This window comes from Streptomyces sp. NPDC050564 (assembly GCF_044457265.1).
GTDB lineage: Bacteria > Actinomycetota > Actinomycetes > Streptomycetales > Streptomycetaceae > Streptomyces.
This window is the reverse complement of sequence record NZ_JBITGS010000049.1, coordinates 1-56,129: the sequence shown is the minus strand read 5'-3', so window position 1 is coordinate 56,129 and position 56,129 is coordinate 1. Positions and strand designations below refer to the sequence as shown.

Annotated in this window: 44 protein-coding genes and 4 pseudogenes; 28 read left to right on the top strand and 20 right to left on the bottom strand. The window is 68.6% G+C overall.

Features of this window, described 5'->3' with window-relative positions; genetic code table 11:
- Positions 1-292: 292 nt before the first annotated feature.
- Complete coding sequence (locus ACIBK0_RS45275; protein ID WP_399094218.1) at positions 293-1,156, top strand: maleylpyruvate isomerase family mycothiol-dependent enzyme; 864 nt, start codon at positions 293-295, stop codon at positions 1,154-1,156.
- A gap of 59 nt (positions 1,157-1,215) precedes the next feature.
- Here the strand turns inward: ACIBK0_RS45275 and sbnA are convergent, their stop codons facing one another.
- A complete protein-coding gene (gene sbnA, locus ACIBK0_RS45270; RefSeq protein ID WP_399094215.1) occupies positions 1,216-2,202 on the bottom strand; it encodes a 2,3-diaminopropionate biosynthesis protein SbnA in 987 nt (328 codons plus the stop codon).
- A gap of 612 nt (positions 2,203-2,814) precedes the next feature.
- On the opposite strand from sbnA, the gene ACIBK0_RS45265 reads away from it, so the two are divergent.
- The 7 genes from ACIBK0_RS45265 to ACIBK0_RS45235 all read left to right on the top strand — a co-directional run bounded on the left by ACIBK0_RS45265 (position 2,815) and on the right by ACIBK0_RS45235 (position 11,919).
- Complete coding sequence (locus tag ACIBK0_RS45265; RefSeq protein WP_399094212.1) at positions 2,815-5,469, top strand: Pls/PosA family non-ribosomal peptide synthetase; 2,655 nt, start codon at positions 2,815-2,817, stop codon at positions 5,467-5,469.
- Positions 5,470-5,506: 37 nt separating this feature from the next.
- The gene (locus ACIBK0_RS45260) at positions 5,507-8,017 is read left to right on the top strand and encodes an amino acid adenylation domain-containing protein (protein ID WP_399094209.1); all 2,511 of its coding nucleotides are present in this window, start codon (positions 5,507-5,509) and stop codon (positions 8,015-8,017) included.
- Positions 8,018-8,053: 36 nt separating this feature from the next.
- Positions 8,054-9,058: a TauD/TfdA family dioxygenase gene (locus ACIBK0_RS45255; protein WP_399094206.1), complete on the top strand. Its 1,005-nt coding sequence runs from the start codon at positions 8,054-8,056 to the stop codon at positions 9,056-9,058.
- Entirely contained in the window at positions 9,055-10,125 is a 1,071-nt protein-coding gene (gene sbnB / locus ACIBK0_RS45250; protein WP_399094203.1) for a 2,3-diaminopropionate biosynthesis protein SbnB, read from the top strand. The genes ACIBK0_RS45255 and sbnB overlap by 4 nt, the downstream gene beginning before the upstream one ends.
- Positions 10,126-10,302: 177 nt before the next feature.
- Positions 10,303-10,902 (top strand): sulfite oxidase-like oxidoreductase, encoded by a 600-nt coding sequence (locus ACIBK0_RS45245; RefSeq protein ID WP_399094200.1) that lies wholly within the window; start codon positions 10,303-10,305, stop codon positions 10,900-10,902.
- A gap of 2 nt (positions 10,903-10,904) precedes the next feature.
- Positions 10,905-11,615, top strand: coding sequence for a ferredoxin reductase (locus ACIBK0_RS45240; RefSeq protein WP_399094197.1), 711 nt, complete (start codon positions 10,905-10,907; stop codon positions 11,613-11,615).
- 31 nt (positions 11,616-11,646) lie between these two features.
- Positions 11,647-11,919: a DUF6510 family protein gene (locus ACIBK0_RS45235; RefSeq protein WP_399094194.1), complete on the top strand. Its 273-nt coding sequence runs from the start codon at positions 11,647-11,649 to the stop codon at positions 11,917-11,919.
- Positions 11,920-12,102: 183 nt separating this feature from the next.
- Here ACIBK0_RS45235 and ACIBK0_RS45230 read toward each other — a convergent pair whose 3' ends face one another.
- Positions 12,103-13,311 carry a chitinase gene (locus tag ACIBK0_RS45230; protein ID WP_399094191.1) on the bottom strand — a complete coding sequence of 403 codons (1,209 nt, stop codon included), beginning with the start codon at positions 13,309-13,311 and terminating at the stop codon, positions 12,103-12,105.
- A gap of 192 nt (positions 13,312-13,503) precedes the next feature.
- Here ACIBK0_RS45230 and ACIBK0_RS45225 point away from each other — a divergent pair, with 192 nt between their 5' ends.
- Together ACIBK0_RS45225 and ACIBK0_RS45220 are read left to right on the top strand one after the other, a co-directional pair.
- Positions 13,504-14,139, top strand: coding sequence for an ArsR/SmtB family transcription factor (locus ACIBK0_RS45225; protein WP_399094188.1), 636 nt, complete (start codon positions 13,504-13,506; stop codon positions 14,137-14,139).
- A 10-nt stretch (positions 14,140-14,149) separates the two neighbouring features.
- Entirely contained in the window at positions 14,150-15,406 is a 1,257-nt protein-coding gene (locus ACIBK0_RS45220) for an MFS transporter (RefSeq protein ID WP_399094185.1), read from the top strand.
- 615 nt (positions 15,407-16,021) lie between these two features.
- Here the strand turns inward: ACIBK0_RS45220 and ACIBK0_RS45215 are convergent.
- Positions 16,022-16,945: a serine hydrolase gene (locus ACIBK0_RS45215; RefSeq protein ID WP_399094182.1), complete on the bottom strand. Its 924-nt coding sequence runs from the start codon at positions 16,943-16,945 to the stop codon at positions 16,022-16,024.
- Between the two features lie 282 nt (positions 16,946-17,227).
- On the opposite strand from ACIBK0_RS45215, the gene ACIBK0_RS45210 reads away from it, so the two are divergent.
- Positions 17,228-17,824: a hypothetical protein gene (locus ACIBK0_RS45210; protein WP_399094179.1), complete on the top strand. Its 597-nt coding sequence runs from the start codon at positions 17,228-17,230 to the stop codon at positions 17,822-17,824.
- 259 nt (positions 17,825-18,083) lie between these two features.
- On the opposite strand, the gene ACIBK0_RS45205 is transcribed toward ACIBK0_RS45210, so the two are convergent.
- Positions 18,084-18,644 (bottom strand): TetR/AcrR family transcriptional regulator, encoded by a 561-nt coding sequence (locus ACIBK0_RS45205; RefSeq protein WP_399094176.1) that lies wholly within the window; start codon positions 18,642-18,644, stop codon positions 18,084-18,086.
- A 165-nt stretch (positions 18,645-18,809) separates the two neighbouring features.
- On the opposite strand from ACIBK0_RS45205, the gene ACIBK0_RS45200 reads away from it, so the two are divergent.
- From ACIBK0_RS45200 to ACIBK0_RS45185, 4 genes are all read left to right on the top strand, one after another.
- Entirely contained in the window at positions 18,810-19,856 is a 1,047-nt protein-coding gene (locus ACIBK0_RS45200; RefSeq protein ID WP_399094173.1) for a hypothetical protein, read from the top strand.
- Positions 19,857-19,936: 80 nt separating this feature from the next.
- Entirely contained in the window at positions 19,937-20,842 is a 906-nt protein-coding gene (locus ACIBK0_RS45195) for an NAD(P)H-binding protein (protein WP_399094170.1), read from the top strand.
- Positions 20,843-21,191: 349 nt separating this feature from the next.
- A complete protein-coding gene (locus ACIBK0_RS45190) occupies positions 21,192-21,620 on the top strand; it encodes a DoxX family protein (RefSeq protein ID WP_399094224.1) in 429 nt (142 codons plus the stop codon).
- Positions 21,621-22,486: 866 nt separating this feature from the next.
- Complete coding sequence (locus ACIBK0_RS45185; RefSeq protein WP_399094167.1) at positions 22,487-23,329, top strand: hypothetical protein; 843 nt, start codon at positions 22,487-22,489, stop codon at positions 23,327-23,329.
- A 218-nt stretch (positions 23,330-23,547) separates the two neighbouring features.
- Here the strand turns inward: ACIBK0_RS45185 and ACIBK0_RS45180 are convergent, their stop codons facing one another.
- A complete protein-coding gene (locus tag ACIBK0_RS45180) occupies positions 23,548-26,379 on the bottom strand; it encodes an AAA family ATPase (protein WP_399094164.1) in 2,832 nt (943 codons plus the stop codon).
- 386 nt (positions 26,380-26,765) lie between these two features.
- Between ACIBK0_RS45180 and ACIBK0_RS45175 the strand changes: the two genes are divergently transcribed.
- Together ACIBK0_RS45175 and ACIBK0_RS45170 are read left to right on the top strand one after the other, a co-directional pair.
- Positions 26,766-27,143, top strand: coding sequence for a VOC family protein (locus tag ACIBK0_RS45175; protein WP_399094221.1), 378 nt, complete (start codon positions 26,766-26,768; stop codon positions 27,141-27,143).
- 33 nt (positions 27,144-27,176) lie between these two features.
- A complete protein-coding gene (locus ACIBK0_RS45170) occupies positions 27,177-27,365 on the top strand; it encodes a bleomycin resistance protein (RefSeq protein WP_399094161.1) in 189 nt (62 codons plus the stop codon).
- Between the two features lie 149 nt (positions 27,366-27,514).
- Here ACIBK0_RS45170 and ACIBK0_RS45165 read toward each other — a convergent pair.
- Positions 27,515-28,749, bottom strand: a pseudogene (locus tag ACIBK0_RS45165) (FAD-dependent oxidoreductase).
- 106 nt (positions 28,750-28,855) lie between these two features.
- On the opposite strand from ACIBK0_RS45165, the gene ACIBK0_RS45160 reads away from it, so the two are divergent.
- The gene (locus ACIBK0_RS45160; RefSeq protein ID WP_399094158.1) at positions 28,856-30,082 is read left to right on the top strand and encodes a cytochrome P450; all 1,227 of its coding nucleotides are present in this window, start codon (positions 28,856-28,858) and stop codon (positions 30,080-30,082) included.
- Positions 30,083-30,187: 105 nt separating this feature from the next.
- Here the strand turns inward: ACIBK0_RS45160 and ACIBK0_RS45155 are convergent, their stop codons facing one another.
- Positions 30,188-30,358: a hypothetical protein gene (locus ACIBK0_RS45155; RefSeq protein ID WP_399094155.1), complete on the bottom strand. Its 171-nt coding sequence runs from the start codon at positions 30,356-30,358 to the stop codon at positions 30,188-30,190.
- A gap of 752 nt (positions 30,359-31,110) precedes the next feature.
- Between ACIBK0_RS45155 and ACIBK0_RS45150 the strand changes: the two genes are divergently transcribed.
- Entirely contained in the window at positions 31,111-31,797 is a 687-nt protein-coding gene (locus ACIBK0_RS45150; protein ID WP_399094152.1) for a hypothetical protein, read from the top strand.
- Between the two features lie 104 nt (positions 31,798-31,901).
- On the opposite strand, the gene ACIBK0_RS45145 is transcribed toward ACIBK0_RS45150, so the two are convergent.
- From ACIBK0_RS45145 to ACIBK0_RS45130, 4 genes are all read right to left on the bottom strand, one after another.
- A complete protein-coding gene (locus tag ACIBK0_RS45145) occupies positions 31,902-32,126 on the bottom strand; it encodes a hypothetical protein (RefSeq protein ID WP_399094149.1) in 225 nt (74 codons plus the stop codon).
- Positions 32,123-32,827, bottom strand: a complete 705-nt coding sequence (locus ACIBK0_RS45140) for an AAA family ATPase (protein ID WP_399094146.1) — start codon at positions 32,825-32,827, stop codon at positions 32,123-32,125. The genes ACIBK0_RS45145 and ACIBK0_RS45140 overlap by 4 nt, the downstream gene beginning before the upstream one ends.
- A 553-nt stretch (positions 32,828-33,380) precedes the next feature.
- Positions 33,381-33,872 carry a peptidylprolyl isomerase gene (locus tag ACIBK0_RS45135; protein ID WP_399094143.1) on the bottom strand — a complete coding sequence of 164 codons (492 nt, stop codon included), beginning with the start codon at positions 33,870-33,872 and terminating at the stop codon, positions 33,381-33,383.
- A 318-nt stretch (positions 33,873-34,190) separates the two neighbouring features.
- The gene (locus ACIBK0_RS45130) at positions 34,191-35,726 is read right to left on the bottom strand and encodes a carboxylesterase/lipase family protein (RefSeq protein WP_399094140.1); all 1,536 of its coding nucleotides are present in this window, start codon (positions 35,724-35,726) and stop codon (positions 34,191-34,193) included.
- Positions 35,727-36,167: 441 nt separating this feature from the next.
- Here ACIBK0_RS45130 and ACIBK0_RS45125 point away from each other — a divergent pair, with 441 nt between their 5' ends.
- Complete coding sequence (locus tag ACIBK0_RS45125) at positions 36,168-36,524, top strand: hypothetical protein (protein WP_399094137.1); 357 nt, start codon at positions 36,168-36,170, stop codon at positions 36,522-36,524.
- A 52-nt stretch (positions 36,525-36,576) separates the two neighbouring features.
- Here ACIBK0_RS45125 and ACIBK0_RS45120 read toward each other — a convergent pair.
- A pseudogene (locus tag ACIBK0_RS45120) lies at positions 36,577-37,308 on the bottom strand (SMP-30/gluconolactonase/LRE family protein); the annotation flags it as partial.
- A gap of 9 nt (positions 37,309-37,317) precedes the next feature.
- Here ACIBK0_RS45120 and ACIBK0_RS45115 point away from each other — a divergent pair.
- Both ACIBK0_RS45115 and ACIBK0_RS45110 read left to right on the top strand, forming a co-directional pair.
- Positions 37,318-37,734 carry an Lrp/AsnC family transcriptional regulator gene (locus ACIBK0_RS45115; protein WP_399094134.1) on the top strand — a complete coding sequence of 139 codons (417 nt, stop codon included), beginning with the start codon at positions 37,318-37,320 and terminating at the stop codon, positions 37,732-37,734.
- A 248-nt stretch (positions 37,735-37,982) separates the two neighbouring features.
- Positions 37,983-38,586: pseudogene (locus tag ACIBK0_RS45110) on the top strand (aldo/keto reductase); the annotation flags it as partial.
- A 306-nt stretch (positions 38,587-38,892) separates the two neighbouring features.
- On the opposite strand, the gene ACIBK0_RS45105 reads toward ACIBK0_RS45110, so the two are convergent.
- Positions 38,893-39,774: a sigma-70 family RNA polymerase sigma factor gene (locus ACIBK0_RS45105; RefSeq protein ID WP_399094131.1), complete on the bottom strand. Its 882-nt coding sequence runs from the start codon at positions 39,772-39,774 to the stop codon at positions 38,893-38,895.
- An 80-nt stretch (positions 39,775-39,854) separates the two neighbouring features.
- Between ACIBK0_RS45105 and ACIBK0_RS45100 the strand changes: the two genes are divergently transcribed.
- From ACIBK0_RS45100 to ACIBK0_RS45085, 4 genes are all read left to right on the top strand, one after another.
- Positions 39,855-40,190, top strand: coding sequence for a hypothetical protein (locus ACIBK0_RS45100; protein WP_399094128.1), 336 nt, complete (start codon positions 39,855-39,857; stop codon positions 40,188-40,190).
- 75 nt (positions 40,191-40,265) lie between these two features.
- Positions 40,266-41,417, top strand: coding sequence for a hypothetical protein (locus ACIBK0_RS45095; RefSeq protein WP_399094125.1), 1,152 nt, complete (start codon positions 40,266-40,268; stop codon positions 41,415-41,417).
- Entirely contained in the window at positions 41,410-44,208 is a 2,799-nt protein-coding gene (locus ACIBK0_RS45090) for a CHAT domain-containing protein (protein WP_399094122.1), read from the top strand. The genes ACIBK0_RS45095 and ACIBK0_RS45090 overlap by 8 nt, the downstream gene beginning before the upstream one ends.
- Positions 44,205-44,711: a hypothetical protein gene (locus ACIBK0_RS45085; protein ID WP_399094119.1), complete on the top strand. Its 507-nt coding sequence runs from the start codon at positions 44,205-44,207 to the stop codon at positions 44,709-44,711. The genes ACIBK0_RS45090 and ACIBK0_RS45085 overlap by 4 nt, the downstream gene beginning before the upstream one ends.
- 121 nt (positions 44,712-44,832) lie before the next feature.
- Here ACIBK0_RS45085 and ACIBK0_RS45080 read toward each other — a convergent pair whose 3' ends face one another.
- The 3 genes from ACIBK0_RS45080 to ACIBK0_RS45070 form a co-directional block, all read right to left on the bottom strand.
- On the bottom strand, positions 44,833-45,210 hold the full coding sequence (locus tag ACIBK0_RS45080) for a hypothetical protein (RefSeq protein ID WP_399094116.1): 378 nt from the start codon (positions 45,208-45,210) through the stop codon (positions 44,833-44,835).
- Between the two features lie 204 nt (positions 45,211-45,414).
- Positions 45,415-47,562 (bottom strand): RNA polymerase recycling motor ATPase HelR, encoded by a 2,148-nt coding sequence (gene helR / locus ACIBK0_RS45075; RefSeq protein ID WP_399094113.1) that lies wholly within the window; start codon positions 47,560-47,562, stop codon positions 45,415-45,417.
- 636 nt (positions 47,563-48,198) lie between these two features.
- The gene (locus tag ACIBK0_RS45070; protein ID WP_399094110.1) at positions 48,199-49,146 is read right to left on the bottom strand and encodes a zinc-binding alcohol dehydrogenase family protein; all 948 of its coding nucleotides are present in this window, start codon (positions 49,144-49,146) and stop codon (positions 48,199-48,201) included.
- Positions 49,147-49,250: 104 nt separating this feature from the next.
- Here ACIBK0_RS45070 and ACIBK0_RS45065 point away from each other — a divergent pair, with 104 nt between their 5' ends.
- Positions 49,251-49,712: a MarR family winged helix-turn-helix transcriptional regulator gene (locus ACIBK0_RS45065; RefSeq protein ID WP_399094106.1), complete on the top strand. Its 462-nt coding sequence runs from the start codon at positions 49,251-49,253 to the stop codon at positions 49,710-49,712.
- Between the two features lie 769 nt (positions 49,713-50,481).
- Here ACIBK0_RS45065 and ACIBK0_RS45060 read toward each other — a convergent pair.
- Positions 50,482-51,030: a YciI family protein gene (locus ACIBK0_RS45060; RefSeq protein ID WP_399094103.1), complete on the bottom strand. Its 549-nt coding sequence runs from the start codon at positions 51,028-51,030 to the stop codon at positions 50,482-50,484.
- Positions 51,031-51,284: 254 nt separating this feature from the next.
- Between ACIBK0_RS45060 and ACIBK0_RS45055 the strand changes: the two are divergent.
- A pseudogene (locus tag ACIBK0_RS45055) lies at positions 51,285-51,743 on the top strand (alpha/beta hydrolase); the annotation flags it as partial.
- 363 nt (positions 51,744-52,106) lie between these two features.
- Here ACIBK0_RS45055 and ACIBK0_RS45050 read toward each other — a convergent pair.
- The 3 genes from ACIBK0_RS45050 to ACIBK0_RS45040 are packed head-to-tail and all read right to left on the bottom strand — an operon-like array spanning position 52,107 to position 56,024.
- Positions 52,107-53,540, bottom strand: coding sequence for a glucose-6-phosphate dehydrogenase (locus tag ACIBK0_RS45050; RefSeq protein ID WP_399094100.1), 1,434 nt, complete (start codon positions 53,538-53,540; stop codon positions 52,107-52,109).
- On the bottom strand, positions 53,537-55,366 hold the full coding sequence (locus ACIBK0_RS45045; protein ID WP_399094097.1) for a glycoside hydrolase family 15 protein: 1,830 nt from the start codon (positions 55,364-55,366) through the stop codon (positions 53,537-53,539). Before ACIBK0_RS45045 ends, ACIBK0_RS45050 begins: the two co-directional genes overlap by 4 nt.
- A gap of 49 nt (positions 55,367-55,415) precedes the next feature.
- Positions 55,416-56,024: a zinc-binding dehydrogenase gene (locus ACIBK0_RS45040; RefSeq protein ID WP_399094095.1), complete on the bottom strand. Its 609-nt coding sequence runs from the start codon at positions 56,022-56,024 to the stop codon at positions 55,416-55,418.
- Between the last annotated feature and the right edge of the window lie 105 nt (positions 56,025-56,129).

Here is a 56,129-nt window from a genome sequence, read left to right as displayed (position 1 = left end):
CCGTGACCGTCCTGTCGTAGGGGACAGTCGGGAGCGCGACGAGGTGTGAACGACCGAGTACACAAGCTCGACCGTTCACGGCCGAGAAGGTGACAGGAACGGTGAGCCCGCCAGTGCTCGACGCCCCCGGGCGAAGCGGCCCCACAGCCCTGGCCGTCCAGCCGCGGCGCTGAACCGTCCGTAAGAGCGGTGACGGCTCCGGCCGGGACGACCCCTCGGAGCCGTTGGGTACGCGTGCTCCTCTCATGGGCCGGGCGAAGGGAACGGCGGCACAGCGCCTATCGTCATCGACATGTTCGCCGCTCCCAAGCCCTCCTCAACCAGCCCCTCGGCGGACCCCTCCGAAAGGCACGTGACGATGAAGACCTCGGACCAACCCGACCACGGATCTACTTTCGCCCCGGTCGACCACCGCACGGCGGTCGCGGCGGAGACCACCCGGTTCGTGTCGGTGGTCAAGGACGCCGACCTGACGACAGCGGTGCCCAGCTGCCCCGGGTGGACGCTGGCCGACCTGGTCAAGCACACGGGCAGCGTCCAACGCTGGTTCTCGGTCCTGTTGCGGGCACGCATCCAGGAACCTCCGCGGAAGCGAGAAGTGGACCTGCGGCTCCCGGAGCAGGAGAACGAGTACGCCGACTGGCTGGGCGAGAGCGCGACCGTGGCCGCGGAGGCCTTCGCGGCGACCGATCCGACCCTGCCGATGTGGGCATGGGGCGCCGACCAGCACGCCCGCTTCTGGGCACGCCGGATGCTCTTCGAGACGCTGCTGCACCGAGTCGACGCCGAGCTGGCACTCGGCCTGCGGCCCACGATCGACCGCCCGCTCGCGGTCGACGGGATCGATGAGTTCCTCGTCAATCTGCCCTTCGCCGCCTTCTTCGCCCCCAAGGTGGCCAACCTGCGCGGCGCCGACAAGACCATCCGCTTCCGCGCCACGGCCGGGGACGACGAGTGGCTCGTCCGCCTGCGGCCCGACGGCTTCGGCCTCGACACGACTCGTGCGACCACGGAACCTGCTGACGCGACCGTCCGGGGAACCGCGGCCGACTTGCTCCTGCTCGTTTACGGCCGCCTGTCCTACGACGCAGAGGTCCTCGTGCACGAGGGGGACGAGGACCTGCTGACCCACTGGTTCGCCAACTCCGCCTTCTGAGGCCGGGTCTTCGCGATCTGCGGGGCTTGAGATGCGCGAGGACGTCACAGGACGCGGGATCAGACCGCCTGGGATGCGGCGATCGACGCCTGGGAACCGAGAACGTCCTCGCCGTACAGGTCCTGTACCCAGTTGGTCTGGTAGACGGTCTCCAGATACCGCTCACCCAGATCCGGGGCGATGGCCGCCGCGGTCAGCTCCCGTCCCTCCTGGCGGGCCAGCCAGTCCATCGCCCCGCTGACCACTGTGCCGGTGGAACCCCCGAACAGAAACCCGCGCCTGGCCAGCCGGTGACAGGCCCGGATGGTGTCGGCCTCCGCCACGCACACCACATCGTCGACATAGGACTCGTCCAGCAGCGGCGGGCGCCTGCTGGTGCCCAGGCCGGGAATCATGCGTCGGCCCGGGGCGCCTCCGAAGGTCACCGAGCCCATGCTGTCGACGGCCACGATGCGCACGGGCCGGTGCCACTCGCGGAAGTAGCGCGCGCAGCCCATCAGGGTCCCGGTGGTGCCGGCGCCGACGAAGAGCACATCGAGGTCCGGGAACTGTCGGGCGATGGCCGGGGCGGTTCTACGGTAGTGGGCCATGCCGTTGCTGGGGTTGTTGTACTGGTTGAGCCACACATAGCGATCATCGGAAGCGCACAGCGCACGGACGTGGTCGATGCGCGCGCCGAGGAAGCCGCCGACGGGGTCGGGCTGTGTGATGACGCGGACCTCGCTGCCCAGGGCCTCCATCATCAGCCTGGTCGCCAGGTTGCAGCGGGAGTCGGTCACGCACAGGAACCGGTAGCCCTTGCTGGCCGCGATCATGCCCAGAGCCACGCCCAGGTTGCCCGAGGACGATTCGACCAGAACCGAGTTCGGTGTCAGCTGGCCGTCGGCTTCGGCGGCCTCGACCATTTCGGTGGCAGCCTTGAGCTTGATCGATCCGGCGAAATTGAATCCCTCGCACTTGAGGAACAGAGGGAGCCCGACGACTTGCTCAAGGTCGACGTAGAGGTCGTCCTCGTTGAAGGCCTGGGGAACGGATATGACGGGCATGGTCGTCTCCTCGACTGCGGCGGAGTGTCTCCCGGCCGGTGATCCGTCTCGGCTCGGGGAGGAATTCGACGGCGACTTTTGATTCGCCGGAATATATTCAGTACGCCCGAATCGGAGCAGCCTGTCATGCCACCGAAATTCGGGACTTGACAGGCGCCCTGTTCCCGCATAAGCGCCGTGGCCGGGGGAGGGTGCTGAACCACCCACGGTCACCAGGGGTATCCGGCGCTTCCGTGCTCGGCCACAACCGTGTCCGCCCTCCAGGACCCGCCCCCATGCCCTGCCCCCCGTGTCCTGCCCCATCGTCGTACCTGGCCCCATCCGGAAAGCGCCAGGTCAGATGGGCGGGTCGACGTAAATCCCGGACGCCCCGCGGATTGAACGGGTGTGCCTTCGATGCGCGGCCATAGGCGGGGCGAGGTGCACGGAAAGCAAGGGAATACAGGGGCGCTGACCGCAAATTCGTCGGGCTATCAAGGCCGGTGTGTTGCGTCAAGCCCCGAAATTCAGGGGCGCGACAGGAATTTCCCGGCCAGGCGTACTGGAGAGGCGGACGACACGAATTCCGTCCGTACCGACCGACGTCTACCGAAGCGTCCTCAAGGAGCTCACGTGATAGGGAAATCTGTCGAAGTCTTGACGGCCGCTCCGGCCGGCATCGCGACCCTCCAGGACGGCGGGGGCGGCGCCGACCCGTTGACCGGCACCGAGAGGCTGCTGGCCGAGGTACTGGCCGGCGTCGCGCGCATCGAGCAGGTACCGGCCGACAGCCACTTCTTCAACGACCTGGGTGCCGATTCCCTGGTGATGGCCCAGTTCTGTGCGCGGGTCAGGAAGCGGGCGGACTTGCCGACGGTGTCGATGAAGGACATCTACCGGCACCCCACGATCCGGAGCCTGGCCACCGCGCTCGGCGACGCCGCGCCCACGCCCGTCCCATCGCCGGCCTCGGCTGCGGACGTGTCGGCAGCCGCGCCGATACCGGCCGATGCAGGGGCTGCGAACGCCATGGCGGCACGGACCGAGGCGGCGCCGCGAGCCGAGGTGCCGGCAGCCGTCGGTACACGGCGCTACATCGTGTGCGGAATGCTGCAGTTCCTGATCTTCCTGGGCTATACCTACCTCGCAGCCCTCGTCGCCACGCAAGGTTACGAGTGGATCTCTGCGGGCTCGGGCCTGTTCGACCTCTACCTGCGGTCCGTCCTGTTCGCCGGAGCGAGCTTCCTGGGCCTGTGCGCCTTCCCGATCGTGGCGAAATGGGCACTCATCGGTCGCTGGCGATTCGGCGAGTTCCCCGTGTGGGGCATGGCCTATCTGCGATTCTGGGTCGTCAAGACCCTGATCCGCACCAGCCCCCTGCGCCTGTTCGCCGGTTCACCGCTGTACGTGCTCTATCTCAGGGCGCTCGGCGCGCGGATCGGGAAAGGCGTCACGATCCTGTCCCACGCCATACCGGTCTGCACCGACCTGCTCACCGTCGGTGAGGGCACGATCATCCGCAAGGACGTGCACCTGTCCTGCTACCGGGCCCACGCCGGCCTGATCCAGACCGGCCCGGTCACCCTCGGCAGCAACGTGCTCGTCAGCGAGCACACGGTCCTCGACATCGAGACCTCGATGGGCGACGGCGCTCAGCTGGGCCACGCCTCCTCTCTGCACACCGGCCAGGTGGTGCCCGACGGAGAACGCTGGCACGGCTCGCCGGCGCAGCAGACCGAGGTGGACTACCGGACGGTCGGCCCGGCCGACTGCTCCACCGTCAAAAGGACCGTGTACGGCGTTCTGCAACTGCTGAATCTGTTGGTGGTGATTCTGCCGCTGGCGATCGGCGGTGTGAGCGTTCTGTTCGCCGAGATCCCGCAACTTCATGCGCTCCTGAACCCGCAGCGGCTGGCCGTCACCAGCCCCGCCTTCTACGCCTATGCCCTGGCCACTTCCCTGGTCGTCTTCTTCGGCTCCCTGTTCGTCGGCCTCCTCGTCGTGGGCACCGTGCCCCGTGTGCTGAACCGGGCCCTCAAGCCCGGCAAGGTCTATCCGCTGTACGGCTTCCACTACAGCGTCCAGCGGGCTGTCGCCCTGATGACCAACAGGAAGTCCTTCACCAGGCTCTTCGGCGACAGCTCCGCAATCGTCCACTACCTGCGCTGCCTCGGATACGACCTCTGCCGCATCGAGCAGACCGGGTCGAACTTCGGCACCGAAATACAGCAGGAGAACCCGTACCTGAGCTCGGTCGGAACCGGCACCATGATCGCCGACGGACTGTCTCTCATGAACGCCGACTTCTCCAGCACGTCGTTCCGGGTGTCCCGGACGTCGATCGGGCCCCGTAACTTCCTCGGAAACCGCATCGCCTACCCGTCACAGGGCAAGACAGGCGACAACTGCCTGCTCGCCACGAAGGTCATGGTCCCCATCGACGGACCGGTGCGCGAGGGCGTGGGGCTGCTGGGCTCCCCCAGCTTCGAGATCCCGCGCACGGTGATGCGCGACAACAGGTTCAACCACCTGCAGACCGGCGACCAGCTGCGCCGTCGCCTGACCGCCAAGAACAAGCACAATGCCGCAACCGCCGGCCTGTACCTGCTGGCGCGGTTGATCCACTTCTTCATGATCACCGTCATCGCCATGGGTGCCGCCGACTTCTACCCCTCACTCGGCGCACTGGCGATCGCCCTGGGCAGCGTCCTCACCCTGACGTTCACCGTCGTCTACTTCGCACTGGTCGAACGGGCCTCCACCGGGTTCAAGCCCCAGAAGCCGCTGTACTGCTCGATCTACGCGCCCTCCTTCTGGCGCCATGAACGCTTCTGGAAGTTGGCCTCGGTCGACTACATCCAGGTCTTCAACGGCACCCCCTTCAAGAACGTGATCTGGCGGCTGCTCGGGGCCCGGATCGGCAAGCGGGTCTTCGACGACGGCTGCTTCTTCCCGGAGCGCACCTTCGTCACCATCGGCGACGACAGCGTGCTCAACGCCGGGACCGTCGTCCAGTGCCACTCGCAGGAGGACGGCGCCTTCAAGTCGGACCGCAGCGCACTCGGCAGCGGCTGCACCCTCGGGGTCGGTGCCTTCGTCCACTACGGCGTGGCGATCGGTGACGCAGCGGTGCTCGCCCCCGACTCCTTCCTCATGAAGGGCGAGGAAATTCCCTCGCACGCCCAGTGGGGAGGCAACCCGGCCCGGGAAATGCCGGGCAACGGAACCCACCTCGACGGCCGCCGAGAACACCACGACACCCACGCCGCCCCGGCTCGCGGCCACTGACGCCGCGGCACCAGCGACAAGCAGAGGAAACGAACCGATGGCAAAGCATGTGACGCGCACCCAGACGGACCGGGACTACTGGCGGGACGTACTGACAGCCGGCGGATTCACCCCCGCCCCACACTGGACCCTCCACCCGGCGACCGGCGAGGGCCGGTACGAGACCCAGGTCCCCGACGACACCGTGACCGGGCTGCGCCGACTGGCGGACGAGCTGGCGCTGCCGCTCGGTTCGCTCCTGCTGGCCGCGCACGCCAAGGTGCTCGCGGCACTGTCCGCAGAGCCGGAGATCACCACCGGCTACGTCGCCGAGGGCGGCCGCCCCCTGCCGTGCAGGCTCACCACCGCACCCGCCTCATGGCGGGAACTGCTGCACACCACCCACCAGGCCGCCGCTGAACTGCTGGCACACCAGGACGTTCCGGCCGAGGACATCGACACGCTCAGGCGCGAACTGGGCCTGACCGGGCCGTCGTTCGAGACCGTCTTCGATCCCACAGCGACGGACGGGAACCTCACCGAGGACCTCGCGCTGCGGGTGGGCTTCCGTCACCGCGAGGGCCGGCTCGCGCTGTGGCTGCGCTACCGCACCGACAGGCTCGACGCAGACAGCGCCGCCCGCATCGCCGGATATCACCTGACCGCGCTCGCGCTGATGACCGCCGACCCGGATGCCGAACACGCCTGCCAGAGCCTTCTGTCCGACGAAGAGCTGCGATTCCAGCTCGAGCAACTGGCCGGACCGGCACGGGCGTTGCCGAACGCGCGGGTGCACGAGCTGTTCGAGGACCGGGTGCGGATGCATCCGGATGCCGTCGCGGCTGTGCAAGCCGGCGAGCAGTGGACCTACGGGGAGCTCAACGCCCGGGCCAACCGGCTGGCCCGCGCCCTCGCAGCCCGCGGGCCTGCCCGCGAAGGTGTCGTCGCGGTGGTGACCGAACGCAACCTCGACTGGCTGGCCGCCGTCATCGCGGTCTTCAAGGCCGGAGGGGTCTACCTCCCCATCGAGCCACACTTCCCGGCCGAACGCATCGCCGCCACTCTCTCCCGCGCCGAATGCACCCTGGTACTGACCGAACCCGGCAGCACCACCACCCTCGACCGGGCACTCGACTCCCTGCCCGGAGTCGCGAGGCTGCTCGTCGAGGCCGCCTACGAGGAAGATCACGCCGACGATGATCTCGGCATCCGCGTCACGCCCGACCAGCTCGCCTACATCTACTTCACCTCCGGCTCCACCGGTGAGCCGAAGGGCGCGATGTGCGAACACGCCGGCATGCTCAACCACCTCTACGCCAAGATCGACGATCTGCAGATCGGCGAGGGACAGGTGGTCGCCCAGACCGCACCCCAGTGCTTCGACATCTCACTGTGGCAACTGCTCTCCGCACTGCTGACCGGCGGGCAGACCCTGCTGGTCGAACAGGACGTCATCCTCGACGTCCCCCGCTTCCTCGACACCGTCACCGACGGCAGGGTCACCGTCCTGCAGGTCGTGCCCTCCTACCTCGAAGCCGTCCTGACCGAGCTCGAACAGCGCCCCCGGACGCTGCCCGACCTGCGGTACGTATCGGTCACCGGGGAGGCGCTGAAGAAGGAGCTCGCCGAGCGCTGGTTCACCGCCCAGCCCCGGATCGGACTGGTCAACGCGTACGGGCTCACCGAGACCTCGGACGACACCAACCACGACGTCATGGACCGGGCGCCGGAACGCATCCTGCTCGGCCGCGCGGTCAACAACGTGAACGTCTACGTCGTCGACGAACATCTCGCACCGGTGCCCCTGGGCGCTCCGGGTGTGATCGCGTTCTCCGGGGTCTGTGTCGGCCGTGGCTACATCAACGACCCGGAACGCACCCAGGCGGCGTACGTGGCCGATCCGCACCGCGACGGCATGCGGCTCTATCTCGGCGGCGACCACGGCCGCTGGCACCCCTCGGGGAAGCTGGAGTTCCTCGGCCGCCGCGACGCCCAGGTCAAGGTGCGCGGGTTCCGGATCGAGATCGGCGAGGTCGAGAACACCCTGCTCCGGCTTCCCGGTGTCCGCGACGGCGCGGTCGTGGTGGCCGAACGCGGCGACCGGAGCCAACACCTGGTCGCCTTCTACTCCGCCCCGAAGCCACAGGACAGCGGGGCCCTCGCCGACCAGCTGGGTACCTCGCTGCCCGCCTACATGGTCCCGGAGGCCTTCCACTGGCGCGAAAGCCTGCCGCTGACCGCCAACAGCAAGATCGACAAGAAGGCACTGACGGCACTCGCCGCGGGACTCGCCACCACCGAGGACGACCACGAGCCGCCGGCCACACCGACCGAGCGGCGGCTGGCAACCGCCTGGGGGCACGTTCTCGGCGTCCCTCAGGACCGCATCGGGCGCCGTGCCCACTTCTTCGACCGCGGCGGCACCTCCCTCTCCGCGGTGAAACTCGCCATCGCCCTGGACCGCGTCGTGTCCCTCAAAGACGTCACCGCACACCCGATCCTCACCGACCTCGCCGCCCTGGTCGACAACCGACCCGAGCGCCGCGCAACCGAACCGGTCACCTCCTGAACCGGATCGAAAAACCACCTCGAAAGGAAAAGCACCATGTCCTACCCGATCACGGCGTCCCTCCTCAAAATGGACCTGAATCCCGGCAAGCCCCCGATCCTGTACACCGAGACGCCTGACGACGTGTCGGCCTGGGCGGATGAACACCATCGCGCCCTGCGCACTCTCGTCGCCGAACACGGCTCGGTCCTCATCCGCGGCCTGCGACTGTGCGACGTGGACCGGGCCGGGACCCTCCTCCGCCGTCTGGCCCCGGCCCCGATGACCGACAAGGAAGCCGTCGCCCGCCGACAGACGTACACCCCGGGCGTGTACTCCTCCTCGGCATGGCCGCCGAACCAGCCGATGTGCATGCATCACGAACTCAGCTACGCCCTCCAGCCCCCCGGCCTCCTGCTGTTCGCCTGCCTGACCGCGCCCAGCACCGGCGGAGCCACTGCCGTCGCCGACGCAGCCACCGTCCTGGAGACACTTCCCACCGAGCTGGTCCAGCGCTTCGAAGAGGAAGGCTGGCTGCTCACTCGCACCTACAACGACGAGATCGGCGCTCCCTACGCCGAGGCCTTCGGCACCGACGACCGGAGGGCCATCGAGGACTACTGCCGCACAGCCGCCATTGACTTCGACTGGCAACCCGACGGCAGCCTGCGCACCCGCCAGCGCCGCCCGGCCGTGACGGTCCACCCGGTCACCGGCCGCCGCTGCTGGTTCAACCAGATCGCCTTCCTCAACGAATGGACGATCGAACCCGAAATCCGTGAATATCTCATCGACGTCTACGGCGCCGAGTCACTGCCGTTCAACACCCGCTTCGGAGGCGGCGACCCGATCGGCCCCGACGTCGTCCAGCTCCTGAATGACACCTACACGGCCCACACCGCCCGCGAGCCGTGGAAGGCCGGCGACCTCATGCTCGTCGACAATGTGCGTACGGCGCACAGCAGGGAGGCCTTCCAAGGACCGCGCGAGGTACTCGTAGCCATGGCCGAGCCGCTGCGCCCGGCCGAGTGCCCGCCGACTGCCGAGGTGAGCGCCGGATGACCACCGTCCGTTCCGACGCAATCGAGCCCGCCATGTCCCAGCAGCACACTGTGCCACCGTTCGCAGTGATCTCCGGCGCCCAGGTCCAGCAAGCCCTGCGGGACCGGGAAAAGCAGATCGTGGACCTCATCGAGGCCACCTACCAGCTGCACGCCGCCGGAGAGTCCGTCAACCCCCCTTCCTACTTCCTGCGCTTCCCCGACCGTCCCTCCTCCCGGATCATCGCGCTGCCCGCCTCGATCGGCGGGCAGGTACGGGTGGACGGCCTCAAATGGATCTCCAGCTTCCCCGACAACGTCCAGGCCGGTATCCCGAGGGCCTCCGCAGTCCTGATCCTCAACGACCACGACACCGGCTACCCCTTCGCCTGTCTGGAAAGCTCCATCATCAGCGCCACCAGAACCGCCGCATCCGCGGCACTGGCCGCCGACCGCCTCACTCGCAACCGGCAACGCCCCACTCGGGTCGGGTTCTTCGGCACGGGCCTGATCGCCCGCTACATCCACACGTTCCTGACCGCAGTGGGCTGGTCCTTCGACGAGACCGGCGTCCACGACCTCAGCCCCGACAGCGCCGCCGGCTTCCGTGACTACCTCCAACAGACCGGCACCGCCGGACAGATCACCCTGCACGACAGCCCCGAGGAACTCATCCGCTCCAGCGACCTCGTCGTCTTCGCCACCATTGCCGGCGAGCCGCACATCAACGACCCGGCCTGGTTCGACCACAACCCGGTGGTCCTGCACGTGTCCCTGCGCGACCTCGCGCCCGAGATCATCCTCGCCTCGACCAACATCGTCGACGACGTCGAACACTGCCTCAAAGCCAACACGTCGCCCCACCTGGCCGAACAGCTCACCGGCAACCGCGACTTCCTGCACGGCACACTCGCCGACGTCATGACCGGACAGGTGACACCGCCTTCCGACCGGCCACTGGTGTTCTCGCCCTTCGGCCTCGGAGTACTCGACCTCGCCGTCGGCAAATACGTCTACGACGAGACGGCCCGCTCCGGGGAGCTGTGCGTCATCGAGGACTTCTTCCACGACCTGCGTCGGCACGGATGACCAGCTCTGAGTGGACGAGCAGCCGCATCGCTCCGACACTGGCTGGTGGATCTCAGTGTCGGGGCAGAGTGACGTTCCCGGCATCAGAAGGCACCGCCGTCACTCCCACTCGCGACCGGACACACACGCGACGCGCTGCCGCTTTCTTGATTTCCCACGAGTCCAGGAGATGACGCCATGAGCTCCTTCACACCCGGTTTCCGCGGGCGGGCCCGTCCTCTGGCGGACCGTCTGCCTCCCGGCCAGTACCCTACGGAGCAGTTCCCCGTGCTGTCGGCGGGCCCTACTCCACGCGTCCCCACCGAGACGTGGGCTTTCACCGTGACCACGGAAGACGGACGCACACACCGCTGGACGTGGGACGAGATGATGGCCCTTCCGCAGCAGGACACGGTGACGGACATCCATTGCGTGACCCGCTGGTCGAAATTCGACACCGAGTGGCGCGGTGTCTCGCTGGACGCCTTCTTCGAGGATGTCGAGACGGCCGCGGAGTACGTCGTGGTCCACAGTTACGGCGGTTACTCCACGAACTTGCCGTTGGAGGACCTCCTCGATGGCAAGGCCTGGATCGCCCACGCCTACGACGGCTACCCCCTCTCTCCGGAGCACGGCGGCCCCGCCAGGCTGCTCGTGCCGCACCTGTACTTGTGGAAATCGGCAAAGTGGGTGAGCGGACTGCAGCTCACGCTGAAAGATGAGCCCGGTTTCTGGGAGTCGGTCGGATATCACAACTACGGCGACCCGTGGCGCGAGCAGCGCAACTGGGGAGACTGACCATGACCCTTGTCTGGCGCAGGGCCCGGCTCGTCGAGCGCCACCCACAGACCGCCACCGCCCGCTCCCTGGTCTTCACCGTGCCGGAGTGGTCCGGTCACCTGCCCGGCCAGCACGTCGATGTGCGGCTCACCGCCGACGACGGCTACCAGGCGGTTCGCAGCTACTCCCTCGCCACGCCCGCCGACGGCGACCGCATCGAACTGGGCGTCCAGTCCGTGCCCGACGGCGAGGTCTCGCCCTACCTCGCCGACCAGCTACCGCCGGGTGCCGAGGTGGAAGTGCGCGGTCCGCTCGGCAACTGGTTCGTCTGGCGTAGCGAGCAGACGGAACCGGTACTGCTGGTGGCGGGCGGCTCCGGAGTCGTACCGCTGGCGGCGATGATCCGAGCCCACCGGAAGGCCGAGTCACGCAGCCCGTTCCATCTGCTGTATTCCGTACGCACCCCAGACGACGTTTGGTACCAGGACCAACTGGCCGACGGGGATCCCTCCCTCGACGTCCGCATCGTGTACACGCGGCAGGCCCCGCCCGGCAGTACCCGCACGCCCGGCCGTCTCACGCCGGACGACCTCGACGCATCGGCGGCCCGACTGAAACCGAACAGCCCCGTGTACGTCTGCGGACCGACCGGATTCGTCGAGACTGCCGGCGACCTGCTCGTCGACCTGGGGCGCGACCCCGCCACCATCCGCACCGAACGCTTCGGCTGACCCGCCGACCACAACCGCACGGGAGGCCCTCATGACAGACGCGTCCACCCACCTCGACGGCAACAGTCTCGCCGGCCCGCTTTCGGAGATCCTGTCGGTGGAACCCACCACGGCCTGGTGGCGCTGCCCAGCGTGCACCCGGTCGGGGCCACTTGCCCAACTGCACGTCTACGGCCCAGAGCCGGGTCTGACCGCGCGATGCCCAGGATGCGCGTACATCGCCCTCAGGCTGGTCAGGGAGGGGGAGCACATCTGGCTGGCAATGGGGAGCGGCACCGGCGCGTTCCGCTTCTCCATCGCCTAGAGGTGTCCGTACGGGGCTCGCGATGTCCGGTCGCGGGCATCGTGGGGTTCGGAACTGTGGTCACTTGCCCGTGCACGAGTGCGCTGTCGCGAGCATGAGTGGGCGCTGGTGTCGTGATGGCGGGCCGGGCCACCCCCTGCGGCCGCCTGGGAAGGTGTGCCCGCCCCGACATCTTCCCGTACGTCAGCAGGTCCCCTCGTCCTGCCATGGCCCCCACTCCGAGGCGCCCGGCACCTCGTTCTGGGTCCACCACTTGGCCTTCCAGTTGTGTTTGTTGTACGAGACCTCATTGCCGACCGTATAGACCGCCGTCGAACTCCATGCCGTCTTGCAGGCGGTGCTCGGCGGGGTGGGAGTGGGCGTGGGGGTGTTGGTGGGCGGGGTGGCTCCGGCGAACTTTACCGAGTACTTCGCGAAGTCCCAGGAATTCTGCGCCACGCTGGAGCAGGTGCCCGACGTGCGGCCGCCGTTGTCGACGGGATTGCACTGGCGGTCGCGGTTGAGGGACCAGAAGGTGAAGCGGTCCATGTTGTGACCGGTGGCGTAGTCCAACACCGTCTGGAAATCGGCCTGCGAGAAGATCTCTCCGGTGTCGCTGCGTCCGTTCATGCCGGAGAAGCCTTCGTGGGCATACGCAGTTGCCTGGTCCCAGCCGAAGGTGGACTGGAGGATCGTGTTGAAGTTGGTGAGCGCGCTGGTCTGAGAGGCCGCGCCGTTGAAGCCGCCGTCGAACGGCATGATGGAGAAGTTGTTCGGCGTGAACCCCTGTGACTTCGCCTCCAGCAGCATCTGCTTGCCAAACCAGCCGGTGCCGTCCGCCGTACCGGCCGTGGTGACGGAGACGTAGAGGCCGGGGTTGTTCTGCTGGAGGATCTTGGCAGCGCCGATCTCGTTCTTGATGGCCGCAGTGTTCTCGTACTCCGGCTCCTCCAGATCGAAGTCGATCGCGTGCAGGCCGTACTTGGTGATGACCTGCTGGTACGCCGCGGCGGTGGAGGCAGCGTCCGAGCAGGTCTGCCCGAGCTTGGTGCCGCCGTACCCGCCGATCGAGACGGAGACGTCGCCGCCCTTGGAGCGGATGGTGTTGATGACCGACTGCACGGCGGTGTCCGAGGAGACCGCGGCCGTGCCGCCCCAAGTGGGGGAGCAGCCGCCGCCGTTGGGGGCGAGGATGAACGCCAGCTGGAATGCCTTGAGGCCGGTTGCGTCCATGATGGCGGCCGGGTCCGGCGGGTCGTTGTCCAGTGGCATCAGATAGGGAGCGGCGGCGTACCAGCGGTTGCTGAGCGCGGTGGTCGCGCCCGAGGCATTGCCCGCGACCAAGGCGGTCGTGCCGACGGCGGCCAGGCTTACGGCGGCTGCCGCGCCCAGACACGCGTGAAGACGTCTCACTGTGCCTCCAGGGAGTGGGGGAGTGGCCCCAGCTTCTGGCGCTGTCGCGATCACGTCAATAAGTTGGACTAGACCAGAATGCGCTTTGGACTAGACCATACTTTTCCTTTACCTGAGCTGGCCTCGCATTGCAAAACAAGTCTTTCGCAATAGTTGTTTCGAAAGACTTCCTTCTCGTCTAGGCTCCAGGTCGTGAGCACTGCAGACCGCGATGACGCCACCCCCGACAACAGCGATCCGTATCCAACGCTGCGCAAGGTCACGGATGCACGAGCACTGCGCGCGCTGGCGCACCCGACACGCATCGCCCTGCTGGAGGCGGTGGCGGCGAGCGGACCGCTCACCGCCACCGAGGCCGCACAGATCGTGGGCGGCACCGTCCCCAACGTCTCCTACCATCTGCGCACGCTGGCGAAATACGACTATGTCGTCGAGGCGGAAGGCCGCACCGGCCGGGAGCGACCGTGGAGGCTCGGCACGGTCGGTATGCGGTTCGACGCCGACGACCCGGATCCGACAGTGAGCCACGCTGCACACGCTCTCAGCGGCGTGTTGGTGGATCGCTGGCTGGGCCGGATGCGTCATTACGAGAGCCACCGCGAGCACTACCCCGCGGAGGCACGCGCCGTCAGTGGCAGCAGTCAGTTCGTCGTCTTCGGTACGGCGGCGGAAGTCGAGCAAGCGCGGACGGAGATCGCGAACATCCTGATGAGGTTCACGGACCGCATCGCGGAGCCCGCTCTGCGTCCCGAAGGCTCTGTCCCCTTCGAGGTGCTCGTATTCACCCATCCGTTCGAGATGCTCATCCCAACCGACTCAGAAGGGTGACACCTACGACATGGGCGAGCTGCTGGCGATATCCCGCATGCGCCTGTACTTCCTCGGCAACAGCCTCAGTGGAATCGGTGACTACGCGCTCTGGCTCGCCGCCGGCATCTGGGTCAAGGAGCTGACGGGCTCGACCTCGAAGGCGGGCTTATGCATTTTCTTCCTCACCGCGGGGACCCTGCTCTCCCCGCTGACCGGCCTGATCGTTGACCGGGTCCGCGGCAGACCGCTAATCCTGATCACGAACTCGATGACCGGTTTGCTGGTTCTGTCACTCACACTGGTCCATCACGCCGACCAGGTCTGGCTGATCTACAGCGTCATATTCCTCTACGGGGTGTCGGGCACGATCTCCGGCTCGGCAATGGCCGCCCTGCTGCCGAAGATGGTGTCCAAGGAACTGCTCGGTTCGGCGAACGGGCTGTCCCAGGCCCTGACTCAGGGCCAGCGCCTGATCACCCCTGCGCTCGGTGTGGGATTACTCGCCCTCTACGGCGGCAGGGCGGTGGCGCTCCTGGACGCGGCCAGTTTCGCGGTCGGCGTGGCCTGCTGGGCCTTCATCAAGATGGAGGAGGACAGGTCGGGACCGTCCGGGAAGCACTGGCGGCGGGAGAGCGCTGCGGGCTTCGCGTTTCTCATCAGGACACCCGTGTTGCGCCAGCTGACGATCACGCTGACGGCAGGCATCTTCGTCATGGGCTTCTTCGAGACGCTGGGGATCGCGATCGCGACGACAGGGCTGCACCACTCCCCGTCATGGACCGGCGTCATTGTCACGGCCATGGGCGTCACCGGGATCATCGGTGGCCTCTCGGCCGGGCTCTTCATCAAGCACATCGGGCCGGGCCGACTGACCGCCGTCGGACTCGCGATCACCAGCGCGTCTGCCCTGGTCATGGCCATACCCAACGATGCGGTCGTCATCACCGGCGCCACGCTGCTCGGCCTCGGACTGCCGTTCGTCACCGTCGGGGCCATCACCGCGATGCAGGTCAACACGCCGAACGAACTGATGGGCCGGGTCGCAGGAGTCGACAACTTCCTTGTCGGCGGAGGGCAAGTGCTGGGCATCGCCACCGGAGCCGCACTCATCTCCGTGCTGTACTACCGCAACCTGTGTTACCTCGCCGCCGGCGTGCTCGCCCTCGCCGCCATCTACCTGATCAGCCGGCCGGAACAGCGCCAGAGCAAGATGAGCAGCGCTCAGGCCGCAGGTGCGAGTGAACCAGCCGTCACTGTCGCCGGTGTGGACCGCCGGCCTGACTGACGGGTGAGGTGCCGGGTCCTCGAGTGGACCATCGGGGGCCACACAGCCCTTTCAGCGTGATTCTTGCGAGGAACCCCGGGCGTTCACGACTCCGTTGGCAAAAGAACAGGGTGGGCATCCCGGCTCGCATTCTGGCTGGGAGTGGATCACTTGACCTGCGGGTCCGTGAGCCAAAGTGACCACCATGGCTGGCGATTCGTCCCTTTCCCAACGGAGTCGTTCACGCCTGGGAGGAATCGCGTCCTGAGGTGAGCGGTGCGGAGCACCGCGGTGGCGTCCGGCGCGAAGCGCCGGATGGCGGGTCCCGCGTGGTGTGGGATTGTCCCGTGTTCGAATGCGAGGCCTGGGAATTCCGGTTAGCGTCACGGGTGTGAAGCTGGTTGTGCAGGTCAAACTGGCGCCGACGCCCATGCAGGCGACCGCACTTGAGGCGACTTTGCGCGCGTGCAACGAGGCGGCCACCTGGGCCAGCGAGGTGGCCTTCGAACGTCGCCGCGGTCGGCGAGATCTACCTGGTCGAGCCCCGGGTAGGCGGCCGCGGTCCGATGGCCGAGCCCTCGAAAACTTGATCTTCGGGGTGGCTTCTCAGGTGATCGCCACCGCTCGTTGAGGCCGTCAGTGGGCGGTCGCCGAGATGACAGCCGCCCGGGCCTCGCGTTCCACCAGTGCGATGCCGTTCGTCATCGACGTATTGCCGTCCGAGAGGACAGCGACGAGGTAGTGACGTCCGCTCGCAGTGACCTGGCCGACGCTGTTGACGTCCCACAGTCCGGTTGTGTTGCGCTGCAGCCAGCCGTTCTTCAGCGCCCATCCGGAGCCGGTGGCAGCGGACACGCCCCACGCCTGCTCGCCGACGATGCGTGTCATCAGGGTGCGGATGTAGGTTCGGGACGCCTTGTTGAGCGCCGTGGAGCTCGCGTGCGAGGTCGGGCTGGTGTCGAACACCGCGCGCAGCAGCCGTATCTGGTCGCTCGCCGTCGTCCGTGTCAGCCCCCATTTGGCGCCCGGGCCACCCTTGGTCGAGGTCAGCCCCAGCCGCTTGTTCGCCGCTTCCAGGCCCGGTGCCAGGCCGATTCGCCGCCACAGGGCGTTCGCCGCCGTGTTGTCGCTGCGTTCGATCATCGACTCCGCCTGGGCGCGCTCCTGCACGGTCAGGGCACGTCCGGTGTCCTGCGCCCGGAGCAGTGCCGCAGCAAGGATGTCGACCTTGACGATGCTCGCGGTGTCATAGGGGGTGTCGTCGCCGTGCACCGCGGGCTCCCGGCCCGTGCCGTCGAGGTCGAACACCGCAGTCGTGACCCGCGCCTTCTGCTGCGGCTGCACGAGTGCGAGGACGTCGGTCGTGGCGGCGTCGGGTCGCACCGACGCCGACGCCGACGCCGACGCCGGGGCCGCGGTCGCCGGGTCGAGCGAGGCGGCTGACAAGAGCGTCGCCAGCGACGCCGCGAGAACGCCGGCGCGGATCACGGCGCGCCTGCCTTGCGGCCCGCGCCTTTCCGCGCTCTGCAGGTGCGGCGAGGAGGACGGTCGGTGCGGCATGGGGAGGAGCCTCGGCAGTTCATGGGGGGAGGAGTACAGAACTGCGAACGTATAGAAAACGCCCGCCCCGCGAAGTGACCGCTGCCACGACAGGGCCCATTGGGTACGAAATGTGGGAAGAACCACAGGTTCGGGTGTGGGTGACTTCGCAGTGGCTTTCGTGCGCATCCGGCACGTCCCCGGTCGGCGCATCGGATGCGATGTGTGGTGGCGGAAGTGACGATGGAACGTGGAGCGGGGATCAGCGCGTGCATCCAGCCCCGGCACGACGGGAGGTGCTCAGTGGCGGGCTCCGGATCGGCCAAGCGAACGGGCAACGTCTTCTTCGGGTTCGCCCCCTGGATCATCTTCGACGTCGTGGCGGGCCCCAGTACGTGGGAATACGCGGCTCTGGCGGCCCTGCTGACCTCCATCGTGCTCAGTCTTGGCGACATGCGACGGGGCAGCTTCAAGATTCTCGAGGTGACCGGGATCATCTTCTTCGCGGTCCTCAGCTTGCTCGCGCTCGCCCTGGACCGGCACGAACTCATCTGGCTGGAGACCTACGCGCAGACGCTCGCGAACGGTGTCATTGCCCTCGTCTCGCTCGTCTCCCTCGCGTTCGTGCCGTTCACGACGCAGTACGCGCGCGAGTCGACGCCGCGTGAGTACTGGGATTCGCCCACGTTCCGGCACATCAACTTCGTTCTCACCGCGGTCTGGTGCGCCGTGTTCGCGGCCACTGCTGTGCTGGGCCTCTGCGCCGTCCACACCAAAGGCACCTCGGACTGGCTGAACTGGGTCATTCCCGTGGCTCTTCTGGTCCTGGCCGTCCGTTTCACGGAGCGCTATCCCGACCAGTACAAGGCCAAGCAGGATGCCGAACGTGCCGTTGTGTGAGCGCTACAGCCGTCGGCCCGACGAGCGTTCCGGCTGCCGTCACCTGCACGTCTGTGCGCACACCGACCGGTGCGTATACGGGGGCGGTCGGGTCCCGGCCTGCCCTGACCGCGCGACCGACGACGGCCCCACCCCGATGTGGTGGGCGGCTACCGGTTCCGGCACATCGCAGGGATGATCGTCATGCCGAGACATCCACTGCTTTCGACCCGGCACGGGTCGCTCATCTTGGGGGTCGTGATCACGCCGCAGGCAGAGCTCAGGGGGCTGGGGAGAGCGCCGAGCGTGCGATGGTGAGGATCTCGTCGGACAGCGGCGAGTCTTTGACGGCACGGGCCAGTACGACGGCGCCGAGCATGGTGCACAGCCGCGTGATGCCGTCCTCGTCATCGGTGGCGAGCCACGCGGCGAAGTCCTCTACGCCTTCGGAGTAGGCACGGTGCGCGTCGCGATCGCCTGTGTCGCGGGCCATGTCAGCGGCTAGTGCGGCGGCGGGGCACCCTGTGGACGCGTTGTCCCGGTGGCGGCGAGACAGGTACGCGTCGATCAAGGTCCGCTGGGCTTCTTCGCGCCGCCCGTCGTTCTCCTCCAGGGCGTTCGTGCGCCACTGGGCCAGTTCGCCGAACGCATCCTTGACCGCCTCGTCGATCAGGGCTTCCTTGGAGTCGAACTGCTTGTAGAAGCCGCCGTGGGTCAGGCCTGCCGCTTTCATCAGGTCGGCGACGCTCACGCTCGTGCCCTGCTCGCGAAAGAGGCGCGAGGCCGTCTCCACGACCCGCTTGCGGTTCTCCTGTGCCTGCGCCTGCGATACGCGGCCCATGAGCACCTCCTTCATGGATGACGGTTGGCATCTATCGTAGCTCTGGAATACATTACTCTCATCATCTATTTGGTACCAAGGGTGGCAGCCGCTCCACGGCCACCGTGCCGACCATCGCCTTCGGCCTCCCCACACCGCATGCCCCTTCCACCAGAAAGCCCATTCATGGAAACCTCCGCCGGAACCGCTCCCGAGCGTGAGCAGACGCTCTCCGCGGCGGCCGAGCTCTCCCGTCCGCCGGCCCCGGCCGCCCGACGCCGGCCGCCGGTGAAGGCCTGGCTCCAACCGACGGTGATTGCTCTGATCGTCGTGGCTGCCTTCATCGGCTGCTATGTAGGCCTGCAGCGTGACCCCCAGCCCCACGAGATCCCCATCGCTGTCACCGGATCGAACCTGCCGGGCCAGATACGCCATGCCCTCGGGGACACTGTCGATGTGCAGCCGGCCTCCAGCGCCGAGGCTGCGCGCCACGCACTGGAGCGCCACGACGTCGTCGCCGCGCTCAGCGTCGACGGCCCGGACCAGCTCCGCCTGGAGGTTGCGGGGGCAGCCGGCACGTCCACCACATCGGCCGTGAAGAACCTCGTCGGCGCCTACGCAACCGGTGCGGGCGAGCACGTCACCACCGCGGACGTCGTCCCGCTGACCCACTTCGACGCGCGGGGACTGGCCGGCTTCTACATGGCGTTCGGCGTGACCCTGGCCGGTTTCGTCCTCGGCTCGAACACTCTCGGCCTGACCGGTCTCCTGCGCCTGCGTCACCGGTTCTGGCTGCTGGCCGGCGCCTCGGCGGCCATCGGCACCGTCGCAGCGATCATCGCCGGCCCGGTTCTGGGAGCCGTCCCGGCCCCGGTCGTCCCACTGGTCTTCACGCTCACCCTGCTGGCAGCAGCGGCCGCCTTCAGCACCAAACTGCTCGGCACCTACCTCGGCCCCGTCGGGATCCCGGTTGCCACGCTTGTGCTCCTCACGGCCGGCAACGCCACCAGCGGTGCCACCATCGGCGCCGATCTGCTGCCTGCCGCGGCGCGAGCCGTCTCCGCACTGCTGCCACCTGGCGCGGCCGTCCGCGCGATCACCGGCCTGAGCTACTTCGACGGCGCGCACACAGCAGTCCCTGTGATCACACTCGCACTGTGGGCCGTGATCGCCGGCGTCCTGGTCGGCCTGCGCCCCCGCCTGGTGCGGCGGCGCACCGCAGCCGCCGCCTGACCCCTGTCACACGCAGAAGGCACGTGAGGTCACGCCACCACTCCACTACTCAGCTGTCCCAGTCAGAAGGAGATCGTCCGATGGTTGCCAGCAACCTTGTTCTCATCACCGGCGCCGGTGGCGTGGGCCGCACGGTCCTCGACCAACTGCGCGCGCAGGACGTGCCGGTGCGTGTGTTGGTGCGCCGCGACGACGAGCGCGCCGACGACTTGCGTGCGCTGGGCGCGGAGGTCGTCGTCGGCGACCTGACCCGACCCGAAAGCGTCGCGGCCGCACTGGAGGGCGTCGGGCGGATGTACTTCGCGATGCCCGTGTCGCCGGACCATCTGCTCGCCGCGACGGTGGTGGCCACCGTGGCCCGTGAGCACGGGCAGCTGGACGGCTTGGTCGACATGTCGCAGATGACGGTGTCGCAGATGACCGCCACCAGCACCGCGGAGTCCCACCAGCAACGGCTGCACTGGCTGGCGGAGCAGGTACTGAACTGGTCGGGCCTGCCCGTGATCCACATCCGGCCGACGTCGTTCCTGGACAATCCGCTGTTCACCACACTGGCGGCGCAATCGATCCAGGAGAACGGCACGATCGCGCTGCCGTTCGGTACTGGGCGCACCTCGCCGGTTGCCGTGGACGACGTCGCCCGGGTGGTCGCCACCGTGCTCCGCGACCCGGTTCCGCACGCCGGGCACGTCTACGAGCTGACCGGACCACGCACGGTCGACATGACGGAGATGGCCGAGGAGTTCTCAAGGGCGCTGGGGCGTCCGGTGACCTACGTGGACGTGCCACTCGACGTATGGCGGACCGAGGTGCTCGCCAAGGTGGGCCTGCCGCCCCACACCGAAGAGCACATCCTGACCATGGCCCGACTGCACCATGACAACCGCTACGACCGCACATCCGACGACGTCGAACGCGTCACTGGTGTACCTGCCCAAACCATCGAGGCGTTCGTGGCCGCTCGCAAGGACTTCTACCTGGGCTGAGCTGCTCGGGTACCTGGGCTGAGCCGCTCGGGCCGGGGCCGCCGAAGAAGCATCGCCCAGGGTGGTCGGCGCCCAGATGCATGATCATGGTCGCTGCGGAAGGATCGGCAGAGGTGGTCTGTGCTCTGCGATGCTGCGCAGGGTCTACCGCCGACCGGTGCCTCGGCGTCCGTCCGAGCTGGGGCTATGCCCGTTCCGGCGTTCTTTCCGGAGCATCGAAATGCATACGAAAAACATCTTGCACTCTCTTTCGAGTCCCACGGAAACGCGGGCGCACGTCACCACCGCGGCGACGTCGTCCGCGGCCGATTGGGGCCTTTTGCTGATCAGACTGACCTTCGGCCTGCTGATGGCCGGGCACGGCGCTCAAAAACTGTTCGGGCTTTTCGGGGGTGGCGGCCTGACGGCGACCGGCAACGGGTTCGCCGAACTCGGGTTCCGCCCGGGAAAGCTCTTCGCCGTGATCGCCGGCCTGTCCGAATTCCTCGGTGGCCTGGGCCTGGCCTTGGGACTGTTCACTCCACTCGCGGCCGCCGCTCTGATCGGCGTGATGATCAATGCCATGGCGACCGTTACGGGCGCTCATGGTCTGTGGGAGGCGGACGGCGGCGTGGAGTACAGCGTCTGCATCACCGTGGTTGCCCTGGCTGTCGCTGCCATCGGCCCGGGCCGGCTTGCAGTCGACCGGTTCTTCCGCTGGGGCACCGGCGGCTGGGGCCCGGCCGCCTTTGCCCTCGGCCTGGGCGGAGTCGCCGCTGCGATCACGCTGAGTCTCTGAACCTTCGGGGACATGCCTGCGGCACAGCACGGCCGAGCCTCCTCGGAGACGGGGCGAGTTCCCGCAGGGATGCGGAAAAACTGCAGCACGGGCGGCCCCCGTTTCCGCGTCTGCGGTCGACGGTCACGGTCGCAGATGTCGACGGTCACGGTCGCCGATCTCGCAGTGCTGCAAGGCCCGTGCCACCACGTGGCGACGGTAGCCCCAGCGAGGCCTCCTCCACCCCCGCACGCCCGGTGGTTGCGGCTGCCGCGACACGAACGGGATCCGAGTGGACTCGCCGGTGGCGCTGACGGACGTTCACTGACCGCGATGATCGACCGCCAGAACTACTGGCGGTCTGCCGCGCTCATCTCCAAGGCCACCGATACCGAGCGCCGCGCCACACGTCTCGAGCACCGGGGATGACTGATGCGCTGTCAGCGGCCGAGGCGCGGCCCGTCACCTCTTGGAGGACCCAGCCGCTTCGGTCCAGATCGCTGAGCGTGGCCCAGGCGCCGTCGTCGAGCGGATGGGCGACGCGCGCGCCATGCAGGTCCATCGGGCCGATCTGCACAGTGCCCTGGCCGCTGTGGTGCCGCCTCACTCGGTGCGCCTGAACACCGTTGTCGTGGGCATTGACCAAGACGACGAGTCCGCCACAGTGACGACGGCGGCGGGCGGCCGGCGTTCTGATCGTGGTGGATGTATGCGTGTCGCCCTCCATCACCCTCACGAACGTCCGTTAGGCTCGCGCCGTCACACAGGTTCCGATCTTCACGGAGGGCCGGACGGCGGGCATCAATCGCGAGCGCCTCGTCAGAACGCTGACGTTCTGGCTGCGCCCTGCCTTCGCATTGCGGGTCGTCAATCGGTTTCAGAAGATCGTGGGTTTCGACCGCTCGATGGCGCTGGCGTCCAGCGCTCTGACCGCACTGATCCCCCTCGCAATCCTCAGCAGCAAGGTCCTGAGCGACTACGTGCACTACGACGCCGCGGAGCGGATCATCAGGCGCTACAACCTCACCGGTGCAGGCGCCCAGGCAGTCAACTCCCTCTTCTCTCCCGCCGAGAACGCGAGTGCGAGCGTGGGCATCTTCGGGCTTGTGTTCCTGACGATCTCGGCGCTGAGCTTTGCGCGAGCCTCGCAGCGGCTCTTCGAACAGACGTGGGAACTCAAGCCGCTCAGCGTGCGCAACACGCGCAAGGGCTTGTGGTGGATTCTCACCCTTGGTAGCTACGCAGTGGTCACCGGGTGGCTCTCCGCGGTCCTCGGCGGGGGTGGGCTGGGTCTGGCGGACTCGGTGTGCAAGGTACCGGTGACTGCCGTGTTCCTTGTCTGGAGCGGCTGCCTCCTGTCAGCGAAGCGGATCGCCTGGCGTGACCTGATCCCTTTCGGCGTCACCGCGGCCGTTCTGACGGCAGCCTATTCGGTGGGCGCAGCCATCTACCTGCCGCGGCTTTTCAACTCCTCCGTCTCACGGTACGGGGTCGTCGGTGCCGTATTCGCGATGATCTCGGCCCTCTTCGGAGCCATGCTCGTCATCGTCGCGTCGGCGGCACTGGGACGAGAAGTACGAGACGAACTCAGCCGGATCCGCCAGGGTCATCGCCCTTCCGATCACGAGGTCCGCCGACAGTGGGACAGCGTGGTCGAGCAGACACGGTCACGGTGGCTCACCGTACGGGAACAGGTCTCCCATCGTCGGAACAAGGGCTCGGACCGCTGAAGGGCAGGGCCGACCCGTCGGCCTTGCGGGGCCTCTCTCAGGCCTCGGCTGCCGGTGCGGCGCTGCCGGTGGAGCTGCCCTATACGTGTCGCGCCGAAGACGCGGATCTTCGAGAATCAAGGCTGCAAGGCCCTGCTGAGGGCGGCAGTTTCTGCTGCTCGTAGGTTGGGCGGCTTCCGATAGGACCCACTGCGCCCATGAGGCGATCAACGCCGTGCTCAGCGAACTGCGGACTCTGGGGCGTCCGCCGCTGGAAATGCCATCTGCGTCGCGGGTTTCGCAGGACAGAGCACGGAGCGGAGGTGTCTGCGAGAGCTGACCCCGAGCTTGGCGAATACGTTGCCGAGGTGCCACTCCACCGTGCGTGGGCTGATGAACAGCTGGGCAGCGATCTCGGAGTTGGTGTACCCGTCTCTGGCCAGCCAGGCGATCTGGGACTCCTGGCTGGTGAGTTCGGTGACGGCGTCGGCCGTGCCCCTGCGTACGGTCTCTCCGGTCGCCTGCAGCTCCCTGCGCGCGCGCTCGGCGAAGCCCTCGGCTCCGAAGCGGCTGAACGCCTCGAAGGCGGAGCGCAGTTGAACACCGCCTTCCCGACGCCGCTTCCGGCGGCGTAGCCACTCGCCGTACAGCAGACGGGCGCGGGCCAGATGGACGGCGATCCGGCAGCGTTCGAGATGGCCGATCGCCTCCTGGTAGAGCGCATCAGCGGCCTTGCCGTCGCTCAGCAGCGCGCGCGAGCAGGCCTCCACGCCCAGGCCCCATTCCGTTCCGCTGGGGTGTGTGCGTTCGGTGAGTTTGTCCAGCGCCGCCGCGGCGGCCTCCGGCTGCCCGCTGCGGACGGCCGCCTCGATCAGTTCGACCAGGGCCCACCCGAAGAAACCCAGATCCTCGTACTCGCACGCTCGCGTCGCGGCTGCCAGCGCGGCGTCGTAGCGGCCGAGGCCGTTGTACAGCAATGCGTTCGCGTACTCGGCGAGGCTGAGAGCGCGCCCTTCGCCCCGGGCGCTCACCTCGTCGACCGTGGTGTCGATGAGGTGACGTGCCGGGGATTCCCGGGCTCGCAAGGCGCCGAGCACGAGCGACGAGTACATCATGGGTGCGCCGCCCGCGGCCTGTGAGATCGCGGTCGCCTCGTCGATCAGTGCCGCCGCGGTGTCGAAATCGCCGGCATGCACGAGGAAACCCGCCTGGTAGGTCAGCGCCATCGGGAGGACGACGAGCGCCCCCGCCTCGCGGGCGATGCCGACGGCGCCGGTGGCCAGCTCATACCACGCGTCGTCGTCCCACAGCTCCGGTGCGAGAGGCTCCGGTGTAACACGGAACGCCAGCCACAGCCAGTGCCTTTCCGCTTCCGTCGCGCCGCCGGACCTCTGCTCCTGCCGGACGAGGTGCAGCGCACGCCTCAGGGCGCCGACGCCGGCGGCTGAGCCGTCGATGATCCGGTCGGCCATGCTGTCCAGAAGGATGTCGACCATCCGTGGCGGCGTCGGCGGCGGAGGTCCGGCGCGGGCCGCCTCGGCCACCTCCCGCTGCCCCGGCCCTTCGCTCAGACGGCCGGCGAAGATCGCCGCGCCGAACGCTTCCAGCAGGGTGTCCCGGGCAAGGGCGGCGTCGAGGGGCGCCAGCCGGTGCGCGGCGTCGAGCAGAAGCCGGGGCGCGTCGCTGCCGCGCACCTGGTCGAACACCAGCCGGGCCCGCAGCCGCTCGACTCGGGCGTGCTGCAGGTCGTCGAGGGGGCCGGCCTCCGCGGCCGCCAGCATGTTGTCGGCCTGGTCCGCCCCACCGGCGTCGATCTGGGCCTGCGCGGCGGCCAGTGCGCGGGCGACACGGCGTGCGGGATCGGGCGTCAGTTCCGCCGCCCGTCGCAGGAACGAGGCTGCGGCCGCGACTCCTCCCCTGCCTTGGGCCCGGCCGGCCGAGCACTCGAGGTCGGCGGCGACGCTCTCGTCGGGCCGGGCGGCGGCGTGAGCGCGATGCCACGCTCTGCGGTCGGGATCGAGGCGGGGATCGGTGGCTTCCGCCAGTGCGCGGTGCGCCGCCCGGCGATCCGGCGCGGACGTCTTCCGGTAGATGGCCGAGCGCATCAGGGGGTGGTGGAACCGCACCTTGGTGCCGAACTCGACCAGCTCCGAGGCCTCGGCCGGCGCTGCGGCGGCCACCGGTATCTTCTGCAGACCGGCAGCGCGCCACAACAGGCTCACGTCTCCGGTCGGCTCGGCCGCGGCGGTCAGCAGAAGCCGCCGGCTTTCCTGGGGAAGTGATCGGAAATGCTGGTGAAAGGTGTTCTCGATGCAGTGCGCCAAGGGGCGTCTGCCGGGAAGCCAGAAACCGCCCGCCAACTCCCCGGGGGAGCGTGGCAGATGCAGCAGCGCCATCGGGTTGCCGTGAGCCTCGGCGACGATCCGGTCCCGTACCAGCGGGTCGAGCGGTACGCGGACGGCCGCAGCCAGCAAGGCGCGCGAGTCGGGCTCGCTGAGGCCCTCGACGGCCAGTTCCGGCAGACCGGCCAGCTCCCGATCGTTGTCGGGCTCCCGCAGGGCGAAGACGAAAGCCACCGGCTCGGCCATCAGCCGCCTGGCGACGAACGCCAGCACCTGTAGGGATCCCTCGTCCAGCCACTGCGCATCATCGACGTGGCAGGCCAGCGGCTGAGCCTCCGCCGCGCCGGCCAGCAGACCGAGGACGGCCAGGCCCACCAGGGACCGGTTCGGCGCTTCGCCTCTCCGCAGTCCGAACGCGACGGACAACGCATCGCGCTGCGGTTCGGGCAACTCCTGAAGCCGGCCCAGCATCGGGGCGCAGAACTGATGAAGGCTCGCAAACGGAAGCTCCATCTCCGACTCGATGCCCGCGACGCCGACCGTACGGAAGCCGACGGCCCGGCCGGCTGCGTAGTCCAGCAACGCCGTCTTGCCGATTCCCGCCTCGCCGCGAAGGACCAGTACCGCGCTGCTGCCCGCCCGCGCGGTGGCCAGTACCCGCGCCAGCGCGGCCGTCTCGCGACCTCGGCCCAGCAGGCCGACCTGCGAATCGCCGGCGGGCACGCCCATGGTCGATCTCCTGCCCCGCTGCTCGGTGCGTTCCATCGGGCCGAGACACCTGGCTTGCGTAAGTGAGCCTCGGCGCGCGACTCGACCTCGCGAGGACCGCGTCATCCGGAACCACCGGCCGGTCGGGCATGCTCCGCTCCGACACCACACGAGGTCGCAATTGTCACGATAGTGCGTTCTGGGCGTTTTGGTGGTCATGAGATCCGTCCCCGCGCGGAGCCTGCTGTGCTCCGATTTCCGCTCTGTCCGCCGACGACCTCCCCATGCGGCCCGGCATCCATCGGCCGCTTCGCCCGCTGCCGGAAGCGGAGCTCGAGCACTGCGTCGGCGCAGCTTGTGCGCGAGCATGACATGGTCCGCGAACGTACGCTGGAGATCACGTTTCCCTGCGCTTCTACCAGAACCTGGGATGGCGGCTCGATGCGGACTACGAGGCCGGCCCGGAATTCAGGATCTTGCAGTTGACGCCACCTGGGTCGGAGGGCTCTATTCATTTCGGCCGCGGAGTCACCCCCGCGGCACCGGGCTCCGCCCAGGGCCTCTACCTCGTGGTCCTCGACCTCGACCGAGCCCGCGCCGAACTGATCAGTAAAGGAGTCGAGGTGAGCGAAGTCTTTCACCACGTGTACGACACCGGCGTCCAAGAACGGGTGGACGGCCCCGACCCAGAGGGTCGCAGCTATGCCTCATACGCGTCCTTCAGCGACCCGGACGGCAACGGCTGGCTGCTGCAAGAAGTCCAGGTGCGAGAACCCGGACGATGACCAGACCCGCAGGACCGAGGAGGCTTCTTCGCCATGGACATCCCCACGCTGACGGAACTTCTGCGCGAGACCGAGGAGCACCACGGATCGTACGAGGCGTCCGCTCCCGAGCACCACTGGTCGGACTGGTACGCCGCGTACATCGTCGCCCGTGAGCACGGCCGCACTCCCGACGAGGCTGCCGACGACGCCGCGCTTCACATGGAAGCATTGCGGCGATGAAGGCCGTCCACGACGTCTTCGTCATCGGTGGCCCACGGACTGTGGGCTCTCCCGCCTAGCTCCAACCGCCGGGCCGTGGTGCGGGTGCGGGTGCCGGCGTGGGTGGGGTTGGGCACCGACCCGTGCAGACGGTCGGGGCCCGGCCCGGCTTACCGCACCGACTCGGCGGGCGGACGCTCGCGCACAGCGCCGTAGCCGATGAAGTACGCCGGAACGCGCTTGAGCCACGGTGAGGTGGTGAGCATCTTGCTCATCCGCTCCGCCCGCTTGGCGTTGCCGAAGGGCGGGCGTCCCGCGAGCACGGGCGCGATGACCCTCGCGTGAGCGAACCGCTGCAGTGCCTGCGTCGCCGCCGTGGTCGGCCACCGGCGCCGCTGAACGCCGCGTACGTCCCGCAGCCCGACCGCACCCCTGCGCAGCGGCTCGACGAGATACCGGGCGGCGGCCACTGCATCTTCGACGGCGAGGTTGATGCCGATGCCGAAGACCGGTGACATCGCGTGCGCCGCGTCTCCGATGCACAGCAGTCCCGGGCGGTGCCAGCGCCGGAGGCGGTCGAGGCGCACGTCGAGCATCTTCACCTCGTCCCATGATCGCAGCGCATGCGCCCGGTCCCCGAGCCAGGGCACGGCGGCCGAGAAGTCGGCCATGAACCGCTCGAGACCGGCGGCGCGGCGCTCGGCGTCGGTCCCCTTGGGAATCAGCGTGGCGCACTGCCAGTACTCCCCACGGTCGATCATCGCGGTGAGAATTCGGTCGCCCACGGCTCCCACAAGCCCGCGTGGGTCGCCTGCCTGCCGTGGCAGCCGGAACCACCATGCGTCCATGGGGCACGTGAACTGCCGCAGTCGCAGTTCGGGCCGCGACCGGGCCAGCGAGCCCCGACCGTCGCAGGCCACCGTGAGGGTGGCCCGCAGTTCGCCCGTACGGCCGTCGGACGTGCGGTACCGCACTCCGGTGACCCGTCCGTGCTCCTCCAGGAAGGACGTCGCCTCGGTGTTCATCAGCACGGAGAAGGACGGCTCCTTCCGGGCCTCGTCGGCGAGGAGGTCGAGCAGGTCCCATTGCGGCACCATCGCCACGTAGTTGTACGGCTCCGGTAGCGCGCTGATGTCCGAGACGGTGATCAACGAACCGTCCGCGCCGAGCGGCAGCTGGACCGTGGTCACCCGACGTTGCTGCAGACGGGCGAAGCGCTCGGCCAGACCGAGATCGTCCAGCAGCGCCAGGGTCGAGGGATGCACTGTGTCGCCGCGGAAGTCGCGGAGAGAAAGTCACCGTGCTTCTCCAGGACCGTGACGGCTACACCGGCTCGGGCCAGCAGCAGGCCGAGGACCATTCCCGCGGGGCCGCCACCCACCACGCAGCACGTTGTCCGCTCCATCGCAGCCCTTCCCTTCGGCGACATCCGTAACGCGAACCCATGGGACATATACCCTCAAAACGGAACAGCTTCGCCGCATGGGTTTGTGGCGCCCCTTGGAGGCCTGATGAGCCAGCAGCCGGTCCTTCTGCCCTACGCCGATCCGGCCTTCATGGCGGATCCCTTCCCGTTCTACCGGCAACTGCGCGAGGACGGCCCGGTACGACGTGCCGTGATCGCCGGCGGCCTCGAGGCATGGTTGGTCACCCGCTACGAAGACGGCCTCGCAGCCCTGTCCGACTCACGGCTGAGCAGCGACGTCCGCGATGCCTCGGACCCCCGGCTTCTTGAGCGGCTGCCCGCCACGGAGCACGAATCGATGCTGCGCACCATGCTGCGCTCCGACCCGCCCGACCACACCCGCCTGCGCCGCCTGGTCTCCAAGGCGTTCACCGCCCGCAGGGTGGCCGAGCTGCGGCCGCGCGTGCAGGAGATCACCAACCGGCTGCTCGACGCGATCGTGCCCGCCGGCAAGGCCGACCTCGTCGAGGATTTCGCGCTGCCGCTTCCCGTCACCGTGATCTGTGAACTGCTGGGAGTGCCTGGCGCCGACCGGCACGACTTCCAGCGGTGGACCGACGAAATGATCCTTCAAGGAGACGAGCAGCCGGACCCGGCGCGGGTGGACCGAGGGTGGCGGCACATGCGCTCGTACTTGACCGGACTCCTCGCAGACAAGCGGGCCCGACCCGGCGACGACCTGCTCAGCGCACTGATCACGACCCGGGACGAGGAACACCGGCTCGACGAGGACGAGCTGATCGCCATGGCTTTCCTGCTGCTGGTCGCCGGTTACATCACCACGGTCAACCTGATCGGCAGCGGCATCACCGCACTGCTCGCCCACTCTGACCAGCTGCAGATGCTGCGGGACGATCCGGAACTGCTGCCCGGCGCGATCGAGGAGTTCCTGCGCTACGACGGACCGGTCAACCCCGGCATCGCCCGGTTCGCGCGCGAGGACGTCACCGTCGCGGGCGTGATCATCCCTCGCGGAGCAACTGTGCTGGTCGCCTCCGCCATCGCCGATCGCGACCCGGCGCAGTTCCCGGACCCCGACCGCCTGGACATCGCCCGGCAGGACAACGCGCACCTCGCCTTCGGACACGGCATCCACTACTGCCTGGGGGCGCCACTGGCCCGGCTCGAGGGCCAGATCGCCATCGGAACCGCCCTGCGCCGCCTGCCCCACCTCAGCCTCGCCGTGCCGCCCAGCGAACTGCGATGGCGCTCGGGGGGTCTGCGAGGCCCCACGCAGTTGCCTGTCACGTTCACCCCCGACGACTCCGGCTGACAGCCCGCGGCGCGACGGGTCACGCCTCCCGGGCGGCCGTGCGGTGCCGAGCGGCAATGAGCCGGACCCGGCAACGCTCGGTCCGGCTCACTGCGGTTCATGCGGTCATGCGGTCCTGATGTCGTCCACCCGCTCGCCCTCCGCCTGGGACGGCTCGGTCCTGGGGACGTCCGGGTGCTTGGCTGAACGCTCAGCCGGTTCGTCGCGCTCGCCCTCGGCCTGGGAAGGGGTGTGAGAGTACAGCCAGGTGTCATAATCCGAGGCTTCGGACTTCATGGCGGGCCTCCCTTGGTCGCTCATCTCCATGCTCCTCCCTCGACCCCGCCAGGGCGAGAGCAATCGGAAGCGGACCAGATCGCCGTTGCGCGCCTCACTGAGCGCTGGGGCAGCCCGCAGACCCGTCAGGGGACGATCATCCGGACCGAACAGTTGTTGCCGAGGAGTCCGTATCTCCTGCCGCGGTCGCGGCGCCCCGTCGCCGGCCCGTCAACGCCCCGGCCACAGTGCGCGGGCGGCGTCGGACAGGCCGTCGACCGCGTCGGGCCCGAGAGCGGCAAGTCGGAGGACGAAGCCGGGCACAGCGCCTCGCCGCGGTCAGGATCTGTGTTCTGCGGGCGTCGCGGCACTCCTGGCTCACCTTCGGCGCCAGCCATCTCAAGAAACCGATCGATCGTTCTTCCCGGCAGCGGACCGCTCGAGAGGCACGGTGGGGGAAAGAACGCACCCGAGGCCTTTCCGCACGGCTCACCGAAGAATTGAAGCGTCCGCATCGGACACAGGCCCTGAAAGACCGTTCTGTTCGGGATGGCGTGACTGGCAATTCGTCTGCAGGCAGCGGGTTGGGGCGGGCCGCATACGCGTGTGAGGATCGTGCCGTGGAGTGCGATGTGTGTGGGCGGACGATGTGGCAGTGGCCGATGCAGCCGCCTCAGTGGGAGCAGGAGGGCTGGTCTTGCACCTGGTGCCAGGCCACTGCTCCCGTAGAACCGCGCCACCTGGTCGTGCAGGCCCGGGGCGAGCCGTCTCCCATGTATGAGCCGCACGAGGGCGGGACCTACGAGGACATCGACGCGTTCACCCGTAACGTCCCGCTGGACGACTCGGGACTGGGCCTGCCGGAAGATTTGGCCGACGCTCTGCACTCGTGGTCGCTGTCCCGCCCATCAGGAGGTTCCGTCTCCCGACCGGATGTGCGCAAACGCGTCAAACTGGGCCTGGTGGCTGCCCAACGACTGGCCAGACATCTCGGGCCGTCATGGGCAGTGCGCTACTGGGACGAGCGCCACAGCACATCGAATCGGGTGTGCTGGGGCTGCGACCGCCTTCACTGGAAACACGACAGCCACAGCACACCACCGCACCCGGTCCACATCACCGTCGAAGGCGAATACAAGTTCGGTCCGCTGCGCTCCAACGGATTCGGGGACTTCGCCCCCGACGATCCCGCCGCCGCCCTGCATCTGCCCGACGAACTCGTCGCCGGCCTGTACGCGTGGGCAGCCGGGATCGACAACACGCTGAACCTGGACGTCCGGGACCGGGAGGACGGCAAGTACGACGCCGAATGGCAGCGGCTGTTCCGGGAGGGAATGGAGCTGGCGAGACGGGTCGCACACGAGCTCGGCCCTGCCCGGACAGTGACCTACAAGGGCCTGGCACACGGCGGCCTGGCCGCGCTGACCTCGGTCACCTGGCAAGGAGACCGGGAGCTGTAGACGCGAGCGAAACGTGACCGGGGGAGTGGAGAGAAGCCGGCCGCGTTGGCGTATGCGGCCTGTTGACCGCCCGTGTACCGCACTCGGGTCGTGCGTCGCCCGGCTTACGAGGTGCTTGCTTGGGGGCGCAGCATGGCGGCGCCGGCGCGCAGGAGCGCGGATACGGGTGATCCCATCCATCGGGTGAGGTCGCGCGGCAGGGCGGGGTCGAACTCGATGGTCACTCGGAGGTAGCGGGTGTGCAGCTGAGTGACCTTGGTGTGACGGGGTGGGGCGACTTCCGGCCCGCGCTGCAGTGCGGCTCGGTAGGTGTCCTTGCGCTGGTTCACGCCTTGTCCTGACGCTTGATGAGTTCGTCTGCGAGGTCCATGTAGGCCGAGCCTTTGGCTTTGACCGTGCTGCCGAATGACTGGGCGTACAAGTCGAGCCGTGGAATATGGGTGGACAGCACGTCGAAGCCCCGCTCGATGAGGGCTTCGCGGGCGTCGGCATCAGGACCGGTGCGCGTCGCTTCGGGACGATTGGTGCGGTTCAGCAGGACGGTGGCACGGGCCGGCTGGGCGCGCAGGGACTGTACGTCGCCCATCTCACCGCCGATGGGTGCCATGCGGTCCAGCTCGATGGGGGCTGGGGTCACCGGCACGATCCACTCGCTCGCGTATCGCATGATGCTCCGGGTGATCTGTGCGTGGTCCTCCATCTGCGGGGCGTCGAACACGACGGCCTGCCGGTTGCCGAGGAAGTCGTTCACGCGCCGGTGCACATCGCCCACCGGAAGGGCGACCACAGGAAACGGGAAGCCGCCCGCCAATTCGCTCCAACGCAGCGCGGAGGAGGCCGGGTCACTGTCCACCAGCAGCGGTGAGATACCCGACTCGTGAAGTGCGTGAGCCAACCAGACGGCGCTGGTGGTCTTTCCCACTCCGGGTTTCAGGTTCACAAAGGCATGGCTCATCAACACAAGAGACAACGTTAATGATCGCGAGCGGCCGGCTGTCGTCGGCGCGGGGCATACGGTCGCATGGTTCACCCCTGCGGGGCCGGTGAATCATTCGCATGGGTCAATGCGGAAGTCGCCAGGCCACAAGGGCTCCTGGGCGTGGCGGTGGGCGGCGGACATGGCATGAGGAAACAGGCCATGGGACATCGGTACTCGCCGCCAACGGTGCCTGCTGTGGCCGCGAAAGTGCCTGCTCTGGTCGTGACGTTGTGCCGCCAGGGCGGCACAACGCAGCATCCAGCTCCTCGCCGCGCGGACCGCCTGCCTGCGCCCCTCCTTACCGGCAGCAGACAAGCGCGGTAGGGAGGGGGCAGGCTCTCAAAGGGCGGGCCGGGATCAGCGCCCGTGACCAAGACTCGGGCCGGGCAGCCCACGTAAGAAACATGGCAACGTGGCCGCGGACAGGCAGCGACCCTGCCTCGACTCCCCGGCTGCTCGCGGCGCCGAGGCGTCCGGCACATCACTTCGCAGGAGACCGAGGGGCGGCCTGTCCGCCTGCGCACAGGCTCAAGCGGACACGCCTTCCACCTTCGGTAAAGAGCTGTTCGAGTCGGCCCACCGGCTCAAACAGCAGTCAGACTGCTCAGACAGTGCCGCAGTCGGAGATGACGATCTTCTTGGCGGTAGCGCCGGAACGGCTGCCGAGCGCCTCGATCGACTTCACTACGTCCATGCCTTCGACGACCTCGCCGAAGACGACGTGCTTTCCGTCCAGCCAGTCGGTGACGATCGTGGTGATGAAGAACTGCGAGCCGTTGGTGTTCGGGCCCGCGTTGGCCATGGACAGCAGGCCCGGCTTGGTGTGCTTGAGCTTGAAGTTCTCGTCGGCGAACTTCTCGCCGTAGATGCTCTTGCCGCCCGTGCCGTTCTGGTTGGTGAAGTCGCCGCCCTGGAGCATGAAGTCCGGGATGACGCGGTGGAACGGCGAGCCCTTGTAACCGAAGCCGTGCGCGCCGGTGGCCAGCTCACGGAAGTTCTGCGCGGTCTTCGGGACCACGTCGTCGTAGAGCTTGAACTCGATACGGCCGATCGGCTCGCCGTCGGCGGTCACCTCAAAAAAGACGTTCTGGCTCATTGCTCCGCTCCTCTGGACTCGAATGGTTGCCCCCCGAGCATAGGAGGCCGAGCCGCTGGGTGCGTGACCCGGGGCGATCATGCGTCGTCCGGTTCGGGACGCTGAAGCGATGAGATGTCGGCGCACCGCGTCGAGGAGAGCCCGCCGGCCCTTCGGGAGCCATGAGCCCAGTGTCCCGCCCGCGGGGGGAGCGCACCGTTACCGGGCGCCTTCTCCGGGCGCTCCGCGGTCCTCAGCCACGCGCTGCATGTCGGCCACGACCAGGTCGAGTTCTTGTCGCCGTCGGCCCGCACAGCTCTCGATCCGGGCCGGTTGACGCTACTGGCCGAACAGCGGCAGTGCGGGAAAGGTGTGGTCCTGCCAGATCAGGCGGGAGGTCTCCTCCGGGTAGGCGGTGACAGTCGGCTCCGTGTCGAAGAGCTGCACACGGCGATGCTCGGTGTCGTACGCGGGCCAACCGGGGTCGCCGTGGGTGGCGAACGCCGTCCATGCGGTGCGCATGCGGGTGGACAGCGCCTCTGCCTCGGGGCAGGGGCCTTCGCCGATCAGCGCGGCAGGCTGGCCGCGGTCCAGGTTGCCGAAGACGAGTGGCACATCGAGGCCATGGCACGCGCCGAGGGCACCGTCCATGCCTGGGGCCGGCCAGGTCAGCTCGTAGACGTGGGCACGGCCGCCGGCGGCGGTCTGGGCCTGGGCGAGGTGGAGGCTCGGCATGCGGAACAGCCAGTCGGAGTGGACCAGTTCGTACAGTTGCTCCGGGCCCGCGGCCGGAAAGCCGTCGGCGTAACGGCGTGCGCCGTCCCGGCCGGGGCCGAAGACGTGCAGGGCGGTCGCCGCCTGCTCCTGTGTCACCTGGCCGAGCATGCCGTCGAGCGCGGTGAGCAGCCGTTGTTCGTCGCGGGTGTGGCCGACTAGGAGCTCGATGTCCCGGCCGGCGCCATCGGCCAGGGCTTGCCATGGGGTGGCCGCCAGAGTCTCACAGTCGACCACCGGTGAGAACGGGATCGACCGGTGAGCGACTTGACCCCAGCGTTCTGCCCACTGGGTCATCTTGGCACCGACCGCGTCACCGGCGGCGGACAACCGGGTCGGGGCCACCGTGGACAGGTCGGCCACCGTGGGCCTCAGTCCCAGCTCGGCGGCGCAGGCGGTGGCGATGTCTGCGGCGAGCTCCGGCGAGAAGAACGTGCCCGGCACACTCTGCGCGACGGCCCGGCCGAAGAGCCCGGCCGCACGCTCCATGGCCAGCAGCGCGGCCACCGACCCGGCGCCCGCCGACTGGCCGAAGACCGTGACGCGGTCCGGGTCGCCGCCGAAGGCCCGGATGTTGTCACGCACCCACTCCAAAGCGGCGACCTGGTCAAGCAGACCCCGGTTGGCGGGCGCCCCCTCGATCTGCCCGAAACCCTCAAGTCCCACTCGGTAGTTGAACGTCACCACGACGACACCGTTACGCGCCAGGCGGCCGCCGTCGTACTCGGGAAGACCGGACGTGCCGATGGTGTAGGCGCCGCCCTGGATCCACACCATCACCGGCAGTCCTGCGCCCGGGCCCGGCTCGGGCGACCAGACGTTGACCGTCAGCCAGTCGTCGCCCACCGCATCCTGCGAGAGCGTGTCCATGCCGAAATGGCCGCCCTGAGGAGGCGGCGGTCCGTACGACACCGCCGCCCGCACCCCGTCCCAACGCCGTACGGGACTGGGCGCGGCGAAACGCAGCGGGCCGACCGGCGGATCGGCGAACGGGATGCCGCGGAAGACCGCCACACCCGCCTCCCGGCTGCCGCGCAGCGCACCGGCTGTCGCGCGGACTTCGGGTTGGGACCCGGACGGCTCGGACGCGACACCGGTCATCACAGTTGCCTCTCTGGGCAGGTGGAGCGGGACCACAGGGCTTCGAGTCAGCCCGGACACTCCGGATGATCCCGTTTCGTCGGGATGCGCGCCAGCTATTTACGAACCTCTCGACGCCGGCCGGGGCCCAACCACCGTACTGAGGCGTGGCGTTGTCAGCGGTGGCTGGCAGGGATCACCGTCATGACGCACACAAAGGACGACTGGCGGACCTTTCTGGTGCACTGGGGCCAGGAGTAGGCGGACGCGCAGGACCCCGACGAAGCAGCGGGCGAGCGCGACGCGGAGGCTCTGCGTCCACGTTGGCAGGAACCAACTGCCGCCCTCCTCCCCGACGTTGCTCGGGGCGGAGAGCAGGCCTTCGAGCCACAGCCGGGCGGGAGCTTCGACGAGAAGCGGTTGGTTTGCCCGGGCATCGCCTCTTCCCGGGGCACCCGGGCGGTGACGGTGTGGAGCGAGCCGGGCGACGCACACCGCCCCGGTGTCTTCCATCTGTCCGCCGCGGAGAATGGCGAGGAGCGGTACGCGTTCACCGTCCGGGGGACCCCGGTCAGCAGACGCGGGCCCGTGCCGGGCGCGCTGGACCCGGAGCGTCTCTTCCCGCGGGAGGAACCGCACGACGAGCGGCTGGGTGAGCGCCGCGCCCTGGAAGCCCTCGTGGCCGAGTTCGGCGTCCGGCTGCCGCGTTTCGCCCTCGCCCGCGGACGTCTGCACGCCTTCCGCACTCGGTCCTGGGGCCGGCCTCCGGGCCCGGGTGAGGCCTACGTGACTCTGCGCATGTATCTGCAGCGGTCATAGAGTCCATGTCGCACCACACTGCAGCGGTCGCCGCGCGCCATCGTGGACACCGTCACACCCCAAATGCCGTCACACCCCGAACACTTCTCGACTCCCGCATGGCTGGCGTCCAGAGGCGCGGCGCCCCGGTCACCGACATCACCAGCGAGTACAGGGAGGTGGTGGCCGTGATGAACAGGCGATTGTTCTTCGGGCCGCCGAAGGCGATGTTGGAGACGGGCTCGGGCACGCGCAGCCGGCCGATGAGGGTGCCATCGCGGTCGTAGCAGTGGACGCCGTCGTCCAGGGCGGCGGCCCACAGGCGGCCCTCGTCGTCGAATCGGATGTTGTCGAAGTGGACGTCGCCCCGGCCCTCGGCGAAGACCTTCCCGTCGGAGAGCGTGCCGTCCTCGCGGATCTCGAACATGTGGATTCGGGCGGTCCGTGAGTCGGAGACGTACAGCCGCTTCTCGTCGGGGGACAGGATGACACCATTGGGTCCCGCGAACCCGTCGGCGGCGAGGTGCACGTCCCCCGTCGCGGGGTCGATCCGGTACACGTTGCACGCGCCGATCTCGGAGTCGGCGCGATGGCCCTCGTAGTCGCTGGTGATGCCGAAGTCCGGGTCGGAGAACCAGATCGTGCCGTCGGAGCGCACGACGGAGTCGTTCGGGCTGTTGAGCCGCTTACCCGCGTACTGGTCGGCCAGGACGGTCACGGTCCCGTCGGGCTCGGTGCGGGTGACGCGGCGATTGCCCTGCTCGCAGGTGACGAGGCGGCCCTGCCGGTCGAGGGTGTTGCTATTGACCGTCAATTGATCGCGCTGCTCCAGCGGGACGCCACCCGGTCGTACGCCGCACTGGGCAAGGCGGTCGGCCTGTCGGCGGGCGCCGCGCACGAGCGCGTGCGAAAGCTGCGTGAGCAGGGGGTCATCCGGGCCACCACGGTCGACGTCGACCCCGCGGCGCTCGACCGCGGGGTCCTCGCCTTCGTGCTGGTCGACTCGACGGCGTGGATGGGCGACCGGGCCGAGGACTTCGCCGCCGTGCCGGAGATCCAGGAGGCGCACGTCATCGCGGGCAGTGCGTCCGTCCTGGTGAAGGTGCGCACCGCGACCACCGAGCGGCTCCAGGACGTGTTGCGCCGGCTCTACGCGATCGACGGGGTCAGCGGGACGCAGGCAACGGTGGTTCTGGAGACCTTCTTCGAACGGCCGCTGGACGCCGGTTAGTTCAGGCCGCGTCTTTCGGATCGGTGCCACCCGCAGGGGCGGCATCTGCTCGACGCCGGTGGGCCCTCGCGGCCCGGGGGGATCCGAAGGACACGGCCCAGCCCCACCGTGGGCAGGCCGCCGCCGAACAGAACGCCCGGCTGGGACGCAGCCGCTGAAGAAGTCACCCCGGCTACCGGGCTCTTGGTGGGACACTCCAAGAACGGCTGGCGTGATGAGGGCGGTTGAATGGTCAGGTGCGTGACTACATGGTCGAACTGGTACGGGAAGGCAAGGTCAAGCACCTCGGCCTGAGCGAGGTCACCGGCGCCGAACTGCGCGAGGCGCACGCCTTGCACCCGATCACCGCCCTGCAGACGGAGTGGTCGCTCTTCAGCCGGGACGTCGAGCACAGCGCGGTGGGCGCGGCGGCCGAGTTCGGGGTTGCCTTCGTGCCGTACTCGCCGCTCGGCAGGGGCTCTCTGACCGGTGCTTTCGCCGACGCGAGCAAAGACCTCTCCAGCAGCGACTTCCGGCAGTTGCTGCCGCTTCACCGGCGACAACGCCAAGGCGAACGCCGCGCTCCTGGCGCCCCTGCACAAGATCGCAGCCGACCATGGCGTCACCACGGCGCGGATCGCCCTGGCCTGGGTGCAGCAGCGGGCCCAAGTGCACGGTCTGACCGTGGTGCCGATCCCGGGGACCCGCAAGCGTAGCCGCCTCCTCGAGAACGCCGCGGCCACCCGGATCACGCTGAGCGCCGAAGAGTTGGCGCTGGTGGAGCCGATCGCCGGCCAGGTAGCGGGCGACCGCTACTCGGACATGTCACTCACCTCCGCAGCCCGGGAGTCCTGGGGTCTGCCGTCAAAGTGATCCTGGACGGTGGATCACAGCCGGGTGATACGTCGCCATGAACTGTCGGATGTGGAGTGGAAATTACCTCAGTCTGTTGCACCTCCGCCGAGACGAGGTGCTTCGCGAACTTGGGCCCGAGATCGGTGCCGTAGGGAGTGAACCGAGCCTCATGACGATCTCCATCGTTGTTGGTGAGGTTCCACCTACTTCGACGAGAAGGTCTTCCCATACGTAACATCGCGCCCGGTCGACAACGGCCCATGGGCGGTGGGGACAGCGAGCGCCGGGCGACCCGGCCCGCTTGCGGCGCAGGCAGCGCGAGGTCTAGTCGGGACGCGCCGGGAGGCTCATCGATGCGAGGCGTTCCGGGTCGCTCACGGACAGGACCTCGACGATCCGACCATCGACCACGGTGCACGCCATCACGCCCAGCAGCTTGCCGTTCGCGCCCCACACCACGATCCCGGACTCGCCATTGACCAGGGCGGGGCGCGCGGTCACCGCGGCACGAGCCCCGCGCTGGGCCCTGCCGGCCACCTCGGCCGCCCCCAGCCTGACGACCACGCCTCGCGCGGTGTAGGAGCGCCACGTCACGTCCGGGTCGAGCACCCGCAGCAGCCCTTCGAAGTCTCCGCTGCGCGCTGCGGCGAGAAACGCGTCGACCACAGCGCGCTGCTGCCGCCGTTCATCGGTGGGACGATGCGTGCCCTGTACCTTCCTGCGGGTCCGGCTGGCGAGCATCTTGGTGGCGTCCGTGGTCCTGCCGATGATCTGACCGATTTCCTCGAACGGCACCGCGAACATGTCGTGCAGGACGAACGCCAGCCGCTCGGTGGGGCGGAGGGTATCGAGCACCACCAGCAGCGCCAGCCCGACCGACTCGGAGAGCAGCGAGTCTTCCTCGGGTGCGCCGCCGCCGTCCTCGGTCACGATGAACTCGGGCAGCCGGTCTTCGTACGACACCTCGGGCCGGGCCTTGCGCGAGCGCAGCACGTCGATGCAGACCCGGCCGACCACGGTGGTGAGCCAGCCGGCGAGGTTGTCGATCGCGCCCGCATCCTGGCGCGCCAACCGCAGCCATGCCTCCTGCACCGCGTCCTCGGCGTCCGCCCGCGATCCGAGCATTCGGTAGGCCACCGCTACGAGGCGCCCGCGCTGCTGCTCGAAGGCTCCCGCCAGGGCTTCATCGGGACCTGGTCCGGTCATGTTGTCACCTTCCTCGAGCGAATTCCGTCATGGGTGTGACGGGCCCGGAAGGGCCGAGGTAACCGATCAACGAGCACCTGATGGAAGCACGCAGGACGAACACGATCAAGGTTCTCCCTGACGCGATGAACGAGATCCGCACGGCCTGCGGCTCCATGTCGACTCCGAGCTCGGCAACGGTGACCTGGTGGCGGTCGCAGGCACTGCCGGCCAGCCGGGCAGATCGGCTGACGCGTGGCGCTGCTCCGCCTCGCGAACGTCGCGCCAGGACGGGCGCGGAAGGCGGCTCCGCCACGTGGATCTGCCCGCGAGCTCGTCGTCTGCTCGGCATGAACAACGGTGCGCCCCCGGTGGTCACCGTCTTCAGCATCGTCCCCGATTCCGCCGTCGCCGACATTCACACCGGCGTACGCTGATCCAGTGGGCACTGGCCGGTGTTGCAGCGTCGCCAAGTGAGACGCAGTCCAGTACTGGCTTACGGGGGAGGGCTCGTGCGCGCTGGACTCAACTGGTCGCTGCTGCTCGACGGGGTGAAACTGCCCGGGGATCCGATCGCGGTGCTGCAGAGCGATCGTTCCGAGGCGGAACGGGCGGGTGCGCTGCGGCAGTTGGCCGACGCGGCCGCGTCGGACCGTCCGTCGGCTCTGAACCAGTACGCGGCCGGACTGCTTGCCATCGGGCGTCGGGACGAGGCCGAGCGGGTCTGGCAGTCCCTGGCCCGGCGTCAGCCGGATTCGGTCTACGCGCAGGTGAATCTGGCGACCTGCCATCTGATGGCCGGACGGATCGAGGAGTGCGCCCGCGTCCTTGAGGCGTGCCGGGCTCGGACCGAACCCGGCACGTCCGTGCGGCAGCTCGTCGAAGGGCGGATGGCCGAACTGGAGGACGCCCAGCAGGACACGGCCAGACACGTACGGATGCTGGAGCTGCGGGTCGCCGCCATCCGAGAGAGGGCCGAGCGCGGCCTCGCGGACGCGGGCGATCTCAAGGAACTGGCGCGGGCGCTGGGCTCCCTGACGGGTGTGCCCGGTAGCGGGGTGACCGGCCGAGATGTTCTCGACGCGGCACGCCGGCTGCGCCTCATGGCGCCCGGCGACCCGGAGTCACTGGAGATCCTCGCCTTCGGGCTGCTCGTCGGCGATGGACTCAACCCGGAACTGAGCAACGTACTCATGGAGTTGGAGAAAGTGGCACCTCACTCACAGGTGCTGACCACGGTCCGGCAGAGCCGCACGGACCCCGCGTTTCGACAGCGGTCAGAAGCGCGGGTGCAACGGATGCGTGAGGTCGCCCGGCGGGCGTTCGCCGGTGACCGTGACGCCGAGGCCGAGCTACGCCTGGCCATTCAGGAGTCTCCTGCCAACCATCAGTACCGCATCGATCTGTTCCACGCCGTCTACAACCGCGGTGACCACGCTGAGGCTCGCAGGACGGCCGACGAGCTCGCTGCGATGCCGACGGCAGACCACGTCGTTCACTTCCATGTGGCCCAGTTCTACTGGATATTGGGCGCGCCAGAGCTCAGCAGGCACCACTTCAGACGCGCCTATGAGACCGCCGCCGACGAAACGGACCGTGAAGACGTGCGCCTCGCGGTACGCACTGTCGGCGCCGGCCCCATGGAGGAGCTCGGCCTTGACTGACAGCCATGCGTCCGAGCACGACGGGGGCGATACGGAACACGACCTGGCCCAGGCGCTGTTGTCCACGAGCTCGCCCCGGCAGGCGGAAGCTCTACTGGCCAGGGCGGCTGGGCAGTTCGACCCCGATGCCCTGTTGCGTGAGCTGGACGGACTGCGCGCCCGATTGACGGCCGAGGGCCGCCCCGCAGAGGCGGCCCTCGCGGACTTGCACCGCGGGACGGTCGACGGCCTGCGGTCCTATTTGACGTACGTCTCCGAGACGTACGGGCGCAGGCCAGGCCAGAGTGGCGGAGGCCGGCCGATGGGCTACCGGGACCCGGTCGATGACCGCCGCGACCTGTTGGAACGGAAGGCGACGGAACTCAACGATCGCGGCGCACTGAGCGCCGCGCTCGCCGTGCTGCGCCAGGCCGACAAGGTGCCGCCGTCCAGCCCGGAGGCCGTGCCGAGGAGCGCGGGCGTGCGGATGCATGTGGCCGCCCGCCTGCGGTCGGCGGGGCGGGCCCGGGAGGCGCTGGCGCTGCTCGACACGGTTCCCTTCGGCCCGGAGACCGGCGGCGCGCTGGCGGGTGACGCACTGACAGAGCAACTGCGCACCCGGTTCCAGAGGCTGCGTGGCCTGCTGTGTGACGACAACGGCGCCTACGAGCAGGCCCGGGTCTCCTTCGGGCAGGCGATCGAGGCGGCCGTGGCTTGCGGTGACCTCGAGGCCCGGTACCAGGCGCAGACCGGTCTCGCCGCCTCGTACCTGAAGGCCGGCCTCACGCGGGAAGGCGTGCGCGAATCCCGCCGCACACTGTCCTTCGCGGAGGCCAACGGGGGCCGGCTGGTCGGCGCTCTGAACAACCTCGGCGGTGCCTACCGGGAAGCGGGCGAGACGAAGGCCGCCCGCAGCTGCTACGAGCGGGCGCTGCGCCTGCTCGAAGAGGAGGGCAGCGAGGGATTGAGCATGGTGTACGCCCTGCTCGGCGTCGGGGACCTGGCCTGGGACCAGGGCAACGAGAAGGAGGCCGGCGAGGCGTACTTCCAGGCGTTGCGGAGGTCTATGAGTCCCCTGGCGGATGTCATGGAGGAGGGCATGTCCCTCGTGGTGTCCCAGGCCGAGCACATGGGTGCGGAGGGGGATCTGCTGCTGACCACGGCGGACGTTTTCCGGCACACCTCCCCCGACGTCTTCGCTACCTGGAGGTCGCGGTTGACGTTCGGGCTGGCGCACGCGAACCGGCACGAGCAGGCCGGACGGCGAGGGGACGCGGTCACGGAGCTGCGTGAGTTGCATGAGCAGGACTGGCTGCAGCCACCGGACGTGCAGATGCGGGCACTCGTGACCGTGCGGCTGGCCCGCGCCCTGATGCGCTGGAACGAGCACGCTCCTGCCCGCCAGGAGGCCTTCGATGTGCTGTGGGAAACCCGTGGGCGACTGGCACGGACGCCGGCGGAGAACGGGAGCGCTCAAGACCGGCCCGCCCTCGTGACCCTGCACCACGGCGTCTACGAGCTGCTGCTCGAGCTGCTCCTCGACCACGGGGACGAACTGCGCCTGCCCGGCGCCGAGTCCGCGCTGGAGCTGGCCTTCGACCTGCACGAGGAATACAAGACGTGGACCGGCGGCACCGGCCGTGAGTCATCCCTCCCGGTCGGGTTCCGCGCGCTGCGCGGGTATCTGCAGAGCCACCCGGATGCCGCCGACTGCGCCTTCCTGTCGTACTTCTGCGGCGATGACGGCCTGACGGCCTTCGCGTACGTCCCAGAGACGGACCGGCTCACCGCCGTGCGGACGTCACTGACCGAGAAGACACTGCGACAGGCCGCCGAGCGGCTGCGCCGCACCTTCGACGGCGACCCGGAGGTCTTCCCTCCCCAAGCACCGCTGCCCGTGAGACGGCCCTGGCGGCGCAGCCTCGCCTTCTTCGAGGAGCTGGCGGACGGTCTGCTCGCCGCATTGCCGCACGTGGCCGGTCGCGAGCTGCTGTGCGTCGCCGCCGACGGGCCGCTGCACGACCTGCCGCTGCACGCGCTGCCCCTGCCCGGCGACGGTCGCCCATTCGCCGAGCAACACGCCCTGGTCCAGGTCGGCACTGCCACGGCACTGCTGCGCCTGGCCGCTCTGCCCACCGCGCACGGCAGCACCGCGGTGTACGTCGCCGGGGTCGCGGCGCGTGAGGACGCCGAGCCCGGACGGCTTGAGCAGGATGCGGAGTTCGTCGCGGCCTGCGGCCGGCCGGTCGTCGGCGACACCGGAGTCCGGGCGACACCCGACGTGGTGGCGGAGGGGCTGCGCACCGCGTCGTTCGGACATCTGGCTGGGCACGGCTGGTTCGACCCCGTCGAGCCGATGGACTCGGGGGTCTTCCTGGCGCACAGCGGGCGGCGGCCGCCGCGGCACCCGTACACCGCCGATGTACAGACCAGACTGGATCATCTGTTGACGGCCCGCAGACTGGCGCGCGACGGACTGCGGCTCGATCTGCTGACGCTGCGGGCGTGCTCGACCGCGCGCCGCGACGTGCACAGCACGGGCTATCTGGGAGGCATCGTCCAGGCGCTGCTGCATTCCGGGGTGCGCAGTGTCGTGGCCACACTGTGGGATGTCGACGACACGAGTTCACGCCGGCTCTTCGCGGACTTCTACCGCCATCTGCTGGATGAAGGCCTGGGCACGCCGGGACAGCCTTGGCGCGCGCTGTGGCAAGCACAGCGCGCCATGCTGCGGGAGCCGGACGGGCACTGGGAGACCCACCCCTATCACTGGGCCGCACTGGCCCTGTTCGGTGTTTGGAGGCACGCATGACCGCGACACAGTTCGCCGGACTCGATGAGAGCTCGCTCATCCTGGCCTTGCAGGAGGTGACGGAGGAGCTCACCACTGGGTCGGAGCCTGAAGCGCTGCCCATGGACAGTGACGAGGCCTGGGCGCTGCTGGCCGCCGTGCTGCAGGCCGGCGGGCACAGTGGCACGGAGGCGGGGGAGCTGGACGAGGCCGGTCAGTACGCGGCCGCCCGCAGGGTCCTCGCCGCCCTCGCGGAGGACCCCGCGACAGCCGATGCGACCCGTGCCGTGGTGGCGGAGCCGCCGTCCGACACCCGGCTGGGCGCCGAACTGGCCGTGCCGGCCGTGGCCGTACTGGCCGGGGTGGTGGCGTGGCTGCAGACGAAGGTGGACGTGCGGATCAAACGCAAGGACGGGAAGACGGAGTTCGAGTTCCGGGTGGTGAAGGAGGCGGCGTCCGCCGGGGTGCTCAAGGAGTTGGCGGCGGCGGTATTGCGGTTGTGGAACGGGCCGCCTCAGCCGTGACGTTCTGCTCACCCACGGCAGGGACACGGCGTGGTCACCCGCGCTGCTCGAGAGTCCGGGTCGGCTCGCGGTCGGCTTCCCGGGCCGCTTGCAGATCGGGCCGGCATGTCCTGTTCCGTGGTCAGCCCACGTTGCGCTGCTCGAGACGGGTGACCGTGCGCGGGAGCTCCTCGACATCATGTGGGCGCACCCAGCCCGACTCCCGCCACGCCTGCTCGCCCAGTCGGCTCGAGAGGTGCTTCTCCAGCTTCTGGCTACACACGGCGAGCCCGGCGTCACGGGGCTGGGCATGGGCGAGGTGAGCTCGGAGAGGGGCTCGGCTCACGGAGCTGGACTCGCAGGTGCTGCCCAGGTCCGGCCGTCCGGAGCTCTGGTTGGCGAGCGTCCTGCCCCCGATCGCGGCGACCGCGTGGGTGACATCGGCGCCGGCGATCGGCTCCAGCCGGGTCGGAAGGTGGCCCTGGTCGGCAATCGCGCTGAGCCGCAGAAAGCAGGTCACACCGCGCCGTATTCGCCGGCATCGCTGTGAATGACAGAGACCCCGCAGGATTGTTTTCCGGCGGGGCTTTCGAGGATCTGACGAGTCGGTCGATCCCGCACTCGACCGCGTGCCGACCTTGCAGTCCTCACGGTCGATGGAGGTGGCTCCTTCGGCGGCCGTCCTCAGGATCGTCTTGCGGTGATCACGTCGTCTTGGTCGACTTCAGGAGCGCGTGAGGATGACGAGTTGCTGGGTTGCTCGGGTCATCGCGACATAGCGGTCGACCGCCCCTTCGACGCCCTTGCCGAACGCATCCGGGTCGATGAGGACGACCAGGTCGAACTCGAGCCCCTTCGACAGCTCCGGGGTCAGCGACCGGACGCGGGACGTCGCCCGGAACGTGGGATCGCCGATGACGCAGCCGATCCCGTCGGCATGTGAGGTGAGCCAGGTGTCCAGGATCGAGTCCAGATCCGAAGCGGATCCGTATACAACAGGGATGTCGCTGCTGCGGATGGAGGTCGGCACGTTGGCGTCGGGGAGCACGGCTCGGATGACCGGCTCGGCTTCCGCCATGACCTCTTCGGGCGTCCGGTAGTTGATGCTCAGGGAGGCCACGTTGATCCGGTCGAGCCCGATCCGTTCGAGCCGTTCCTGCCACGACTCTGTGAACCCGTGCCTGGCTTGGGCGCGGTCTCCGACAATGGTGAAGCTTCGGGACGGGCAGCGGAGCAGCAGCATCTGCCACTCCGCGTCGGTCAGTTCCTGTGCCTCGTCCACGACGATGTGCGCGAACGGGCCGGCGAGCAGGTCCGGTTCGGTGCTGGGCAGTGCGGTCTCGTCGATCAGGCTGTCCTGCAGGTCCTGTCCACGCAGCATCGTCACCGCACCTTCACCGTCGGTATCGGCTGCGAGCACGTTGTCGATGACGCCGGCCATGCGCTCGCGTTCGGCGGCGACAGATGCATCGTGCCGGCGCTTGCGCAGTGCCGCCTCCGGGTCGCCGAGTCGCTGCCGTGCCGCGTCCAGGATGGGCAGGTCGGACACCGTCCAGGCCTGGGCGTCCGCACGTTGCAGTTTCCGCACGTCATCGGGGCTGAGCCAGGGAGCGCACATCCGCAAGTAGGCGGGTACCGACCACAGGTCTCCGACGAGGTCAGCCGCTTCGAGCAGCGGCCACGCGCGATGAAGCGTCCCGATCAGCTCCTTGTCGTGCTGCAGCGATTCCCGGAACTGGTCGGGCGCAACGTCGCCGTCGTGCTTGTCCATCAGGATCCTGAGCAACTCCTCCCAGATCTGCTCGTGCGCTTCGTTGTGCGGAGTACTTGGTCCTGGTGCTTCGAACGCCTCGGCCCAATCGTCGGCGCTCAGCCAGATGTCGGACCAGGGGGTTGTGACCGTCATCCCCTGGGCGGGCGGCTCTTCGTAGAACCTGACGGCCGTCTCGATTGCTTTCACCATGTGCGCGGACGACTTCAGGAGGGCCACGTCCGGGTCGGTCTCGGCCGCTGCTGCGGCTCCCTCGGCGACGAGGTCCCTCAGGGTGCAGGTCTGCACGCCCTCTTCTCCGAGGCTGGGGAGAACGTCGGCGACGTAGGCCAGGTAGGGCTGGTGCGGGCCGACGAACAGTACGCCGCCCCGACGGTGACCGAGGCGGGGGTCGGAGTAGAGGAGGTAGGCGGAGCGGTGGAGGGCGACGACGGTCTTCCCCGTACCCGGGCCGCCGTCGACGACGAGAGCGCCGCGGGATCCCGCCCGGATGATGGCGTCCTGGTCGGCTTGGATGGTGGCGAGCACATCGCGCATCCGGGGCGACCTGTTGCTGCCCAGGCTGGCGATGAAGGCGGACTGGTCGTCGAGCGCGGCGTGCCGTTCAAGTCCGTCAGTGGTGAACACTTCGTCCCAGTAGTCGCTGATCCGGCCGCGGGTCCAGCGATACCTGCGGCGGCTTGCCAGACCCATCGGGTTGGCGTGGGTCGCCGCGAAGAACGGCTCGGCCGCGGGCGAGCGCCAGTCGCGCAGCAGCCGGCGCCCCGCGCTGTCGGTGAGGCCAAGTCGTCCGACGTACATGGGCTCGGGGTTGTCTTCGCTGACGATGTGTCCGAGGCACAGGTCCAGACCGAAGCGACGCAAGGCGCGCAGGCGGCCGGTCAGCCGGTGGACCTCCATGTCCCGGTCCATCGCCTGCCGGCCAATGCCGCCGGGCGCCTTGAGCGCGGCATCGAGGCGGTCGGACAGTTCGGCGATCGTCTCCTCGAGGCTCTCCGCGATGGCCGCGAAGTGCTGTTCGTCGCCGGCGATCAGCATCGGCTCGGCTTTGGGGGAGAGGCGGTCGGGCAGGTCGAACGCGCTGGTGGCCAGAGGGTTCATGTCACCAGCTCCGATCCGGGGTCACGTCCGCGAAGTGCGGCGGCGCGCACACCCGCGCCGTGGCGCCGAGTGCCCGCAACCGCAGCGCAAGTCCCACCACCGGCTCGACGCCACCGCACGACCCATAAACCGACAACAACACAGGCACTTAGTGGATCTCCTATTTCCGCAGGTTCTGGCCTCGGCCTGCGATTTTGCGGCAAGACCCGGGCCTTGCCGCAAGCCCCCCAGTGCGCTATAAGTTGAGAGTGGCAAGGAGCGAGTGACCTCCTTGCCTTTGTCTTTTGTCGCCCGTTGTGGACGGACAAGCCCTTCTTGAGGCGGCGACGCGCCACGTCCGGTGGTTGCGGCGGTCCAGGAGGATCTCTCTCTACTCGACGTGGATCCGCGTCGCAGCCTGTGCGGCCACGTTCGTCATTGCCTTGCTGCGAGCACTCGACTTCGTATCCCGCTGGCGCTGGGGATCTCAGCATGCGAGCCTGATACACCAGCCTCGTCGATCGAGTCGACCGCTTGGCTGTCCTGCCTGTCGACCAACGCGCCCAGGCCCCGGCTCAGTTGTACGACGAACTCGCCAAGATCCGAGCCCAAGAACGCGCAATCGGCCGCCTCGTGGTCGGCGCTTTGTGCGTGTTGTCAGGTGACGCGGAGGATGCTCTTGCCATGGGTGGTGCCCTCGGCGAGGTGCTGCACGGCGGTGGCCAGGTCTGCCAGGCCGTACTCTGCGGTGATGCCCACGCGCACCTGGCCGTCGGCGACGAGGCCGAGTGCGCAGCGGACACTGTCGGCGAGCCGCTCCGGGTGGGTCTGGCTGAGCAGGTTGCTGTTGTAGGTCACGAGCGATTTGCCGTGCATGAGCAGGTCGTTGGTGTCGGCAAGGACAGGTTCGTAACTGCTGAGGTTGCCGTATGCCACCAGTCGGCCGTGCTCTGCCAACTGCTCGAGGCTGGTGTGACGGGTCGAGCCTCCGACCGGGTCGAGGATCACGTCGAACTTCTCGTCGCCGAGCTTGGTCGGGAATTCTTCGCGCAGCAGGAGCTGGTCATAGCCGAACTGGGCGGCGTACCGCGCCCTGAGGCCATTGCCGACCACGCCGACGATCCGGCCGGCCCCGGCCAGCTGGGCGAACTGGGCGGCGAGCGTGCCCACTCCGCCGGCGGCTGCGTGGATCAGCACGCTCTCGCGAGGCCGCACATGCGCCGCGTTGTTGATCAGGTCGTAGGCGGTCGGTGCGCCCCACCCGAGACCTGCGGCCGTCCGCAGCGGCATGTCGCCGATTCCCAACGTGAGCACGGCAGGCGCCAGGACCACCTCGGCGTAGGTGCCTGCCGTGGTCAGTGCGGTGACGGGCTCACCGACACGGCTTGCGTCGATGCCCTCGCCGACCGCGGTGACGTGGCCGGATGCCTCGAAGCCGGGGACGAAGGGACGCTGCACGGGGAAGTGGCCGTCCCGGACCATGGTGTCGCCCCACTGGATCCCGGCGTAGGCGACGCGGATCGCCACCTGGCCGGGGCCAGGGGTGGGTTCATCGAGTTCGGCGAGCCGGTAGCGGTCATCGGCGTCGAGAAGGACAGCCTTCATGGTTACAGCCCCCTGCGTTGACTCAGTATCCTTACAGTCGAGGACTGTAGGTATATAAGGTTCCTGAGTCAATCCATGAACCTGTCAATGGAGCGGAGTACACGGTGGAAGCCCCGATCGAAGATGACCTCTGCACCCGGATCAGGCGGTCGGAGCAGGCGCTGATGGCGCACCACGAGGCAGTGCTGCGCGGCTACGGGCTGACCATGACTCAGTACACCGTCCTCTTGATCCTCGCGCGCGAAGGCGGTATGTCCGGCGCCCAACTGGCCCGCTCCTGCGGGGTGACGCAGCAGAGCATGAGCAGCGTGCTGGCCAATATGGAGACCAAGGAACTCATCCGCCGCGAGACGTCCCCGGTGCACGCCAAGGTGCAGATCGCCACCCTCACCGATGAGGGCCAGGCGCTGCTGGACCACGCCTACCAGGAGGTGATCATTCTTGAGCGCGCGCTCACCGACGCGTTCACGCCCTCCGAACACGCCGCACTCTGCGAACTCCTGGAACGCGCCACCACCGTCCTGATCCAGCAGACGCGCCGCGCGACAGCCCCGCCCGCCACCTGAGCCCGCGGCCCCCACATGCGCGGGACCCCCACAACTGCGTACCCGTTCTGGAAGATTCGGTCACCCCGCCTGCGCTGCTTGCCTGCTCTGCCGTGCCCGTGGTGCCGACCGCCGCCGAGTGCCACCGTCTGAAGAAAATGGCCTAGGGGCACAAGACCCCGCATCAGGCCCGGCAGCGGGCAGCCATGCGGCCCGGGGGCGCTCCCATGCCCGGACAGCCGCGCAGACGCGGATGCGCGTGGACACGGGGCGCACCTGGCGGGACCGCTTCGCCGCCGACGGCCTGCCCGCCCCTCCGACCGCAGGCGCGCGGGCGGGCCGCTCTCATTCACCCCGCTGCAGGTTCCCGAGGTTAGGCGCCGGCTGGTCAGTTACCTGCGGAGAGTGGGACACCGCTCGCGCCGGTCGTGTGCGGGGCTTGCCCGCGAGGTGGTCCCCCGGGCCATCGCACCGGCCAAATCGGCCTCCACGGCACGCCGTTGGCTGCCGATCGACGCGATCAAGCGCTGGCAGCACCGGCCCTGGTTCTTCATCCGCGACCCGGACTTCCCGGCCACGGCCGTCCGTGTGCTGGACCTTTACGTCCGTGTCTTCGACGGCGAACTCCTGGGGCGAGGACGAGGAGGTCATCTCCAGCGACGAGAAGACCTCCATTCAGGCCCGCTGCTGCTTCCATCGGACCGGTTCACCAACCAGGAGGCGCGGACCGGAGGATGGACCATGACCGCGTCCGGAAACGCCTCGGGTGGGAGGCCGGCGACGCCTCGGCTCATGACCGCCCGCCGAACTGCCAGTCGTGGACCTCGATGTCGGCATACCGGTCCGACGTCAGGACGGCGCGTGCCGTGGCCGGGTCCGGGGCCCGGAGCAGTACGGCCGTACCCAGCCAGGTGGTGCCGTCGTCGGACAGCAGCGGTCCGTACGCGATCAGCTCGTCCCGGTCGGGCGGCACGAGGAGGTCGGCGGCCTGCCCCGAGCCGAAGCCGAGCACCAAGTACCGGTTGCCACCGGTCCGGCCACCAGGGAAATCCCACATCGTGCGCCCCAGCACGTTGCGCCACCGGCGCAGCAGCACGTCCCGGTAGGCGCCGGCCTGGTAGTTGGGCTCGTTGAAGGCGAACGCCCGGGCGGCAGCGGGATCTGGCAGGTCGACGATGTGCACGCTGCCGGTGGGCGCATCGCCGTCGTCGGCGAAGGTCGGGCCGCGAGCGATCATCTCCGCCGCGTACTGGTCCATGTAGGACCAGTGCTCCTCCAGCAGTTTGTTGCGCAACGTGACGGAGCCGGGCCGATCGCGGTGGTAGCAGAAGAACTCCATGCCCACAGACCCTCCCCAATTCACGGCAGCATCTCAACAGGCTTTGGTAACGATGACTGCACGCTCCCAACGCGGCAGCGATCCGTCAGGCGGCGTAGCCGTCACGGGAGCGGGGGGACAACCAACCAGCGCGCTCAGTCACAGTGATGCGGGTCCCGGGACACGGACGTTTGATCGTTGTCACTCCCGGTTGGCGGCCACCAGGTTCGACCAAAGTCCGAGTGGCTGAGGTGTGAGGCGTCGGGGGTGGCGGTGTGACGACGGAAACCGATCTGGAGCTCAGCGGTGGTCGCAGGCTGCATGTCTACGACACCGGCGCGGACAACTCCGACGGCCACCTCGTGATCTTTTGGCACCACGGCACGCCGAACATCGGCGCGCCGCCCGAGCCCCTCTTCCCGGCCGCCGCCCGGCTCGGCATCCGCTGGGTGTCGTACGACCGGCCGAGGTACGGCGGATCCACTCCCCACCCCGGCCGGACCACAGCGTCGGCCGCTGGTGATGTAGCCGCCATCGCCGCGGCGCGGGGCATCGACCGGTTCGCGGGAATGACAGACTCGACGGTGGCGTCCCTGCGTGCTGCCGCCCAGGGGCGCGCGGCGAAGGAGCACTACGAGGCGAGTGCCGAGTACGACCCGGAAATGTTCACTGCGGCCGACCACGCTGCGCTCTCTCAAGAGTGGTCCTGGTTCGGCGACGTCGTCGGGCCGGCCCGGACGGGCTGATGCGATGCCGCGCGCAAGATGTCCCGGTAGCCCCGCCGCAGCGTGGGGCAGGGCACCACGCCTCCGGTGCCCGCCACGTCACGCTCGTGCAGTCGGCGGCCGACGGCCTCCAGCCAGGACTCGCGGTCGACGTCATCGAGCGGGCCGCCAGAAGGCATGTGGTGATGTCGGCAGGCGAATGAAAAGTCCGTCTCGGCGAAAGGGATGTCCAGCCGTTGGGCCAGTACCCGGGCCCCCGTGGTCTTGCCCGCCCCGGACACGCCTATCACCACAACACACAGTGGGCGATGCCCGGCACCCCTGGCATCGGGGTGCTCTCCTTCCATGGCTGACATCTTCCGGGTCATCACATCAGGCGTCGCCTGGCAGCACCGTTTCCTCGTAGAGCAGGTCGTCTCGCCGCACCGGGCCGGGACCGTACGGTTGCCGACCGGGCGGTCCGTCCGAGCCTGCCGGGTAGTCCTGCAACGGAACGAGATTCCTCTCCCACGCCGAGATGACGGGTTCGAGCACGCGCCATGCTTCCTCAGCCTCGTCGCCGCGGATCGACAAGGCAGGGTCCCCGTTGAGGACGTCCAGCAGTAACCTGCCGTAGGCGGGCAGGTCGGGCGGTTCCATCCCGGCGGTGAGCTCGAGTCGGGTGAGGTGGCCGGTCCGGGAGCCCGTGCCCATCAGATCAAGGGTCAGGCCCTCCGGTTCGAGTCCGAAGCGCAGCACATTGGGCAGGACTTCCCCGCTGTGCCCGAAGGGCAGGTGGGGAACGGATCGGAAACGTACCGCGACCTCCTTGCGGTCCACCCCGAGTGACTTGCCGCTGCGGAGCCGGAACGTCGTTCCCGCCCAGCGCCAGCTGTCCAGCTCCAGTTCCACCTCGGCGAAGGTCTCGGTGCGGCGCCGCGGGTCCACGCCCTCCTCGTCGGCGTAGGACGGGACGTCGTGATCGCCGCTCCGGCCGGACGAGTAGCGGGCGCGGCGCGTACGGTGCACCACGTCGTAGTCGGTGAGCAGGCGTACGGATCGCAGCACGTCGACCTTCCGGTCGCGCAGATCCCGCTCCCCCAGTGTGATGGGCGGTTCCATGGCAACGAGGCAGAGCACTTGCAGCAGATGGTTCTGCACCATGTCCTTGAGCGCACCCACGTGGTCGTAGTAGCCGGCCCTGCCCTCCAGCCCGAGGGTCTCGTCCCAGACGATCTCCACCTCGGCGATGTGAGTGCTGTTCCACAGAGGTTCGAGCACGCGGTTGGCCAGGCGGCTGCCGAGCACGTTCTGGACGGTCGTCATGGCCAGGAAGTGGTCGACACGGAACACCGCTTGCTCCGGCACCAGATCGGCGAGCAGCCGGTTCAGCTCCCGTGCGCTGTCCAGGTCTTCGCCGAATGGTTTTTCCAGCACGATCCGGCTGCCTGGTGGCAGGCCCGCCTGGTGCAGTGCGTCGACCACGCGGGGGAAGAGTGAGGGGGGCAGCGCAAGGTAGACGGCGATGGGTTCGTCACCGGCGACGGCCGCTCTGACGTCGGTGGCGTCGGTGACGTCGGCCCTTTGGTAGCGGGCCGAGGCCGCGATCGCCTGTTGGGCGTCGGCCGGGCAGGATCCGCCGTGTCGGCCAAGTTGAAAGGTGATCCACTCCTGGTACTGCGCGGTGCTCCAGTCCTCCCGGCTTGCGCCGGTCATCCGGAACCGGTCGCCGAGGTGTCCGGCCGCCTGCAGGGCGGCCAGGGCCGGCAGGAGGTAGCGCGCGCTGAGGTCGCCCGTCGCGCCGAAAAGGACGAGTCGGTTGATCATCGTTGCGTCCCCGCCTTCGTCCGGTCGAGGTTCACACCGCTGGCGATGATGCCGATGTGGCTGAACGCCTGAGGGAAGTTGCCCATGAACTCTCCGGTGGCTGGGTGAATCTGCTCCGACAGCAGTCCAAGCGGGCTGGCCCGCGCGCACAGTGAGGCGTAAAGCTCCGCAGCCTCCTCTCTCCGGCCCTGCCCGATCAGGTTGTCGACCAGCCAGAAACTGCACAGCACGAAGGCGCCCTCGTCTCCGGTCAGACCGTCGGGGGACTCGTGGTGCAGGTAGCGGTAGAGGAGCCCGTCACCGGCCGCCAGGCGCTTGGTGATGGCCGCCGTGGTCGCTACCATCCGCGGATGATCGGCGGGGACAACCTCGCGCAGGGGCAACGCGAGCAGGCTCGCGTCCACGATGCCGCCGCCGTTCAGGTGGACGCTCAGGGTCTGCGCATCCTCGTCCCAGGACTGTTCCAGGATCCGTCGGCGCAACTGGCCGGAGGTGGCGCGCCATTGGCCGATGCGCCCGGGCAGGCCATGCCGCTCGCTGATCCGCACCGCCCGGTCCACGGCAACTTGGCACAGCCCGGCCGAGTAGGTGAAGGCGTTCCCCTCGTTGCGTACCTCCCAGATCCCCTGGTCCGGCTGCCGCCAGGCCTGCCCTGCCGTGTCCGCGAGACTGGCGAGGGCGGCCCACAGCGCGGGCTGGATCTCGCCACCGGACAGCAGCCACTGGTCGGCGCAGTCCAAGATTTCGCCGTACACGTCGTGCTGGCGTTGATCGGCTGCACCGTTTCCCCAGCGCACCGGAGACGAGCGCCGGTACCCTTCCAGCTCGCCGTCCTCCATCTCGTCGGGCACGGTCTGGCCCTGCAGGGTGTACATGATGCGCGGCTTCCGGCTTTGCTCGAAGGCGTCGAGGACCCAGCCGAGAAAGGAGTCGGCCTCGCCGTGGAAGCCGATGCGGCGCAGGGCGAACACGGCGAATGACGCGTCACGAATCCATGCATAGCGGTAGTCCCAGTTGCGGACGCCGCCGATCGGCGCGGGCAAGGAAGACGTGGGGGCGGCGACCAGTGAGCCATTGGCCCAGTCGTCGCACATTTTCAGGGTGAGCGCGGAGCGCCTGACCAGGGGTTCCTCGGGGCCTCCGTAGTCGAAGTGCCGCATCCAGCGGTGCCAAGCGTCAACGGTTCCCTTCAGCATGGCGTCCGTGTCGAACCGGTGGTGGCGGTGGAAGCGTCCCCAGGACAGCACCAGGTCCAGGCGGTCTCCCTGGCGCATGTCGTAAGTGTTGCGCAGGCCGTTCAGGGGATGGCTGGACCGCAGGTGGAGCCGCACGTCGGGCTGCCGGTACGGTCGCACCTCCAAGCCGCTGAACAGCGTGCGTGCCTGTCCGCCGCCGCGGGGTTCCAGATCCGCTCTCAGCCGGACGTCGCCGGACAGGACGACCGCCGACCGCACCAGTTCCCCCCGCCCTGCCGGTGCGTCGTCGGTGAGATCGGCGCCGGAGCGCAGCACCAGCGCATCGGTGACGCGCACCACGCCGGTGGGGGTGCGCAGTTCGGTGGTGAGTACGCCGGTGTCGGGTTCATACCGCTGCCGGGCCTCCACCAGGTCCTCCGGCGCCACGGTGAAATGCCCGCCACGTTGGTGGTCCAGCAGAGCGCAGAACAGGGGTTCCGAGTCGAAGCGGGGGAGGCACATCCACGAAATGGAGCCGTCCAGGCCGACGAGGGCCGCGGTGGTGCCGTCCCCGATGAGGCCGAGGTCCTCGAGCGGAAGGTAGCCCTCCCGCCTGCGGACCGGCCGGAACGGCGGATCGGGGTCATACATGCGGCATCGCCTTCCTGGCGCCAAACCTGCTACCCGACGCTCACGCCCCTCACGCCTGGAAGGTGATCAGCACCTTCACGACGTCCTCGAGTTTCTTGTCCGACACCTCGAAGGCTCGCTCCATCTCATCGAAGGAGAACCCATGGGTCGTCATATGTGTCGGATCGACGCGCTCCTTCTCCAGCACCCGCAGGAGCCGCTCCATCCGCAGTCGCCCGCCAGGACAGAGACCGGTCGCGATCGTCTTGTCGGCCATGCCGACGCCCCATTCGACGCGCGGGATGCTCACGAATTCTCCCTCGCCGAAATAGCCGATGTTGGAGATCGTTCCGCCGGGCTTTGTCACCTTGACCGCGATCTGGAACGTCGCGTCGGCACCGAGCGCCTCGACTGCGGTGTCCACCCCCTGGCCGTCGGTCAGCTCGAGGATCCGCTGGACCACGTCCTCCTTGGTGAAATCCACGATCTCGTCTGCGCCATAGGTCCGCGCGAGTGCCTGCCGGCTGGGGACCGACTCGACCCCGATGATGAGCCCGGCGCCGCTGAGTCTGGCGCCCGCTGTCGCCATCAACCCGACCGGACCTTGCGCGAGGACGGCCACGGTCCCACCCATCGGGATGTCGCCTTTCTCCGCGCCCATGAAGCCGGTCGACAGCATGTCAGCGCAGTACTGATCTCTTCGGGTTGTTGTCGGGGGTGGTGACGTGTGGTGATCCCTGCGGTAGGTCGGTGGTATGCGGTACGCGCAGGGTGGTGGACTGAC

What these genes read in the sequence shown, in the direction of transcription:
- ACIBK0_RS45275 (WP_399094218.1), top strand. Translation starts at nt 293, where the DNA reads ATGTTCGCCGCTCCCAAGCCCTCCTCAACCAGCCCCTCGGCGGACCCC.
- sbnA (WP_399094215.1), bottom strand. Translation starts at nt 2,202, where the DNA reads ATGCCCGTCATATCCGTTCCCCAGGCCTTCAACGAGGACGACCTCTAC.
- ACIBK0_RS45260 (WP_399094209.1), top strand. Translation starts at nt 5,507, where the DNA reads ATGGCAAAGCATGTGACGCGCACCCAGACGGACCGGGACTACTGGCGG.
- ACIBK0_RS45255 (WP_399094206.1), top strand. Translation starts at nt 8,054, where the DNA reads ATGTCCTACCCGATCACGGCGTCCCTCCTCAAAATGGACCTGAATCCC.
- sbnB (WP_399094203.1), top strand. Translation starts at nt 9,055, where the DNA reads ATGACCACCGTCCGTTCCGACGCAATCGAGCCCGCCATGTCCCAGCAG.
- ACIBK0_RS45245 (WP_399094200.1), top strand. Translation starts at nt 10,303, where the DNA reads ATGAGCTCCTTCACACCCGGTTTCCGCGGGCGGGCCCGTCCTCTGGCG.
- ACIBK0_RS45240 (WP_399094197.1), top strand. Translation starts at nt 10,905, where the DNA reads ATGACCCTTGTCTGGCGCAGGGCCCGGCTCGTCGAGCGCCACCCACAG.
- ACIBK0_RS45235 (WP_399094194.1), top strand. Translation starts at nt 11,647, where the DNA reads ATGACAGACGCGTCCACCCACCTCGACGGCAACAGTCTCGCCGGCCCG.
- ACIBK0_RS45220 (WP_399094185.1), top strand. Translation starts at nt 14,150, where the DNA reads ATGGGCGAGCTGCTGGCGATATCCCGCATGCGCCTGTACTTCCTCGGC.
- ACIBK0_RS45215 (WP_399094182.1), bottom strand. Translation starts at nt 16,945, where the DNA reads ATGCCGCACCGACCGTCCTCCTCGCCGCACCTGCAGAGCGCGGAAAGG.
- ACIBK0_RS45205 (WP_399094176.1), bottom strand. Translation starts at nt 18,644, where the DNA reads ATGGGCCGCGTATCGCAGGCGCAGGCACAGGAGAACCGCAAGCGGGTC.
- ACIBK0_RS45200 (WP_399094173.1), top strand. Translation starts at nt 18,810, where the DNA reads ATGGAAACCTCCGCCGGAACCGCTCCCGAGCGTGAGCAGACGCTCTCC.
- ACIBK0_RS45195 (WP_399094170.1), top strand. Translation starts at nt 19,937, where the DNA reads ATGGTTGCCAGCAACCTTGTTCTCATCACCGGCGCCGGTGGCGTGGGC.
- ACIBK0_RS45190 (WP_399094224.1), top strand. Translation starts at nt 21,192, where the DNA reads ATGGCCGGGCACGGCGCTCAAAAACTGTTCGGGCTTTTCGGGGGTGGC.
- ACIBK0_RS45180 (WP_399094164.1), bottom strand. Translation starts at nt 26,379, where the DNA reads ATGGGCGTGCCCGCCGGCGATTCGCAGGTCGGCCTGCTGGGCCGAGGT.
- ACIBK0_RS45170 (WP_399094161.1), top strand. Translation starts at nt 27,177, where the DNA reads ATGGACATCCCCACGCTGACGGAACTTCTGCGCGAGACCGAGGAGCAC.
- ACIBK0_RS45160 (WP_399094158.1), top strand. Translation starts at nt 28,856, where the DNA reads ATGAGCCAGCAGCCGGTCCTTCTGCCCTACGCCGATCCGGCCTTCATG.
- ACIBK0_RS45155 (WP_399094155.1), bottom strand. Translation starts at nt 30,358, where the DNA reads ATGAAGTCCGAAGCCTCGGATTATGACACCTGGCTGTACTCTCACACC.
- ACIBK0_RS45150 (WP_399094152.1), top strand. Translation starts at nt 31,111, where the DNA reads ATGTATGAGCCGCACGAGGGCGGGACCTACGAGGACATCGACGCGTTC.
- ACIBK0_RS45135 (WP_399094143.1), bottom strand. Translation starts at nt 33,872, where the DNA reads ATGAGCCAGAACGTCTTTTTTGAGGTGACCGCCGACGGCGAGCCGATC.
- ACIBK0_RS45130 (WP_399094140.1), bottom strand. Translation starts at nt 35,726, where the DNA reads ATGACCGGTGTCGCGTCCGAGCCGTCCGGGTCCCAACCCGAAGTCCGC.
- ACIBK0_RS45105 (WP_399094131.1), bottom strand. Translation starts at nt 39,774, where the DNA reads ATGACCGGACCAGGTCCCGATGAAGCCCTGGCGGGAGCCTTCGAGCAG.
- ACIBK0_RS45100 (WP_399094128.1), top strand. Translation starts at nt 39,855, where the DNA reads ATGGAAGCACGCAGGACGAACACGATCAAGGTTCTCCCTGACGCGATG.
- ACIBK0_RS45085 (WP_399094119.1), top strand. Translation starts at nt 44,205, where the DNA reads ATGACCGCGACACAGTTCGCCGGACTCGATGAGAGCTCGCTCATCCTG.
- helR (WP_399094113.1), bottom strand. Translation starts at nt 47,562, where the DNA reads ATGAACCCTCTGGCCACCAGCGCGTTCGACCTGCCCGACCGCCTCTCC.
- ACIBK0_RS45070 (WP_399094110.1), bottom strand. Translation starts at nt 49,146, where the DNA reads ATGAAGGCTGTCCTTCTCGACGCCGATGACCGCTACCGGCTCGCCGAA.
- ACIBK0_RS45060 (WP_399094103.1), bottom strand. Translation starts at nt 51,030, where the DNA reads ATGGAGTTCTTCTGCTACCACCGCGATCGGCCCGGCTCCGTCACGTTG.
- ACIBK0_RS45050 (WP_399094100.1), bottom strand. Translation starts at nt 53,540, where the DNA reads ATGATCAACCGACTCGTCCTTTTCGGCGCGACGGGCGACCTCAGCGCG.
- ACIBK0_RS45045 (WP_399094097.1), bottom strand. Translation starts at nt 55,366, where the DNA reads ATGTATGACCCCGATCCGCCGTTCCGGCCGGTCCGCAGGCGGGAGGGC.
- ACIBK0_RS45040 (WP_399094095.1), bottom strand. Translation starts at nt 56,024, where the DNA reads ATGCTGTCGACCGGCTTCATGGGCGCGGAGAAAGGCGACATCCCGATG.